This is a genomic window from Streptomyces sp. NPDC001513 (assembly GCF_042894695.1).
Classification (GTDB): Bacteria; Actinomycetota; Actinomycetes; order Streptomycetales; family Streptomycetaceae; genus Streptomyces.
In genome coordinates, this window is record NZ_JBIAVU010000013.1 from 169632 (window position 1) to 223957 (window position 54326).

58 protein-coding genes and 1 tRNA gene (2 of these 59 cut by a window edge) are annotated in these 54326 nt (G+C 71.7%); 26 read left to right on the forward strand and 33 right to left on the reverse strand.

Annotated elements, in window-relative coordinates:
- Nucleotides 1–7 carry the start of a GAF domain-containing protein gene (locus ACFYZ4_RS27950; protein WP_390785134.1) on the reverse strand. It extends 1595 nt beyond the left edge of the window, so the window shows 7 of its 1602 coding nt (coding positions 1–7); it begins with the start codon at nt 5–7; the stop codon falls past the left edge of the window.
- On the reverse strand, nt 4–1041 hold the full coding sequence (locus ACFYZ4_RS27955; RefSeq protein WP_030711274.1) for a rod shape-determining protein: 1038 nt from the start codon (nt 1039–1041) through the stop codon (nt 4–6). The genes ACFYZ4_RS27950 and ACFYZ4_RS27955 overlap by 4 nt, the downstream gene beginning before the upstream one ends.
- Nucleotides 1042–1252: 211 nt before the next feature.
- Between ACFYZ4_RS27955 and ACFYZ4_RS27960 the strand changes: the two genes are divergently transcribed.
- The gene (locus ACFYZ4_RS27960; protein ID WP_390785135.1) at nt 1253–1963 is read left to right on the forward strand and encodes an esterase/lipase family protein; all 711 of its coding nucleotides are present in this window, start codon (nt 1253–1255) and stop codon (nt 1961–1963) included.
- Here ACFYZ4_RS27960 and ACFYZ4_RS27965 read toward each other — a convergent pair.
- Entirely contained in the window at nt 1960–2532 is a 573-nt protein-coding gene (locus ACFYZ4_RS27965; protein WP_390785136.1) for a hypothetical protein, read from the reverse strand. The two genes, ACFYZ4_RS27960 and ACFYZ4_RS27965, sit on opposite strands and share 4 nt — an antisense overlap.
- A gap of 78 nt (nt 2533–2610) precedes the next feature.
- On the opposite strand from ACFYZ4_RS27965, the gene ACFYZ4_RS27970 reads away from it, so the two are divergent.
- Nucleotides 2611–3321, forward strand: coding sequence for a hypothetical protein (locus tag ACFYZ4_RS27970; protein WP_390785137.1), 711 nt, complete (start codon nt 2611–2613; stop codon nt 3319–3321).
- Between the two features lie 50 nt (nt 3322–3371).
- Here the strand turns inward: ACFYZ4_RS27970 and ACFYZ4_RS27975 are convergent, their stop codons facing one another.
- The gene (locus ACFYZ4_RS27975) at nt 3372–3797 is read right to left on the reverse strand and encodes a MarR family winged helix-turn-helix transcriptional regulator (protein ID WP_390785138.1); all 426 of its coding nucleotides are present in this window, start codon (nt 3795–3797) and stop codon (nt 3372–3374) included.
- Nucleotides 3798–3892: 95 nt separating this feature from the next.
- On the opposite strand from ACFYZ4_RS27975, the gene ACFYZ4_RS27980 reads away from it, so the two are divergent.
- The 3 genes from ACFYZ4_RS27980 to ACFYZ4_RS27990 all read left to right on the forward strand — a co-directional run bounded on the left by ACFYZ4_RS27980 (nt 3893) and on the right by ACFYZ4_RS27990 (nt 6317).
- Nucleotides 3893–4915 carry an NADP-dependent oxidoreductase gene (locus tag ACFYZ4_RS27980; protein WP_351291086.1) on the forward strand — a complete coding sequence of 341 codons (1023 nt, stop codon included), beginning with the start codon at nt 3893–3895 and terminating at the stop codon, nt 4913–4915.
- Nucleotides 4916–4979: 64 nt separating this feature from the next.
- Complete coding sequence (locus ACFYZ4_RS27985; protein ID WP_030011104.1) at nt 4980–5402, forward strand: organic hydroperoxide resistance protein; 423 nt, start codon at nt 4980–4982, stop codon at nt 5400–5402.
- A gap of 78 nt (nt 5403–5480) precedes the next feature.
- A complete protein-coding gene (locus tag ACFYZ4_RS27990; RefSeq protein ID WP_390785139.1) occupies nt 5481–6317 on the forward strand; it encodes an EI24 domain-containing protein in 837 nt (278 codons plus the stop codon).
- 17 nt (nt 6318–6334) lie between these two features.
- On the opposite strand, the gene ACFYZ4_RS27995 is transcribed toward ACFYZ4_RS27990, so the two are convergent.
- On the reverse strand, nt 6335–7222 hold the full coding sequence (locus tag ACFYZ4_RS27995) for an NAD(P)-binding domain-containing protein (RefSeq protein WP_351291091.1): 888 nt from the start codon (nt 7220–7222) through the stop codon (nt 6335–6337).
- A 97-nt stretch (nt 7223–7319) separates the two neighbouring features.
- On the opposite strand from ACFYZ4_RS27995, the gene ACFYZ4_RS28000 reads away from it, so the two are divergent.
- The 3 genes from ACFYZ4_RS28000 to ACFYZ4_RS28010 all read left to right on the forward strand — a co-directional run bounded on the left by ACFYZ4_RS28000 (nt 7320) and on the right by ACFYZ4_RS28010 (nt 11128).
- The gene (locus tag ACFYZ4_RS28000) at nt 7320–7658 is read left to right on the forward strand and encodes a winged helix-turn-helix transcriptional regulator (RefSeq protein ID WP_390785140.1); all 339 of its coding nucleotides are present in this window, start codon (nt 7320–7322) and stop codon (nt 7656–7658) included.
- Nucleotides 7659–7860: 202 nt separating this feature from the next.
- The gene (locus tag ACFYZ4_RS28005; RefSeq protein ID WP_390785141.1) at nt 7861–9528 is read left to right on the forward strand and encodes a hypothetical protein; all 1668 of its coding nucleotides are present in this window, start codon (nt 7861–7863) and stop codon (nt 9526–9528) included.
- A gap of 13 nt (nt 9529–9541) precedes the next feature.
- Complete coding sequence (locus ACFYZ4_RS28010) at nt 9542–11128, forward strand: DUF2142 domain-containing protein (RefSeq protein ID WP_390785142.1); 1587 nt, start codon at nt 9542–9544, stop codon at nt 11126–11128.
- A 34-nt stretch (nt 11129–11162) separates the two neighbouring features.
- On the opposite strand, the gene ACFYZ4_RS28015 is transcribed toward ACFYZ4_RS28010, so the two are convergent.
- Nucleotides 11163–11882, reverse strand: a complete 720-nt coding sequence (locus ACFYZ4_RS28015) for a carbon-nitrogen hydrolase family protein (protein ID WP_390785143.1) — start codon at nt 11880–11882, stop codon at nt 11163–11165.
- 153 nt (nt 11883–12035) lie between these two features.
- On the opposite strand from ACFYZ4_RS28015, the gene ACFYZ4_RS28020 reads away from it, so the two are divergent.
- Nucleotides 12036–12686: a hypothetical protein gene (locus ACFYZ4_RS28020; RefSeq protein ID WP_384342066.1), complete on the forward strand. Its 651-nt coding sequence runs from the start codon at nt 12036–12038 to the stop codon at nt 12684–12686.
- A gap of 12 nt (nt 12687–12698) precedes the next feature.
- On the opposite strand, the gene ACFYZ4_RS28025 is transcribed toward ACFYZ4_RS28020, so the two are convergent.
- Nucleotides 12699–13277: a TetR/AcrR family transcriptional regulator gene (locus ACFYZ4_RS28025; RefSeq protein ID WP_351291103.1), complete on the reverse strand. Its 579-nt coding sequence runs from the start codon at nt 13275–13277 to the stop codon at nt 12699–12701.
- A 150-nt stretch (nt 13278–13427) separates the two neighbouring features.
- On the opposite strand from ACFYZ4_RS28025, the gene ACFYZ4_RS28030 reads away from it, so the two are divergent.
- A complete protein-coding gene (locus tag ACFYZ4_RS28030; protein ID WP_390785144.1) occupies nt 13428–15884 on the forward strand; it encodes a beta-glucosidase in 2457 nt (818 codons plus the stop codon).
- 109 nt (nt 15885–15993) lie between these two features.
- Here the strand turns inward: ACFYZ4_RS28030 and ACFYZ4_RS28035 are convergent, their stop codons facing one another.
- Nucleotides 15994–16890 (reverse strand): SGNH/GDSL hydrolase family protein, encoded by an 897-nt coding sequence (locus tag ACFYZ4_RS28035; RefSeq protein WP_384342072.1) that lies wholly within the window; start codon nt 16888–16890, stop codon nt 15994–15996.
- Nucleotides 16891–17139: 249 nt separating this feature from the next.
- Between ACFYZ4_RS28035 and ACFYZ4_RS28040 the strand changes: the two genes are divergently transcribed.
- On the forward strand, nt 17140–17634 hold the full coding sequence (locus tag ACFYZ4_RS28040; protein WP_351291109.1) for a DUF3145 domain-containing protein: 495 nt from the start codon (nt 17140–17142) through the stop codon (nt 17632–17634).
- 69 nt (nt 17635–17703) lie between these two features.
- On the opposite strand, the gene fabF is transcribed toward ACFYZ4_RS28040, so the two are convergent.
- From fabF to ACFYZ4_RS28065, 5 genes are all read right to left on the reverse strand, one after another.
- On the reverse strand, nt 17704–18969 hold the full coding sequence (gene fabF, locus ACFYZ4_RS28045; protein WP_351291111.1) for a beta-ketoacyl-ACP synthase II: 1266 nt from the start codon (nt 18967–18969) through the stop codon (nt 17704–17706).
- A gap of 79 nt (nt 18970–19048) precedes the next feature.
- Entirely contained in the window at nt 19049–19297 is a 249-nt protein-coding gene (locus ACFYZ4_RS28050; protein ID WP_351291113.1) for an acyl carrier protein, read from the reverse strand.
- Between the two features lie 56 nt (nt 19298–19353).
- Nucleotides 19354–20358, reverse strand: coding sequence for a ketoacyl-ACP synthase III (locus ACFYZ4_RS28055; protein WP_030711310.1), 1005 nt, complete (start codon nt 20356–20358; stop codon nt 19354–19356).
- Between the two features lie 19 nt (nt 20359–20377).
- Nucleotides 20378–21295 (reverse strand): ACP S-malonyltransferase, encoded by a 918-nt coding sequence (locus ACFYZ4_RS28060; RefSeq protein ID WP_390785145.1) that lies wholly within the window; start codon nt 21293–21295, stop codon nt 20378–20380.
- Between the two features lie 89 nt (nt 21296–21384).
- Entirely contained in the window at nt 21385–22602 is a 1218-nt protein-coding gene (locus tag ACFYZ4_RS28065) for a helix-turn-helix domain-containing protein (protein ID WP_351291119.1), read from the reverse strand.
- 93 nt (nt 22603–22695) lie between these two features.
- Between ACFYZ4_RS28065 and ACFYZ4_RS28070 the strand changes: the two genes are divergently transcribed.
- On the forward strand, nt 22696–23349 hold the full coding sequence (locus ACFYZ4_RS28070) for a pirin family protein (protein ID WP_351291121.1): 654 nt from the start codon (nt 22696–22698) through the stop codon (nt 23347–23349).
- Nucleotides 23350–23352: 3 nt separating this feature from the next.
- Here the strand turns inward: ACFYZ4_RS28070 and ACFYZ4_RS28075 are convergent, their stop codons facing one another.
- Nucleotides 23353–24171, reverse strand: a complete 819-nt coding sequence (locus ACFYZ4_RS28075; protein ID WP_390785200.1) for a serine hydrolase domain-containing protein — start codon at nt 24169–24171, stop codon at nt 23353–23355.
- 78 nt (nt 24172–24249) lie between these two features.
- On the opposite strand from ACFYZ4_RS28075, the gene ACFYZ4_RS28080 reads away from it, so the two are divergent.
- Nucleotides 24250–24633: a MerR family transcriptional regulator gene (locus tag ACFYZ4_RS28080; protein ID WP_351291123.1), complete on the forward strand. Its 384-nt coding sequence runs from the start codon at nt 24250–24252 to the stop codon at nt 24631–24633.
- The gene (locus ACFYZ4_RS28085; protein ID WP_351291125.1) at nt 24630–25649 is read left to right on the forward strand and encodes an aldo/keto reductase; all 1020 of its coding nucleotides are present in this window, start codon (nt 24630–24632) and stop codon (nt 25647–25649) included. Before ACFYZ4_RS28080 ends, ACFYZ4_RS28085 begins: the two co-directional genes overlap by 4 nt.
- 15 nt (nt 25650–25664) lie before the next feature.
- Here ACFYZ4_RS28085 and ACFYZ4_RS28090 read toward each other — a convergent pair whose 3' ends face one another.
- From ACFYZ4_RS28090 to ACFYZ4_RS28115, 6 genes are all read right to left on the reverse strand, one after another.
- Nucleotides 25665–26576 (reverse strand): ABC transporter permease, encoded by a 912-nt coding sequence (locus ACFYZ4_RS28090; protein WP_351291127.1) that lies wholly within the window; start codon nt 26574–26576, stop codon nt 25665–25667.
- Complete coding sequence (locus ACFYZ4_RS28095; protein WP_390785146.1) at nt 26573–27466, reverse strand: ATP-binding cassette domain-containing protein; 894 nt, start codon at nt 27464–27466, stop codon at nt 26573–26575. Before ACFYZ4_RS28095 ends, ACFYZ4_RS28090 begins: the two co-directional genes overlap by 4 nt.
- Complete coding sequence (locus ACFYZ4_RS28100) at nt 27463–27816, reverse strand: GntR family transcriptional regulator (protein WP_351291187.1); 354 nt, start codon at nt 27814–27816, stop codon at nt 27463–27465. The genes ACFYZ4_RS28095 and ACFYZ4_RS28100 overlap by 4 nt, the downstream gene beginning before the upstream one ends.
- A 124-nt stretch (nt 27817–27940) precedes the next feature.
- On the reverse strand, nt 27941–28786 hold the full coding sequence (locus ACFYZ4_RS28105) for a DUF4429 domain-containing protein (RefSeq protein WP_351291131.1): 846 nt from the start codon (nt 28784–28786) through the stop codon (nt 27941–27943).
- A 76-nt stretch (nt 28787–28862) separates the two neighbouring features.
- Nucleotides 28863–30002 carry an alpha/beta hydrolase gene (locus ACFYZ4_RS28110; RefSeq protein ID WP_351291189.1) on the reverse strand — a complete coding sequence of 380 codons (1140 nt, stop codon included), beginning with the start codon at nt 30000–30002 and terminating at the stop codon, nt 28863–28865.
- A 218-nt stretch (nt 30003–30220) separates the two neighbouring features.
- Nucleotides 30221–30895 carry a TetR family transcriptional regulator gene (locus ACFYZ4_RS28115; RefSeq protein WP_351291133.1) on the reverse strand — a complete coding sequence of 225 codons (675 nt, stop codon included), beginning with the start codon at nt 30893–30895 and terminating at the stop codon, nt 30221–30223.
- A 383-nt stretch (nt 30896–31278) separates the two neighbouring features.
- Between ACFYZ4_RS28115 and ACFYZ4_RS28120 the strand changes: the two genes are divergently transcribed.
- A complete protein-coding gene (locus tag ACFYZ4_RS28120; protein ID WP_351291135.1) occupies nt 31279–31674 on the forward strand; it encodes a peptidase inhibitor family I36 protein in 396 nt (131 codons plus the stop codon).
- On the opposite strand, the gene ACFYZ4_RS28125 is transcribed toward ACFYZ4_RS28120, so the two are convergent.
- Both ACFYZ4_RS28125 and aceE read right to left on the reverse strand, forming a co-directional pair.
- Nucleotides 31655–32458 (reverse strand): potassium channel family protein, encoded by an 804-nt coding sequence (locus ACFYZ4_RS28125; protein ID WP_390785147.1) that lies wholly within the window; start codon nt 32456–32458, stop codon nt 31655–31657. The two genes, ACFYZ4_RS28120 and ACFYZ4_RS28125, sit on opposite strands and share 20 nt — an antisense overlap.
- 137 nt (nt 32459–32595) lie before the next feature.
- Entirely contained in the window at nt 32596–35328 is a 2733-nt protein-coding gene (aceE, locus tag ACFYZ4_RS28130; RefSeq protein WP_351291139.1) for a pyruvate dehydrogenase (acetyl-transferring), homodimeric type, read from the reverse strand.
- Nucleotides 35329–35764: 436 nt separating this feature from the next.
- Between aceE and ACFYZ4_RS28135 the strand changes: the two genes are divergently transcribed.
- The 6 genes from ACFYZ4_RS28135 (at nt 35765) to ACFYZ4_RS28160 (ending at nt 40291) form a co-directional block, all read left to right on the forward strand.
- A complete protein-coding gene (locus ACFYZ4_RS28135) occupies nt 35765–36196 on the forward strand; it encodes a DUF3052 domain-containing protein (protein ID WP_030711344.1) in 432 nt (143 codons plus the stop codon).
- A 161-nt stretch (nt 36197–36357) separates the two neighbouring features.
- Nucleotides 36358–36816, forward strand: coding sequence for a peroxiredoxin (locus ACFYZ4_RS28140; protein WP_351291141.1), 459 nt, complete (start codon nt 36358–36360; stop codon nt 36814–36816).
- A gap of 149 nt (nt 36817–36965) precedes the next feature.
- The gene (locus ACFYZ4_RS28145; RefSeq protein ID WP_030009302.1) at nt 36966–37541 is read left to right on the forward strand and encodes a TerD family protein; all 576 of its coding nucleotides are present in this window, start codon (nt 36966–36968) and stop codon (nt 37539–37541) included.
- 169 nt (nt 37542–37710) lie between these two features.
- Complete coding sequence (locus ACFYZ4_RS28150) at nt 37711–38286, forward strand: TerD family protein (protein ID WP_351291143.1); 576 nt, start codon at nt 37711–37713, stop codon at nt 38284–38286.
- A gap of 25 nt (nt 38287–38311) precedes the next feature.
- Nucleotides 38312–39427 carry a DUF475 domain-containing protein gene (locus ACFYZ4_RS28155; RefSeq protein WP_351291145.1) on the forward strand — a complete coding sequence of 372 codons (1116 nt, stop codon included), beginning with the start codon at nt 38312–38314 and terminating at the stop codon, nt 39425–39427.
- 123 nt (nt 39428–39550) lie between these two features.
- Nucleotides 39551–40291, forward strand: coding sequence for a Tellurium resistance (locus tag ACFYZ4_RS28160; protein WP_351291147.1), 741 nt, complete (start codon nt 39551–39553; stop codon nt 40289–40291).
- Nucleotides 40292–40360: 69 nt separating this feature from the next.
- On the opposite strand, the gene ACFYZ4_RS28165 is transcribed toward ACFYZ4_RS28160, so the two are convergent.
- On the reverse strand, nt 40361–41116 hold the full coding sequence (locus ACFYZ4_RS28165) for a TerD family protein (RefSeq protein WP_351291149.1): 756 nt from the start codon (nt 41114–41116) through the stop codon (nt 40361–40363).
- A 194-nt stretch (nt 41117–41310) separates the two neighbouring features.
- Between ACFYZ4_RS28165 and ACFYZ4_RS28170 the strand changes: the two genes are divergently transcribed.
- The 4 genes from ACFYZ4_RS28170 (at nt 41311) to ACFYZ4_RS28185 (ending at nt 46509) form a co-directional block, all read left to right on the forward strand.
- Nucleotides 41311–42477 carry an HpcH/HpaI aldolase/citrate lyase family protein gene (locus ACFYZ4_RS28170; protein ID WP_351291151.1) on the forward strand — a complete coding sequence of 389 codons (1167 nt, stop codon included), beginning with the start codon at nt 41311–41313 and terminating at the stop codon, nt 42475–42477.
- A 65-nt stretch (nt 42478–42542) separates the two neighbouring features.
- On the forward strand, nt 42543–45026 hold the full coding sequence (locus ACFYZ4_RS28175; RefSeq protein ID WP_390785201.1) for a phosphoribosyltransferase: 2484 nt from the start codon (nt 42543–42545) through the stop codon (nt 45024–45026).
- Nucleotides 45023–45853 carry an HAD family hydrolase gene (locus tag ACFYZ4_RS28180; protein ID WP_351291153.1) on the forward strand — a complete coding sequence of 277 codons (831 nt, stop codon included), beginning with the start codon at nt 45023–45025 and terminating at the stop codon, nt 45851–45853. The genes ACFYZ4_RS28175 and ACFYZ4_RS28180 overlap by 4 nt, the downstream gene beginning before the upstream one ends.
- Nucleotides 45850–46509, forward strand: coding sequence for a class I SAM-dependent methyltransferase (locus ACFYZ4_RS28185; protein ID WP_351291155.1), 660 nt, complete (start codon nt 45850–45852; stop codon nt 46507–46509). Before ACFYZ4_RS28180 ends, ACFYZ4_RS28185 begins: the two co-directional genes overlap by 4 nt.
- A gap of 73 nt (nt 46510–46582) precedes the next feature.
- Here the strand turns inward: ACFYZ4_RS28185 and ACFYZ4_RS28190 are convergent, their stop codons facing one another.
- From ACFYZ4_RS28190 to ACFYZ4_RS28200, 3 genes are all read right to left on the reverse strand, one after another.
- Nucleotides 46583–46795, reverse strand: a complete 213-nt coding sequence (locus tag ACFYZ4_RS28190) for a zinc ribbon domain-containing protein (protein ID WP_351291157.1) — start codon at nt 46793–46795, stop codon at nt 46583–46585.
- A 71-nt stretch (nt 46796–46866) separates the two neighbouring features.
- Nucleotides 46867–47430, reverse strand: a complete 564-nt coding sequence (locus ACFYZ4_RS28195; RefSeq protein ID WP_351291193.1) for a DUF4383 domain-containing protein — start codon at nt 47428–47430, stop codon at nt 46867–46869.
- A gap of 264 nt (nt 47431–47694) precedes the next feature.
- Nucleotides 47695–48939: a hypothetical protein gene (locus ACFYZ4_RS28200; RefSeq protein ID WP_351291159.1), complete on the reverse strand. Its 1245-nt coding sequence runs from the start codon at nt 48937–48939 to the stop codon at nt 47695–47697.
- Between the two features lie 105 nt (nt 48940–49044).
- On the opposite strand from ACFYZ4_RS28200, the gene ACFYZ4_RS28205 reads away from it, so the two are divergent.
- Nucleotides 49045–49119, forward strand: a tRNA-Val gene (locus ACFYZ4_RS28205).
- A gap of 59 nt (nt 49120–49178) precedes the next feature.
- Here the strand turns inward: ACFYZ4_RS28205 and ACFYZ4_RS28210 are convergent.
- The 7 genes from ACFYZ4_RS28210 to ACFYZ4_RS28240 form a co-directional block, all read right to left on the reverse strand.
- Nucleotides 49179–50324, reverse strand: coding sequence for a tyrosine-type recombinase/integrase (locus tag ACFYZ4_RS28210; RefSeq protein ID WP_390785148.1), 1146 nt, complete (start codon nt 50322–50324; stop codon nt 49179–49181).
- Nucleotides 50324–50521 (reverse strand): helix-turn-helix domain-containing protein, encoded by a 198-nt coding sequence (locus tag ACFYZ4_RS28215; protein WP_390785149.1) that lies wholly within the window; start codon nt 50519–50521, stop codon nt 50324–50326. The genes ACFYZ4_RS28210 and ACFYZ4_RS28215 overlap by 1 nt, the downstream gene beginning before the upstream one ends.
- A 442-nt stretch (nt 50522–50963) precedes the next feature.
- A complete protein-coding gene (locus tag ACFYZ4_RS28220; protein ID WP_390785150.1) occupies nt 50964–52436 on the reverse strand; it encodes an ATP-binding protein in 1473 nt (490 codons plus the stop codon).
- Nucleotides 52429–53298: a bifunctional DNA primase/polymerase gene (locus ACFYZ4_RS28225; protein ID WP_390785151.1), complete on the reverse strand. Its 870-nt coding sequence runs from the start codon at nt 53296–53298 to the stop codon at nt 52429–52431. Before ACFYZ4_RS28225 ends, ACFYZ4_RS28220 begins: the two co-directional genes overlap by 8 nt.
- A gap of 94 nt (nt 53299–53392) precedes the next feature.
- Nucleotides 53393–53554 carry a hypothetical protein gene (locus tag ACFYZ4_RS28230; protein WP_390785152.1) on the reverse strand — a complete coding sequence of 54 codons (162 nt, stop codon included), beginning with the start codon at nt 53552–53554 and terminating at the stop codon, nt 53393–53395.
- A 17-nt stretch (nt 53555–53571) separates the two neighbouring features.
- The gene (locus ACFYZ4_RS28235; protein ID WP_390785153.1) at nt 53572–53859 is read right to left on the reverse strand and encodes a hypothetical protein; all 288 of its coding nucleotides are present in this window, start codon (nt 53857–53859) and stop codon (nt 53572–53574) included.
- A 168-nt stretch (nt 53860–54027) separates the two neighbouring features.
- Nucleotides 54028–54326: the 3' portion of a hypothetical protein gene (locus ACFYZ4_RS28240; RefSeq protein WP_390785154.1), read on the reverse strand. Its footprint extends 163 nt past the window's final position; the window shows 299 of its 462 coding nt (coding positions 164–462); the start codon falls outside the window, past its right edge; its stop codon occupies nt 54028–54030.

Here is a 54326-nt window from a genome sequence, read left to right on the forward strand (position 1 = left end):
GCGTCATTCGGCCAGCGGGTTGAGGACCATGGGGGCGATCTTCCCTTCGAGCATCGCGCCGAGACCGAGTACGGCGCACACGTCCGGCCGTTCCGCGATGGCGACGGGCATTCCGGTGGCGTCCCGCAGCATCTGGTCCAGGCCCGGCAGCAGGGCGCTGCCGCCCACCATCATGATCCCCCGGTCCGTCAGGTCGGCGACCAGGTCCGGCGGGCAGTCCCGCAGCACCTTGCCGATGCCGTCGAGCACGGCGGTCAGCGGCGTGTGGATGGCGTCCCGTACGGCCGCGGTGTCCACGTGGACGGAGCGGGCCAGTCCGGTGGCCACGTCGCGGCCGTGGATGAGGGTGGAGGCGGGCCCCTCGGCGGTGATGCCGTTGCCGTGCAGGGCCAGTTGGAGCGGCCGGACGGCCTGGCTGGGCAGCATCAGCTCGTGCGCGTGCCGCAGGTGCTGGACGACCGCGTGGTCGATGGCCTCGCCGCCGACCGGGATCCGCTCGGCGGTCACGATCGAGCCGAGGGAGAGGACGGCGACCTGGGTGGCCGCGGCCCCGCACACCATGATCATCGTCGCGGTCGGCTGCTCCACGGGCAGTCCGCAGCCGACGGCCGCCGCGATCAGGGTGTCGACCAGTTCGACGCGCCGGGCGCCGAGCCCGACGAGGGTCTCCACGGTGGCCCGCTGGGCCAGCGGGTCCGCGTCGTGCGGGGTGCAGGCGGCGGCCCGCAGCCGGGGCTTGCGGCGCAGGGCGCGCCGCAGCTTCTCGCCGAGGAGGTGACGCAGCATCCGCTGGGCCATCTCGATGTCGACGACGGTGCCGCCGGAGACGGGGCGTACGACCCGGATGTAGTCGGGCGTGCGGCCGGTCATCCGCTCGGCGAAGGTTCCGACGGCGATGAGTGCGCCGGTGCGCGTGTTGACCGCGGCGACGCTGGGTTCGTCGACCACGAGGCCGGCGCCCTTGACGTACACGCGGGTCCTCGCCGCCCCCAGGTCGACGGCGACGTGGCAGCGGCGCAACTGCTCAAGACTGACGGTCACGGCAGATCCTCCCGAGAGCGCTGACGCAAGCGGACCGACGGAAATGCCGGTCACTTTTCATATCATCTCGGACATTTGGGTCTAACCGCCCGTTGGGCTGCTCCGGCCGGGGCTGCGCCGCGCCTGCATGGGGGTGGATTTCTGTACCGACAGGCAGCACCATGCCCGCACCGCACGCGCTACCCGCGCGTAACAAGGTAAAGGGGACCCGATGCTGACGGCCCGACAGAGACTGCCGGCACTCCTGACGCTCTGCCTGGCACTGTGGGCGCCCTTCCCGGCCCATGCCGCCGACCGGGTCCCGGCCCCCGCCCCTGACCGGGCGTCATCGCGCAATCCGGTGATCTTCGTGCACGGCTACAACGCCGATCCGGGCGTCTGGGGAGCCCTGCGCGGTGACCTGCGCGCCGCCGGGTACGCCGACTCCGAGCTCTTCTCCTGGGGCTACGACACCCACCAGTCCGTCAACGAGGTCCTCGCCGGACGGCTCGGCGCCTACGTCGACCAGGTCCGCCGGGACACCGGCGCCGCCCGCGTCGACGTCGTCGCGCACTCCTTCGGCTCGCTCGTGAGCCGCTGGTACGTGAAGTTCGGCGGCGGCACCGCCACCGTCGACCACTGGGTCTCGCTGGCCGGCCCCAACCGGGGCACCTCCACCGCGTGGGCCTGCGCCCTGTGGGACCAGGCCTGCCGGGACATGACCCCCGGGTCGTACGTGGTGAAGAACCTGAACGGCGGGGACGAGACCCCGGGCGCGGTGAAGTACGCGACCTTCTGGTCCCCCTGCGACGAGGTGATCAACCCGGACGACAGCGTCCCGCTCACCGGAGCCGCCAACACGCCCGTCGGCTGCCTCAAGCACAACGACCTGCTCGGCGACGACGCCACCTCGGCGGGCGTCCGCGCCTTCCTCGCCTCCTAGGTCTTTCCGGGCCGCGCCTCGTCCACCGCGACCCGCTGGAGCAGGCCGTACGTGAACTCCGCCACGCACGGCCTGCCCCGCGCGGCGAAGGCGAGGCGCCAGCGGGTCGGGGCGGTGCCCTCCATCGGCCGGACCGGTGCGAAGGCCCGCGCCACCTCGTCCACCGTCGCCGACCAGGGCAGCAGGTCGTCCGGCGACTCCAGTACGGGCCCCCGCGCGCCCGGGGCGCGTACCAGCCACTCGTTCCACACCGCCCCGTCCGGCGCGGCCAGCACCTCGAAGCGCAGATCGGGCCAGAGCGGCAGCGGCCACAGCAGGGCCTCGCACTCCAGATCGCCGATCGTGCGGCGCTCGGCGGACTCCGGCGGGCCGAGCACCGAGCGGTAGCGGGCCAGGGCGCCGCGGGAGCGGGGCGATCGGACCATCGCCTGCCAGTGCTTGTTGGCCTCCCGCTGGTCCGCGAGCGAGGCGCCGAGCCGGTGGCGGGCCTCGTCGGCGAGATCCGGCTGGAAATCCGACATCCGCCGCAACAGCACCAACTGGAAGGCGGTGGGACCGAAGGAAGTCATGGAAGGAACGATTCCACACAGGATCCTTACGTTCTCGGAATACGGATGTTGCCGCCGACCACGTAGCCTGCGGGCGCCATGAACTACTGCCACGCATGCCGGAGGCACCTCAACGGCGCACTGGCGTGCGCCGGATGCGGAACCCCCGCCGAGTACCTGGTACCCGCCGCGCCCGTAGCCGTGCCCGCCCCCGCGGCGCCGGCCCCGGAGCCGCCGCCGGTCCTGGCCGACCTGTACGCGGACTCGCTGGTCGAGCTGTCCGCCCCGAACGAGCGCAGGCAGGGCGCGCGCCGCCGGGCCACGCACCGCAGACGCCGCCGCACCGTGCTGACCATCGGGCTCGGCCTGGCGATCGCGCTCGGGGGCTCGCTGGCGGTGGCCCACATCGCCACCGACGGGCAGCGCGCCGACCGGGCCGCCACCGTGGTGCTGACCGACGACGGCCCGCAGCAGCCCGCGCCGCTGCCGGACGGGTCGACGGTCGCGGCGCCCACGGGGCCCGGGAAGGCCACCGCCAAGACACCCGCGAGCACGAAGAAGTCCGGGTCGGGGGCACCCTCCGGGGGCGCCGCCCAGCCGGGTCCGAGCTCGTCCGCGCCCGCGCCCGTGACGTCGGGGCCGCCCACCGGCACCCCCGGCCCGGGGGGATCCGTACGCCCCAGTGCGTCGGGCAAGCCCTCCCAGAGCATCACCGGCTCCGCGCAGACGCCGACCCCGCCCCCTCCGACGCCCAGCCCCACGCCGCCCAAGGACTGCGGCTTCCTGGGCATGCTCTGCTGGGGCGACTGACCAGGGGCACATCGCCGATCGGGCCGGGCCGGCCGGGCACCCGGACGGGACTAGCCGCCGAGCATCCGCTTGAGCAGGTCCCGCAGCACCGCCCGCTCCGCCGGGGACAGTCCGGCCAGCGGTTCGCGGGCGAAGTCCAGCGACTCGCGCAGCCGCTCCGCGGTCTGCAGCCCCTCCTCGGTGGGGGCGGCCAGCTTGACCCGGCGGTCGGTCGGGTCCGGGCGCCGTTCGACCAGGCCGCGCGTCTCCAGCCGGTCGACTATCCCGGTCACGTTCGAGGGCTCGCACCTCAGCTTCTGCGCGATGCGGCGCATCGGCGTGGGCTCCAGGGAGAGCATGTTGAGCACCCTGGCCTGCGCACCGGTCAGCTGGTGGCTGGCGGCCGCGTGCTCGTACTCCATGTGGTAGCGGGCCACGACGTCGCCGATGAGTTCGACGACCTCGACGGTCACTGGGTCTGCGCGACGACTGGGCATGGATCCAGCTTACCCATTTACTTGACAACATGAAATATCCAGGCGCATGGTTGTTTCACCTAGTGAACCAATTTCGTTCTTACCAGGAGCGCACCATGTCTGAGATCCCCGCCGTGAGCCGCGAGTGGCACCTCGTCCGTCGCCCGCAGGGCTGGCCCGTAGCCGAGGACTTCGCCCTGCGCGAGGCCCCCGTGTCCGCCGAGCCCGCCGCCGGCCGGATCCTCGTGCGCAACCTCCACATGTCCGTGGACCCCTACATGCGCGGCCGGATGAACGACGCGAAGTCCTACGTCCCGCCGTTCCAGCTGGACGAGCCGATGCAGGGCGGCGCGGTCGGCGAGGTCGTCGCCTCCGCCGCCGAGGGCTTCGCCGTCGGTGACCACGTCCTGCACATGCTGGGCTGGCGCGAGTACGCGGACCTCGACGCCGCGCACGTCGTCAAGGTGGACGCCTCGCTCGCCCCCCTCTCCGCCTACCTCGGCGTCCTCGGCATGCCGGGCCTGACCGCCTACGCCGGCCTCTTCGAGGTCGCCTCCTTCAAGGAGGGCGACTCCGTCTTCGTCTCCGGCGCCGCCGGTGCGGTCGGCAGCCTCGTCGGCCAGTTCGCCAAGATCAAGGGCGCCTCCCGGGTCATCGGCTCCGCCGGCTCGGACGACAAGGTGACGCTGCTCACGGAGAAGTACGGCTTCGACGCCGCCTTCAACTACAAGAACGGCCCCGTCGCCGAGCAGCTGCCGGCCGCGGCCCCCGACGGCATCGACGTCTACTTCGACAACGTCGGCGGTGACCACCTGGAGGCCGCCATCTCCTCGATGAACGTGCACGGCCGCGCCACCCTGTGCGGCGCGATCGCCGGGTACAACGACACCGAGGCCGCCCCCGGCCCGCGCAACCTGATGCAGGTCATCGGCAAGCGACTGCGCCTGCAGGGCATCCTCGTCAACGACCACAACGGGCTGCAGCAGCAGTTCGTCCAGGACGTCGCCGGATGGCTGCGGTCCGGTGAGCTCCGGTACGACGAGACGGTCGTCGAGGGCGTCGAGAACGCGACGTCCGCCTTCCTCGGCATGCTGCGCGGCGAGAACACCGGAAAGATGATCGTTTCCTTCACCGGTTAGGCTCACTGCACACCGTCGTGATCGTGGGCGCGACTCACGGCGATTACCAGGAGGATTTCCTTACATGTCCATCCAGCAGTCCGACGTCGCCTACACCGCTGTCGCCACCGCCGAGAACGGCCGTGACGGTCGCGTCGCCACCAACGACGGCCAGCTCGACGTCGTCGTGAACCCGCCGAAGGAGCTCGGCGGCAGCGGCGCCGGCACCAACCCGGAGCAGCTGTTCGCCGCTGGCTACAGCGCCTGCTTCCAGGGCGCCCTGGGTGTCGTCGCCAAGAACGTGAACGCCGACATCTCCGGCTCCACGGTCACCGCCGAGGTCGGCATCGGCAAGAACGACGAGGGCTTCGGTCTGATCGTCAAGATCTCCGCCGTGATCCCGAACGTGGACGCCGCCACCGCCAAGGACCTCATCGAGAAGGCCCACGAGGTCTGCCCGTACTCCAAGGCGACCCGCGGCAACATCACCGTCGAGCTCGCCGTCTGATCCGGCACCGCTCAGCGAAGGCCGCCCCCCGGACCGGGGGGCGGCCTTCGCCGTGGACGGCCGCCTTAAACTGGCCCCATGCGTGATCTTGCGGGGGGTTTCCGGTATCTGCTGGCCGGCCAGCGATGGGTGTTCCGGCACGGCCGGTGGCTGGGCTTCGGGCTGCTGCCCGGGCTCGTCTCCCTGGTCCTCTACGCCGGCGCGCTGATCGGCCTCGGCTACGGGGCCGACGACCTGACCGCCTGGGCCACCCCCTTCGCCGACGACTGGTCCACACCGTGGACCGGGCTCTTCCGCGGCTTCCTGACCGCGCTGGTCTTCGGCCTCGGGCTCTTCCTCGCGGTGATCACCTTCACCGCCGTGACCCTGCTGATCGGCCAGCCCTTCTACGAGTCCCTCTCGGAGCAGGTCGACCGCAGCGAGGGCGGCGAGGTCCCGCGGTCCGGGCTCCCGCTCTGGCGGGAGCTGTGGATCTCGGCCCGCGACAGCGTGAAGGTGCTCGGACGGGTCCTGCTGTACGGGATCCTGCTCTTCGCCCTCGGCTTCGTCCCGGTGGTCGGGCAGACCGTGGTCCCCGTACTCGGGTTCTGCGTCTCCGGGTACTTCCTGACCCAGGAGCTCACCGCCGTCGCCCTGCAGCGGCGCAAGGTGGACCTGACCGAGCGGCTGGCGCTGATGCGCTCGCGGCGGATGCTGGTGCTCGGCTTCGGCCTGCCGCTGGTGCTGGCGTTCCTGGTCCCGCTGGTCGCGGTGTTGCTGATGCCGGGCGCGGTGGCCGGGGCCACGCTGATGGCGCGCGACCTCATGGCCGTCGACGAGACCCCGTCCGCCGGGGCGGCGCCGGCCGGCCCGGCCGCGCCGCAGGACCCGTCCGCGCCGGCCGGCTTCGGACCGCCGCCGCCCGCGTACTCGTAACCGCGCCGCCCGCCCCCCTACCGCTTCAGCAGCAGGAGGGCCCCGACGGTGTCCTCCCCGCCGTGGGCGGCCGGGTCCGCGGCCAGCCGGCGCCGCAGCAGGTCCACGTACGGGGAGATCAGCTCGGCGCTGACGCCCTGCTCGTCGGCGGTCCGCAGCATGGTGCCGCTGCCCGCGACCTGCATGGCCAGGTTGGACACGACCCCCGAGGTGAAGTCCCGCGAGGTCAGCCGCTCGGCGGCGTTGCCGACGAAGAAGCCCATCGCGCCGAGCCACTCGGACAGCAGCGGAGCCAGGTCCTTCGGGGCGATGTCCTCGCCCTCGATCAGGGCGTAGGCCTGCGAGATGCCGGCGAACATCCCCCACATCGCGCTGAGCAGGGCCACGTCGTGCAGGGCGGCGTGACCGGCGTCCTCGCCGACGAAGCGGGCCCCGGCCGGGACCTCCAGGACCGCCCGGTGGGTGTCGAAGAGCGCGCGCGAGCCGCTGTAGAAGACGTACCCGCCGGCCTCGGGGACGCCGATCATCGTCGGCGTGGCCATGATCCCGCCGTCCGTGAACCGGGCCCCGCGCTCCTCGGCCCAGGCGGCCCGCGCCCGGCCCTCGGCCGGGGTGCCGGTGGTCAGGTTCACCACGTCCTTGCCGGTCAGGTCGATGCCGTCCAGGGTGGACCCGACGGAGGCGTCGTCCAGCAGGCAGACCACGACGAGCCCGTTCGCGGCGACGGCCTCGGCGGGGCTCGCCGCGACGAGGGCCCCTTCCGCTGCCAGTGCCCCGGTCTTGGCGGCGGTGCGGTTCCATACGGTGAGGCGGTGCCCGGCGGCGAGCCAGGTCCGGGCGAGGGCGGTGCCCATGTCGCCGAGTCCGAGCAGGGTGAGCGAGTGCTGAGGTGTCTTGTCAGTCATGGCGTTTAGCCTGCTGGCAGGCTGTGAGGCGCTCAAGTACGCACTTTGGAGTGGGTGGTTACCCCAAGGTGAGCGAACAGGTGGGGAGGGGTGCGCGATGGCGGTGACACGAAGGCCCGGTGCCGATCACTGCGGGATCGCCGCGGCGATGTCGGTGATCGACGGCAAATGGAAGGTTTCGCTCCTGTGGGAGCTGGAGCGGAGCCCGCGACGCCGTTTCGGTGAACTGCGCAGGCTCGTCCCCGGTGTCTCCGAGAAGGTGCTCGCCGCGCAGCTGCGCGAGCTGGAGCAGGACGGCATCGTCCACCGTGAGGTCCACGAGGAGGTCCCGCCGCGCGTCGAGTACTCCCTGACCCCGCTGGGACAGGGACTGAACGAGGCCCTGGAGCCCCTGGGGGAGTGGGGTGCAAAACATCTGCTACCGGACTCCGCGTAGCCGACTCGTGATCGGCCGGCGGCCTCCGGCACCCCCCGGTGGGCCCGTAGTATGCATGGCGGCAGCATGTGCCGAGGCCGTCTCTCACTGTCCTTGAGTCCGCCCTGGCCGGAGCTTCGGGAGAAGCGCGGAGCCGGGCAGCGGCTTGCCGAGCCACGACCGGCCACCGGGCCGAGGACCGACCAGCAGTAGGGACACAGCAGTGACAGTCAGTACCGAGGGCACGGTCGCCGTGCTGCCCCCGGGCGGACCGGCCGCGCCCGCCCGCCCGATACCCGCCCTCCCGCGCGGTCTCGGTGCGCGAGGCACGCTCCTGCTCCTCGAAGCCGTCGTCGCGTTCGGCGCGGCGCTCGTGCTCCCGTTGCTCGCCGTCCGCTTCAGGCTCGACCCGCTGGACCGGATCGCGCAGGTCAGCGGCCTCGCCGCGATCCAGCTGCGGTTCGCGCTCGTCGGTCTGCTCTTCATCGCCGCGGTGGGGCTGGCCATGCGGCTGCGGGGAGGCCGGCACTTCGACCTGGCCGCCCGGATCGCCGCCGCCGCCCTCGCGGGCCTGGCCAGCGGCTTCGTCGCCGCCGGCGCGGTCGTCGCCCTCCACGGCACGCCCTGGCCGATGTTCGGCCTCAACGGCGACAGCGGCCGCATCGTCGAGTGGGCCCACGCGGTGGCCAACGGCCGCCCCTCGGGCTCGCCGGTCTACCCGCCGGCCCCCCTCTACACCCTCGGCTACTACGCCGAATGGTTCCGCGGCGGCAACACCGCGTACGCCTTCAAGGACCTCCAGATCCTCGGCGCCGCAGCCTTCGGACCGCTCGTCTACCTCTGCTGGCGCATGCTGCTCGGCCCGGTCCGGGCCCTCGCCTTCGGCGTGGCCCCGGCCTTCGCGCTGATCGACGCGTACAAGCCGTACAGCCAGACCGTGCTCGTGGTGCTCGTACCGGTCCTGGTGGCGATGGTGGTGTCGCTCAGCCGCACCGGCACGCAGGCCTGGCGGCCGCTCCTGCTGAAGGGCGCCGGATTCGGCGCGCTGCTCGGCCTGCTGTTCCTCACCTACTCGGGCTGGTTCCTGTGGAGCGCGGCGGGTGTGCTGTTCGCCGCGCTGCTGTACTTCCCGTGGCGGACCGGCCGGCTCGGCCGGCTCAAGGGCGCGGCCTTCCTCGGCACGTCCCTGGCGGCCTTCCTCGTGGTCGCCGGGCGCTACCTCGCGGTCATGCTGACCGAGGGGCAGACCACCAAGGACTACAACTTCCGGTTCGACAACTTCACCGACCCGGCGTACTACCTCATGTGGCGCACGGACATGCCGGGCAAGGTCGGCGAGTGGCCGCCGCCCGGCGAGTACGGCGGCGTCGGCCTGTTCGCCCTGGTCACCTTCGTCTGCCTGGGCGCCGCGATCTGGCTGGGCATCCGCAGGCCGATGGTGGTCACCGTCGCCGCGATGTTCATCAGCGCGTGGGTCATGCGCATGTACATCGCCTCGCACATGTACGAGACGCAGACCGTGCAGCTCTACACCCGCACGAACAACCAGCTCCTCTACTGCGGGCTGCTGCTGTGCGCACTGGTCGTCCACCTGGTCTCGCAGCGCATGGCCGCGCGCCGGGCCGAGCCCGCGAGCAGCACCACGGAAGGCACCGGATTCCCGGGCCGCGAAGGCGCGGTGATCGGGACCCTGTGCGCCCTGCTGCTGCTCCTCGGCACCGTCTCCTCCTCGATGGCCGACCGCTACATGCCGGCCAAGGAGAACACCTACCGGATCCTGCCGTGGGTCTCGCACACCATCATGGAGCAGGACGGCAGCTGCCCGAAGTACGCGCCCGGCGGTACCTGTTCCAAAGACGGCGACCAGAGCTGGCTGAGCTTCATCCGATGACCCGGGGGAACCGATGATCTCCGCACTGACGCGGCTGGCCGACTGGTCCGCCGGCACACCCAGGCGGCTCTGGCTGATCTCGTTCGCGCTGTTCTTCGCGCTCGCGGGCTCCTGGTCCGCCGCCAGCCCCATCGGCGGCTCTCCCGACGAACACGCGCACTTCGTCCGCGCCGCGGGCGCCGCCCGGGGCCAGATCAGCGGACCCCTGGTGATGGTCCCGCACCGGGTGGCGGGCATCGACGGGCAGTTCGCCGAGGCCGGCATGCAGCTCCCGGAGTGGTACGGGAAGCTGGCCACGGTGCACGAGTGCTACGCGTGGCGCCAGTCCCAGCCCGCGTCCTGCGCGCCCTCGCTCGGCACCTCCGAGAAGATCGTCCAGGTCCCCACGGCGGCCGGCCGCTACCACCCGGCCTACTACCTGGCGACCGGGTGGCCGAGCCTGCTGGTCGACGGCCCCAAGGGGCTGTACCTCATGCGCTTCGTGTCGGCGCTGCTCTGCTCGGCCCTGCTGGCGAGCGCGGTGGTCACGGCCGCCGAGTGGCGACGGCGCTCGGTGGCGGTGCTCGGCGTGCTCGCCGCGGCCACCCCGATGACGCTCTACATGTCCGGCATGCTCAACCCCAGCGGCGGCGAGATCGCCGCCGGGATCCTGGTGTGGACGGCCCTGCTGTCGATCGTCCTGTCACCCGACCCGGTGCTGCTCAACCGCCGGCTGGCCCGACTCGGCGTCGGCGGCCTGGTACTGATCAACATCCGGCCGCTCGGGCTGATCTGGTTCGGCGGCGCGGTGGTCTTCTGCCTGCTGCTGACGCAGCGGCGCGGCGTGCTGGGGCAGGTGCTGCGCCGCAAGGCCCTGTGGCTGTGGACGGCCCTGCTGGGCCTGGCGACGGCCGGTGCGCTGCTCTGGGCGGCGAGGCACCCGGACCGTTCGAAGATAGACATCCCCGACTCGCTCACCTCGGCCGTGGCCGCCAAGCGCACCCTCGGCAACACCGACTGGTACATCAAGCAGATGGTCGGCTTCTTCGGCTGGCTGGACACCCCGGGCCCGGCCCTGCTGTACCTGGTGTGGATGGGGGTGCTCGCGACGCTCGTCGTGCTGGCGCTGGTCTACGGCAACCGGCGCGACGTGGTGGCGGTGCTCGGCATGCTGGTGGCCATCGTGATGGTGCCGGTGGCCGCGCAGGCCTCGGAGGCGGAGCGGATCGGCATGGTGTGGCAGGGCCGCTACCTGCTGCCCTTCGCCGTCGGCCTGCCGCTGATGGCCGTACTGATCTGCGCCACCCGCGTCCCCGAGCGCGGCTTCCCCCTGCGACGGCTGGTCGGCCTCTCCGCCGGCGGCTTCGCCGTGGCCAACGCGGCGGCCTTCTACTGGACGCTGCGCCGGTTCGCCGTCGGCAACAAGGCCTCGTGGGTGCCGACCTCGGCGCACTGGGCCCCGCCCGGCGGCTGGGTCTTCTGGACCGGCGTGTACACGGTGGCGGCGCTCCTCATCGTGGTGCCCGCCCTGGTCTCGGACCGCAAGGCCGCCGCGCCGCGGCTCCCGGACCTCGACACCCCGCCGGCGGACCGGCCCGTGCGGGTGCCCGAGCCCGCCTGACGCACCCCGCCCGAGGCACCCCGGCTGTGCTGTGTCAGGCGGCCGGGCCGGCGATCTCGGCGGTGACCACCGACGGCGTACGGTCGTCCGCCTCGGCGAGCAGGCCGCCGCCCGGGGCCCACACGGCCGCCCGGCCGCAGCCCGTCCACGGGCCCGCCGGGCCGACGTGGTTGGCGAGGACGACGTACAGGCCGTGGTTCCGCGCGATGCCCGGGTACACGGCGGCGCGCTCGCCGATGCCGTCGCCCGTCCCGTACAGGGAGCTCGCCAGGTGCACCCGGCAGCCGTCGGCGGCGCCCCGGCCGGGCAGTTCGGGGAAGTGGTTGTCGTAGCAGACGCCCAAGGAGAAGCGGATCCCGCCGAGTTCGAAACGCCCGTCGCCCGTGCCGGGCGCGAAGTGGTCCTGCTCGTGCCGGAACAGGTGCTGCTTCGCGTACGTCGTCACGTGCGCGCCGTCCGCGTCGTGGACCAGCGTCGCGATGGCGGGGCGCGGACCGGCGGTGGGCAGGGCGACGTTGACGGCGGTGGCGATCCCGGCGGAGCGCAGCGGGTCCAGGCGCGGGTCGTCGGCGGCGGTCCACAGGCCGGGATCGGCCGCCAGCGCGTCCAGTTCGTACCCGGTGAGCGTGAGCTCGGGGAACACCACCAGCTCGGCGCCCTGTTCGCGGGCCGCGGCGGCGAGGGCGGCGGCCCGCGCGGCGTTGGCGTGGACATCGGCGGGGAGGCAGGCCATCTGGGCTGCGGCGATCTTCACTTGGCCGAGGATGCCGGACCCGGTGGAGTCCGGGGGCTCCGGGGGGTCGACGTACCGGCGGGGCGGAGGGATCCTGTAACCGCGCCCTCACGGAGCGCGGTCGACGGTTCCGGCGGGCGGGGGGTACCCGATGCGACGCGACGGCTCAGCCTGGTGACGGCCCCCGACTGGGTCCAGCCCGTCCTCACCGGCACCTTCCTGGTCCTCGCGTACCGGGTCGTCCGCACCTCCGGGGCGGGGCTGCGGTCGGCCGTGGCCTTCATGGTCGTGCTCAATGTGGGGCTGCTGTGGACGATGTGGGACGACGGGCCGCCGTGGGCGGTGCCGGCCGTCATCGCCGTCTCCCTGGTGGCCGCGGTGGTCAACACCGTCGCGGCGGCCCGGACCGCCCTCGAACGCGTCGAGCGCGTGGACACCGCCCGCTTCCGTGACCTCGTGGAGCACGTCGCGGGCTCCGACGGGCCCCAGGTCCTGGGCGTGTGCGTGACGTACACCGGCGCACTGGTCCTCACCGCCTTCGGCAGCGACGCCCGGCCCGAGGGCCGGCAGTTCCACCTGCCGCCCGGCCCGGACTGCCCGTTCTGCCTGGTGGAGGATCAGATACGGGGGCTCCTCGGGGCGGTGGACCCGCTGCTGGGCGAGTACCGCAGGCACCTGCGGGCGGGCAGCAGCCGCCACCTCCTCGTCAGGCGGCCGTCCACCGAGCAGCCCTGGACGGGCCGGCTCCGCGACCGGGCGTACTACCGGGTGCCCCGCCGCCGGCCCTCCTGCCCGGTCCACGACCCGCTGCTCGGCACGCCGTAGCCGCCGGCGCCGCTAGGCCTCCGCGGGGCCCCGTAGCAGGGTCAGGAAGGAGCGGAAGGCGGCGGGCATGTCCACCGACTCGGGGGCGAGCAGCCACTGGTACTGGAGGCCGTCCATGACGGCCGTCAGCAGCGGGGCCGCCTGTTCCGGGGTGAGGCCCGAGGGCAGGCGGTCGCCGAACTCGGCGCGGAGCACCGCCGCCATCTCCGTGCGGACCTGGGCGTAGCGCTCGGTGAAGAACTCCCGCGCGGGGTGCCCGTCGGTGACGCTCTCGCCCAGCAGCGCCGAGAAGGTCTGCACGATGCCCGGGCGCATCGCGTTGTACTCCACCAGCGAGGCCAGCAGGTCCAGGCGCCAGGTGTCGGCCGAGGCGCGCGAGCCGCCGCCGGTGTCCCAGCGGTCGCGCTCCTCCAGCACCGCGACCAGCAGCGCCTCCTTGGTCGGGAAGTAGTGCAGCAGCCCCTGCTGGGTCAGGCCCACGCGTTCCGCGACCGTGCCCAGGGACGCGCCCCGGTAGCCGCGCTCCGCGATCACCTCGACGGCCGCGCGGACGATCTCCCCGCGCCGTTCCTCGCTCCTCGCCCTGACCATCGCCCCGCGCCCCTTCCCGTCCGACTCCTGCCAGCAGGACCGTACGGCATCCTTGAGATTACGAACAGATTACGAACCCTACCGCTCAACAGGTAGCGGGTCCACGATGGGGGCACCGCACCGCACCGCACTCAATGAGGAGGCACGGCCGTGACCGATGCCGAGCAGGTCCGCACCAGCGTCGTCGAGGTGGCGCTCGGGAAGCTCGATCTCGACACCAAGACCCGGCTGCTGGCCGGGCAGGACATGTGGTCGCTGCCCGCGATCCCCGAGATCGGGCTGCAGTCCCTGGTCATGTCCGACGGCCCCATCGGGGTCCGCGGCGTGCGCTGGACCGCCGACGACCCGTCCATCGCCCTGCCCTCCCCGACCGCGCTCGCCGCCGCCTGGGACCCCGAGCTCGCCCGCCGCGCCGGCCGGCTCCTCGCCCAGGAGGCCCGCCGCAAGGGCGTCCACGTCCTGCTCGCGCCCACCGTCAACCTGCACCGCTCCCCGCTCGGCGGCCGGCACTTCGAGTGCTACTCCGAGGACCCGTACCTCACCGGCGAGATCGGCGGCGGCTACGTGAACGGCGTCCAGGACGGCGGGGTCGGCACCACCGTCAAGCACTTCGTCGGCAACGACGCCGAGACCGAGCGGTTCACCGTCGACTCCGTCATCGCCCCGCGCCCGCTGCGCGAGCTGTACCTGGCGCCCTTCGAGGCCATCGTCGCCAACGCCCACCCGTGGGGCATCATGACCGCCTACAACCGGGTCAACGGCACGACGATGACCGAGCACCGGTACCTGGTGAACGAGGTCCTGCGCGGCGAATGGGGCTTCGACGGCTGCAACGTCTCCGACTGGATGGCCGCCCGCTCCACCGCCGGCGACATCGAGGGCGGCATGGACGTGGCCATGCCCGGCCCCACCACCGTCTACGGGCCCGCCCTCGCCGAGGCCGTCCGCGCCGGGGAGGTCCCCGAGGCCGCCGTCGACGACGCCGTGCGCAACGTCCTGCGCCTCGCCGCCCGCGTCGGCGCCCTGGAGGGCGCCCCCGCCGTCGTCGAGACCGCCCCGGCCCCCGTCGACGGCCAGGCGCTGGCCCGCGAGCTCGCCGCCCGCGGCTTCGTCCTCGTGCGCAACGAGACCGCGCCCGACGGCGGGGCCGCCCTGCCCCTCGACGTCTCCGCCGGCCGTACCGTCGCCCTCTCCGGCGCCGCGGCCCGCGACGCCCGCGTCCTCGGCGGCGGCAGCGCCACCGTCTTCCCCGAGCGGATCGTCTCCCCGCTCGACGGCCTCACCGCCGCCCTCCCGGAAGGGGCCCTGACCTTCACCGTCGGCGCCGACCCCTCCGACGAACTGGTCCCCGCCGACAAGGGCTTCGAGCTCCGCGCCGTCTGCCGCGACGCCTCCGGCGCCGTCGTCGGCGAGGGCAGCCTGCCGACCGGCCAGGTCCAGTGGATCGGCGACGACCTGCCCGCCGGCGCCACGTACGAGACCATGGCGAGCATCGAGGTCCGCGGTACGTTCCTGCCGCGCGAGAGCGGCGAGCACGCCTTCGGCACCCGGGGACTGGGCGCCTTCAGCCTCGCCGTCGACGGGCGGACCCTCTGGGAGGGCGTCCAGGAGATGGGCAACGAGGCCGACCCCTTCGAGGCCTTCTTCGGCGCCCCCAGCGAGCGCGCCCGCGTCACCGTCACCGAGGGCGAGCCCGTCGAGGTGTCGCTGACGTACCAGGTCCCCGACGTGAGCGCGCTGCCGCTCAAGGCGATCATGTTCTCGCTGCTCCACCTCGGCCCGCGGCGCGACGCCGACGAGCTGATCGCCGAGGCCGTGGCGGCCGCCCGCGCCGCCGACACCGCCGTCGTGGTCGTCGCCACCACCGAGCGCGTGGAGTCCGAGGGCTTCGACCGGCAGGACCTCGCCCTCCCGGGCCGCCAGGACGACCTGGTGCGCGCCGTCGCCGCCGTCAACCCGAACACCGTGGTCGTCGTCAACGCCGGCTCCCCGGTGGAGCTCCCGTGGCGCGAGGAGGTCGCCGCCGTGCTGCTGGCCTGGTTCCCCGGGCAGGAGGGCGGGGCCGCGCTGGCCGACGTGCTCCTCGGCGACGCGGAGCCGGGCGGGCGGCTGCCCACCACGTGGCCCGCGCGGTTCGCGGACGCGCCCGTCACCGAGGTCGTCCCCACCGAGGGGCGACTGGAGTACGGCGAGGGGCTCTTCATCGGCTACCGGGCCTACGAGAAGCACGGCGTGGCCCCCGCCTTCCCCTTCGGGCACGGCCTCGGCTACACCGACTGGGCGTACGAGTCCCTGGAGGCCACCGCCGACACGGTCCGGATCCGCCTCACCAACACCGGCGCCCGGCCCGGCCGCGAGGTCGTCCAGGTCTACCTCGCCCCGGTCTCGGACACCGTGGAGCGCCCGGCGAGCTGGCTGGCCGCCTTCGCGGGCGTCACGGCCGGCTCCGGCGAGACCGTCGAGGCCGTCATCGCCCTGCCCGCCCGGGCCTTCGAGATCTGGGACCAGGAGAGCTCCGGCTGGCAGCGGATCGGCGGCGCCTACGAGGTCCGCGCGAGCCACTCGCACGGTGACACGCGGCTGACGGCCACGCTCGACATCGCGTAACACACCGTAACCATCGGAAATGGCTGGAAATCACCCGTGAAACAGCCCTGAAAGCCGGTCCGGGGGCGAGACCTGACCCTCACCCCCGGACCCTCCGTACACACCGGCGTCAACGCGGCGGTTCGGCGGCCGTCACCTGGCGGTGCGCCAGTTCCGCCAGCCGTGCCTGCCCGTCCTTGCCCGGATGGAACCAGTCCCAGCGGCTCAACTGGTCCGCCGCGAAGGGGTACTGGAACACCGCCCCGCCGTCGTAGCGGCACAGCTCGTCCTTCGCGCAGACCTCGCGCAGCACCTCGTTGTACTCGACCACCCGCGCCCGCACCTGCTCGCGCCGGGCCGTCGCCCCCGTCGCCGCCGACAGCGGATCGGCGAGCATCGACTGACAGATCCCCAGCTTCCAGATCTGCCGCACCATCGGGAGGTCCTTGCCCTGCTCCCACAGCCGTTGGAGGTCCGGCACGCTGGAGACGTACACCTGGGAGGCGGGGGAAGCGGCCCGGAGCCCGGCGAGGGCCTTCTCGAACCCGTCCCGGAACTCCGCCACCGGAGTCATCGACGAAGCCGTGGGCCGGCAGGCGTCGTTCGAGCCCACCATGACCGTGACCAGGTCGGGCTTGTGCGCGGCGGCCCCCGCCAGCTGCCCCGGCAGGTCCGCCATCCGGGCGCCGGTCACCGCGTAGTTCCAGCTGCGGGTGGGCACCTCCGCGTCCCCGAGCAGCCGGGCGGCGAGGGAGCGGACCGCGGGGTCGTTCCCGGTGGCCCAGGAGACCTCCGGGCAGTCGGCCAGCACCGAACAGGCGTCGAAACCACGTGTGATGGAGTCGCCCACGGCCGCGACCGAGGCGGGCGCCGTGTTCCAGCGCGGACCGGCCTGCGCCCCGCGCTCGCCCTCGTCGCCCGACCCGCCCGAACTGCACCCCGTCGCCGCGCCGGCCAGCAGCACGGCCGCCGCGCCCGCTCCCGCGAGGATCCGGCGCGCGCGGGGGCGCGGAACGGTGGTGCGCATGGGAAGGGCCCCTCCTTGTCGCCCCCGCATCGTTCGGGGGGTCCTGCTGAGTGAAAGCTCTGTGTTTACGGGTCTCGGAGCGACCGTACGTCACACCATGACCCCCGGCGCACGGTAGCTTTTTCCCGTGGCGTTTCGGCCGCAGGTCCCGTTGCGCAATGTCAAATAATTTCCGTTACATTACATCACGTCACATACTGTCCGTTTTCTGGAGTTTATTCCCGACCTCGTCCACCACTGGAGGTCCCGGTGACGACACGTGGAGTTCTGTACGTGCATTCCGCACCGCGCGCGCTCTGCCCGCATGTGGAATGGGCTGTTGCGGGCGTGCTCGGAGTGCGGGTGAACCTCGACTGGATCAGGCAGCCCGCCTCCCCGGGCACCTGGAGAGCCGAGTTCTCCTGGCAGGCCGAAGCGGGCACCGCCTCGAAGCTCGCCTCCGCGCTGCGCGGCTGGCACCTGCTGCGCTTCGAGGTGACCGCGGAGCCCTGTCCGAACGCCGAGGGCGAGCGCTACAGCTCCACCCCGGAGCTCGGCATCTTCCACGCCGTCACCGGCATCCACGGCGACATCCTGATCCCGGAGGACCGGCTGCGCGCCGCCCTCGCCCGGTCCGCGCGCGGCGAGACCGACCTGGAGGCGGAGATCGCCAAACTGCTCGGCAAGCCCTGGGACGACGAACTGGAGCCCTTCCGCTACGCGGGCGAGGGCGCACCCGTCCGCTGGCTCCACCAGGTGGTCTGAGAGCCCGAACGACGCGAAGGGCCCCGCACGGCGACTGCTGTGCGGGGCCCTTCGTCGTGCGCTACGGGATCAGACGCTCCGGAACGCCAGGGTGACGTTGTGGCCGCCGAAGCCGAAGGAGTTGTTGATCGCGGAGATCGGGCCGTCGGCCGGCAGCTTGCGGGGCTCGCCGCGCACGATGTCCGCGTCGATGTCGTCGTCGAGCTCGTCGATGTTGATCGTCGGCGGGGCCAGCCGGTTGTAGAGCGCCAGCACGGTCGCGACGGTCTCGATACCGCCCGCGCCGCCCAGCAGGTGACCGGTCATCGACTTGGTCGCGGAGATCGCGATGTGGTCGAGGTCGTCGCCCAGCACCTTGCGCAGGGCCTTCAGCTCGGCCGTGTCACCCTGCGGGGTCGACGTGGCGTGCGCGTTCAGGTGGACCAGCTCGGCCGGGTCGAGACCCGTGTTGTCGAGCAGGTTCTGCACCGCGGCCGCGACACCGCGGCCGGTCGGCTCCGGCTGCGCGATGTGGTGGCTGTCCGCGGACAGACCCTGGCCCAGCACCTCGCAGTAGACCCGGGCGCCGCGCGCGGCGGCGTGCTCGGCGGACTCCAGGATGACGACGCCCGCGCCCTCGCCCAGTACGAAGCCGTCACGGCCCTTGTCGTACGGACGGGAGGCCTGCTCGGGGTTCTCGTTGTTCTTGGACATCGCCATCATGTTGGCGAACGCGGCGATGGGCAGCGGGTGGATCGCCGCCTCGGTGCCGCCCGCGACGACCACGTCGGCACGGCCGGTACGGATCATCTCGACGGCGTAGCCGATGGCCTCGGCCCCGGAGGCGCAGGCGCTGACCGGAGTGTGCACGCCCGCCTGGGCGTTGACCTCCAGGCCGACGTTGGCCGACGGGCCGTTCGGCATGAGCATGGGGACGGTGTGCGGGGAGACCCGGCGCACACCCTTTTCCTTCAGTACGTCGTACTGGTCGAGCAGCGTGGTGACACCGCCGATACCGGAGGCGATCACGGTGCCCAGGCGCTCGGGCGCGATCTGCGCGTCCTCGCCGGCCGGGGCGGTGTAGCCGGCGTCGGCCCACGCCTCGCGCGCCGCGATGACGGCGAACTGCGCCGAGCGGTCGAGCTTGCGGGCCAGCGGCCGGGGCAGGACCTCGCTCGGGTCCACGGCGGCACGGGCGGCGATGCGTACCGGGAGTTCGGCGAAGCGCTCGCCCTCCAGGGGCGTCACGCCGGAACGGCCGGCAAGCAGACCTTCCCAGGTCGAAGCGCTGTCGCCACCCAGCGGAGTGGTTGCGCCGATACCGGTGACGACCACGGTGCGATTGGTCGGGCTCACAGGAATTCTTTCTCCACGTCTCAGGGGGTGCTGAATTGTCACGGCGCCACCGCCAGGTGGCGACAAACGCTCGTCAGGCTCAGGCCTGGTGCTTCGCGATGTACTCCGCGGCGTCGCCGACCGTCTTGAGGTTCTTGACGTCCTCGTCCGGGATCTTCACGTCGAAGCGCTCTTCGGCGGCGACGACGACCTCGACCATGGACAGCGAGTCGACGTCCAGGTCGTCGGTGAAGGACTTGCCGATCTCGACGTCCTCGACCGGGATGCCCGCGATCTCGTTGACGATCTCCGCGAGACCGGCGACGATCTCTTCCTGCGTGGCGGCCATGTGGCGCTCCTTCTCTGGGTAACGGGGTAGAACAGACCGGGATGTGGATCCCGGCCCTAGGGGAGGGTAACGACCGTCGCGGCGTAGACGAGTCCCGCCCCGAAGCCGATGACGAGCGCGGTGTCGCCGCTCTTCGCCGCTCCGGTCGCCAGGAGCCGCTCCATGGCGAGCGGGATCGAGGCGGCCGAGGTGTTGCCGGTGGTCTCCACGTCACGGGCGACCGTGACGTGCTCCGGCAGCTTCAGAGTCTTCACCATCGAGTCGATGATCCGCATGTTCGCCTGGTGCGGAATGAAGACGTCCAGGTCGTCGGCGGTGATCCCGGCGGCGTCGAGCGCCTGCTGGGCCACCTTGGCCATCTCGAAGACGGCCCAGCGGAAGACCGCCTGACCCTCCTGCGTGATGGCCGGGAACTTCTCGGCGGTGTCCTTGGTGCGGAACTCGTCCCACGGCACGGTCTGCTTGATCGTGTCGGACTTGTCGCCCTCCGAACCCCACACCGTGGGGCCGATGGCCGGCTCGGCCGAGGGACCGACGACCACGGCACCGGCGCCGTCGCCGAACAGGAAGGCCGTCGCGCGGTCCTCCAGGTCCGTCAGGTCCGAGAGCCGCTCCACGCCGATGACGAGGACGTACTCCGCCGACCCCTCCACCACCATGCCCTTGGCCAGGGTCAGACCGTAGCCGAAACCGGCACAGCCCGCGGAGATGTCGAAGGCGGCGGGCTTGACCGCGCCGATCCGGTGCGCGATCTCGGTCGCGACGGCCGGGGTCTGCTTGAAGTGCGAGACCGTCGAGACGATCACGGCACCGATCTGCTCGGGGGCGACACCGGCATCGGCCAGCGCCTTCCCCGAGGCCTCCACCGACATCGCGGCGACCGTCTCCTCGGGCGAGGCCCAGTGGCGGGTCGCGATGCCCGAGCGGGAGCGGATCCACTCGTCGGACGAGTCGATCGTCTCGAGGATGACCTCGTTGGGCACCACGCGGATCGGGCGGTAGCCGCCGACACCGAGGATGCGGGCGTACGGGGAGCCCTTGGCCGGCTTGATCTTGGACATGCTGTGTGGGCTCCTTCTCTCAGGCCGTCAGGTCGGCGACGAGCGCCGCGGCCTTGTCGAGATCGTCCGGGGTCTTCAGCGCCACGGTCGGTACGCCCTTCAGCGCGCGCTTGGCCAGACCCGTCAGGGTGCCACCGGGGCAGAGCTCGATGATCCCCGTGACGCCCAGTTCGGCGAACGTCTCCATGCACAGGTCCCAGCGGACCGGGTTCGCGACCTGGCCGACCAGGCGGGCGACGACGTCGGCGCCCGTGGTGACGACAAGGCCGTCCTTGTTCGAGACGTACTTCAGCACCGGGTCCGCCGGGGAAAGGGCCTCGGCGGCCTTCTCCAGCGTGGCCACCGCGGGGGCCATGTGGTGCGTGTGGAAGGCGCCCGCGACCTTGAGGGCGACGACCTTCATGGAGCCTTCGGGCTTCTCGGCCTGCAGGGCCTCGATCTGCTCCATCGTGCCGGCGGCCACGATCTGGCCCGCGCCGTTGATGTTGGCCGGGGTCAGACCCAGCTTCTCCAGGTGCGCGACGACCACGTCGAGCTCACCGCCGAGGACGGCGGCCATGCCCGTCTCGGTGACGGCGGCGGCCTCGGCCATGCCGAGACCGCGGGTCCGGACGAACGACAGCGCGTCGGCCTCGGACAGGACGCCGGCGTAGGCGGCGGCGGTGATCTCACCGACGCTGTGGCCCGCGACGGCACCGAAGGACAGGGAAGCGGGCAGCGCCGAGGCGGACAGCAGGCCCGCGGCGACCAGCAGGGGCTGGGCCACGGCCGTGTCGCGGATCTCTTCGGCGTCAGCGTTCGTGCCGTAGTGGGCAAGGTCCAGCCCGATGGCGTCCGACCAGGCGGCGACGCGGTCGGCGGCACCGGGGAGGTCGAGCCAGGGAGTCAGGAAGCCGGGCGTCTGAGCGCCTTGGCCGGGAGCGACGAGTACGAGCACCCTCACACTCTCTCTTGTGGATGGTCCCTGCCGCCCGTGGGGACAGGGACGAAGAACCGTCGGGGTAATTGTTGATGTCCGACAAAAGTCTAGGACTGGAGATCGCCGTCGGCCAGACGCCCGAGAATCAGGGCGATTCGCAGGGTGAACGCAGAGCGGACATCCGAAGGCGACCATCCGGTGACGTCGGTCACACGTCGCAGCCGGTAGCGCACCGTGTTGGGGTGCACGAACAGCATCCGCGCCGCCCCTTCCAGGCTGCTCGCCTGCTCCAGGTAGACGCTCAGCGTCTCCAGCAGCGCCGAACCGGCCTCTTCCAGCGGTCTGTAGATCTCCTCCACCAGCTGTTCCCGGGCAGCGGGATCGGAGGCGATCGCGCGTTCCGGCAGGAGATCGTCCGCCAGAACCGGCCGCGGGGCGTCCTGCCACGCCGTACAGGCCTTCAGCCCGGCCGCCGCGGCCTGCGCCGACTTCGTCGCGTTCAACAGGTCGGACACCACCGGGCCCGCCACCACCGGACCGGCCGCGAACGGCCCGATCAGCGACTTCGCCACCTGCATCGGGTTGTCGCTGCCGCCCGCGATGACGACCAGCCGGTCACCGAGCACCCCGGTGAGGACCTGCAGCTTGTGGTGGCGGGCCGCGCGGCGGATCGCCTCCACCGTCAGCTCGCTGTCCCCCTCCGGCGCGGTGCCGAGGACCACGCACACGTGGTCGGGGGAGTTCCAGCCCAGCGCCGCCGCCCGGGACAGCGCCCCCTCGTCGGCCTCGCCGGACAGCACCGCGTTGACGACCAGGGACTCCAGCCGGGCGTCCCACGCCCCGCGCGCCTCGGCGGCCTGCGCGTACACCTGGGCCGTCGCGAAGGCGATCTCCCGGGCGTACACGAGCAGCGCCTCGCGCAGGATCTGCTCGTCGCCCGGCGCCGCCACCTCGTCGATCGCGGTCTCCATGACCTCGATCGTGGTGCGGACCATCTCGACGGTCTGGCGCAGGGTGATCGCCCGGGTCAGTTCGCGCGGAGCCGTCCCGAACACGTCGGTCGAGATCGCCTGCGGGGTCTCCGGGTGCCGGAACCACTCGGTGAACGCGGCGATGCCGGCCTGCGCGACCAGGCCGATCCAGGACCGGTTCTCGGGGGGCATCGCCCGGTACCACGGCAGGGTCTCGTCCATGCGCGCGATCGCGTTGGCGGCGAGCCGGCCGGAGGACTTCTCCAGTCGGCGCAGCGTCGCGGTGTGCGGATGGGCGGGAGCGGGATGCGCGGCGTGTGTGACGGGCGAATGCTCACGTTCGGGTTGAGGCACGTGACAAGACTGCCTTATCGGGACGGGTGCGCGGAGTCCGGTCCCGTCCCGCGACCACGACCCCGCCCCGTGATCGGGTCTACCGTGGCCTCCATGATTGATGTACGACGCGGCGCGGACCGGTACGAGGGCGGGGACCCGGCCGCCGGGATCACCACCCGGCACGCCTTCTCCTTCGGGTCGTTCTACGACCCGGACAACCTGCGCTTCGGCCCCGTCCTGGCCTGCAACGAGGAGGTCCTCACGGCGGGCGCCGGATTCGACGAGCACCCGCACAGTCACACCGAGATCGTGACCTGGGTCGTCGAGGGCGAGCTCACCCACCAGGACAGCACCGGCGAGAAGGGCCTGGTCCGGGCCGGGGACGTGCAGCGGCTCAGCGCCGGATCCGGCGCGCGGCACGTGGAGCGCAACGACGGCACCGGCCGGCTGCGCTTCGTGCAGATGTGGCTCGCCCCCCTCGCCGCGGGCGGCGAACCCTCGTACGAGGTGGTCCGCGGCATCGCCGACGGCACGCCCTACGAGGTCCCCGCGGCCGGCGCCGTCCTGCACGTGCGGCGGCCCGGCGCGGGCGAGCGGGTGGCCGTGCCGGCGGCGGAGCGGGTGTACCTGCACGTGGTGCGCGGGGACCTGCGCCTGGACGGGGAGGAGCTCGGCCCCGGGGACTCGGTGCGGATCACCGCCGAGCGGGACCTGGAGATCACCGCCGGGTCCCCCGGGGAGCTGCTGATCTGGGAACTGCCCTGAACCCTAGGCCGAGCGCAGTTCGGCCAGGACCGCGTCCGTGAACGGCGTCCAGGCGGCCACGGCCCACGGGCCGAAGGCGCGGTCCGCCAGCGCCACGCACGCGGCGCGCGCGTCCGGGTCCACCCACAGGAAGGTGCCGGCCTGACCGAAGTGGCCGAACGTGCGGGGCGAGGAGGACAGGCCCGTCCAGTGCGGGGACTTGCCGTCGCGGATCTCCACGCCGAGGCCCCAGTCGTTGGGGGACTGGTGCCCGTACCCCGGCAGGACGCCCTTGAGCCCGGGGTGCACGACGGAGGTGGCCGCGGCGACCGTACGGACGTCGAGCAGCCGGGGCGCCTGCAGCTCGGCGGCGAAGCGCACCAGGTCGGACACGGTGGAGACGCCGTCCTTGGCGGGCGAGCCCTCCAGGGTGGTCCGCGCCATGCCCAGCGGTTCGAAGACCGCCTGGTGCACGTACTCCGCGAAGGGGATGCCGGTGGCCTTGGCGATGTGGTCGCCGAGCACCTCGAAACCGGCGTTGGAGTACAGCCGGCGCTCCCCGGGCGGGGCCGACACCTGGTGCTCGTCGAAGGCCAGGCCGCTGGTGTGCGCGAGCAGGTGACGGACCGTCGACCCCTCGGGCCCGGCCGGCTCGTCCAGCTCGATCGCGCCTTCCTCGTACGCGACGAGGGCGGCGTACGCGGCGAGCGGCTTGGTCACGGAGGCCAGCGCGAAACGGTGGTCGACGGGCCCGTGGGCGCCGGCGAGGCTCCCGTCGGCGCGTACGACGGCCGCCGCGGCCGTGTCCACCGGCCAGGTGTCGATGATCCGCAGGCTTTCCATGCCGTTGCCGGCCTCCATGCTCTCCATGCGGCCGAGCCTACTTGCCTGGAGTGCACTCCAGGGTTTTAGCGTGGAGTCATGAGCCAGAGCCTGACGCAGACGCGGTACACGATCAGCGAGGTCGAGGCCCGGACCGGTCTGACCCAGCACACCCTGCGCTGGTACGAGCGGATCGGCCTCATGCCGCACGTGGACCGCTCCCACTCGGGCCAGCGGCGCTTCACCGACAAGGACCTCGACTGGCTGGCCTTCGTGGGCAAGCTGCGGGCCACGGGGATGTCGGTGGCGGACATGGTCCGGTACGCCGAACTGGTCCGCGAGGGCGGACACACCGTCGGGGAGCGCCGCGAACTGCTGGAGCGGACGCGGAGCGAGGTGCGGGAACGCATCTCGGAGCTCACGGACGCGCTGGCCGTACTGGACTACAAGATCGGCATCTACTCGGGGAAGGCACAGCCATGACGGAAGCCACGAAGATCGACCAGGTCGAGCTCGGCAAGGGCGGCCCGCTGGTCGGCGTCCAGGGCCTCGGCTGCATGGGCATGAGCGAGTTCTACGGGGACACCGACGAGGTGGCCGCCCGCGAGACCCTGGACGCGGCGCTGGCCGCCGGGGTCACCCTCTTCGACACCGCGGACGTGTACGGGCGGGGGCGCAACGAGGAGTTCCTCGCCCCGTTCGTGGCCGCGCACCGCGACGAGATCACCCTGGCGACGAAGTTCGCCATAGAGCGCACCGACGACCCAGCCTACCGGGGCGTGCGCAACGACCGCGCGTACGTGCGCCGGGCCGTCGAGGACAGCCTGCGCCGCCTCGGCGTGGACGTCATCGACCTCTACTACATGCACCGGCGCGACCCCGCCGTGCCGCTCGCCGAGTCGGTCGGCGCCATGGCGGAGCTGGTTCGGGAGGGGAAGGTGCGCCACCTCGGGCTCAGCGAGGTCACCGGGACCGAACTGCGCGAGGCGCACGCCGTGCACCCGATCACGGCGCTCCAGTCGGAGTGGTCGCTGTTCAGCCGGAGCGTGGAGCGCAGCGCGGCGGGCGCGGCGGCGGAGCTGGGCGTGGCGCTGGTGCCGTACTCCCCGCTGGGCCGGGGCTTCCTGACCGGGTCCTTCGCGGACGCCGCCGCGGACTTGTCGCAGAACGACTTCCGCCGCCACCAGCCGCGGTTCAGCGGCGAGAACGCGAAGACGAACGCGGCGCTGCTGGCCCCGGTCCGGGAGATCGCCGAGGAGCTGGGGGCGACCCCGGCGCAGATCGCCCTGGCCTGGGTGCAGCAGCGGGCGGCGGTGCACGGGCTGACGGTGGTCCCCATCCCGGGCACCCGCAAGCCGGGCCGGCTGCGCGAGAACACCGCCGCGACCCGGATCACGCTCACGCCGGCGCAGCTGGCCCGCCTGGAGCCGATCGCCGCCCGGGTCGCGGGCGACCGCTACCCGGACATGAGCGCGACCTCGGAGGCCCGCGAGGGATAGCCCGGCCCGCGGGTCTCAGCGGTGCCGGGTGCGCAGGACCGCGAAGGCGGCCCAGAGGGTGAGGGCGGCGAGGACCAGGACCACCGCCGTCTCGATGGACTGGGTCGGCCAGTAGTGCGAGGCCGGGTGGTAGTCGACGTACCACCCGGTCACGTTCAGGTCCTCGGGGCACCCGCTGAGGTTGTGGGTCTGCTCGAAGCAGGCCCACTCGGGCAGGCGCCCGCCCGAGGCCGTGGTGAGTCCGAGGTCCATCATGAGGGCGTCGCCGATGTGCGGCGGCCCTCCCGCGGTCGGCCCGGTCACGGTCCGTACCGGCAGGAAGGACCACCGCAGGGCGCCCAGCGCCGCCATCAGCAGGCCGGTGACCAGCCCGGTGACCGCCATGGCGGCGAGCGTGCGCCGTACGAGCTGGCCGACGAGGGCTCCGACGGCCACGCCCAGGAGGCAGTACGCGACGAGCACGGTGCCGAGCGCCTCGTACGGCCCCCGGTCCGCCCAGGAGAACCGGTACGTGCCGTCGAGCGGGGCCCAGCCGAGCCGGTAGACCCCGGCCAGGGCGATCGAGCAGGCCACCGCGGCCGCGGCGGCCACCGTGATCTTCGATGCGAGCCAGGCCCGGGGCGTCGACGACTGGGTCAGGGCGAGGCGGTAGGTGCCGCTCTCCAGTTCGCGGGCGACCATCGGGCCGGCGACGAAGGCCCCCAGCAGCAGGGGCAGGAACAGCAGCGCCATCCCGGCGTACTCCATCCCCACCCGCAGCGGGCCGTCCGGGACGTTCCAGAGCAGGCGGGCCGGGTTGCCCGCCCACCAGCGCAGCGCGGCGACGACGGCGAGGCTCGCGGCGACGGCGACGGGCAGGGCCCACAGGGCGCGCCGGTGCTGGCGGACCGTGACCCAGCGCGGGCCCTTCAGGGTCAGGACACTCATGCTTCCACCCTTTCGGTGGCCGTGGCGAAGGGACGGATGGTGAGGTCCGGGGCGTCGGGCGAGCGCAGGTGGGCGAGCAGGACCTCCTCCAGGGACGGGTCGGCCGTCTGCCAGGTGTCCGTGTCGAGCGGACCGCGCAGCCTCGCGAGCGCCGTGACCCGGCGGCCCGCCGTGCGGGACTCGACGACGGTGTGCGCGGTGAGGTCGGTGAGGGCCGTGGCGGGCCCGGTGAGCAGGCGGTGGGCCGCGACGACCTCGTCTGCGGGGCCCGAGAGGCGGATCCGGCCGCCGTCGACGAGCAGCAGGTGGTCGCAGGCGCCCTCCAGCTCGGTCAGGATGTGCGAGGACATCACCACGGAGGTGCCGTTCTCGGCGACGTCGGCCATCAGCGTCCCCATGAGCCGGTGCCGGGCGAGCGGGTCGAGATCGGCCATCGGCTCGTCCAGCAGGAGCAGGCCGGGGCGCTTTCCGAGGGCGAGGGCCAGGGCGACCCGGGTGCGCTGGCCGCCCGAGAGGGTGCGGACCTTGGCGGAGCGGTCGAGTCCGCCCTCCTCGACGATCCGCTCCGCGCACCGCGCGTCCCAGCGGCCGGGGTTGAGCTCGCGGCCCATGCGCAGGGTCTCGTCGACGGTCAGCTGCGGGTAGAGGGGTTTGTCCTGGCCCACGTAGGCCGTCTCCTCGCGCGGCGGCGCGTCGATGCTTCCCTCGGTCGGCCGCAGCAGTCCCGCCGCGAGCGTCAGCAGGGTCGACTTGCCCGCTCCGTTGTGGCCGACGAGCGCGCAGACCCGCCCGGCGGGCAGCCGGAAGGAGCAGTCGCGCAGGGCCCACTCGCGCCGCCGTCCGTAGCGCACACCGAGCCCCGAGGCCTCGATCACCGGATCGTCCGTCACGCGTCGTCCCCCTTGAAGTGGTGGTCCAGTACGGATGTGAAGAGCGCGGCCACGTCGTCCCGTTCGAGCCCGGCGGCGTGCGCGCGCCGCGCCCAGTCGGCCAGTTCCTCCCGCAGCGGGGAGTCGGCCGGTGCGCCGCCCAGGGTCCTGCGCACGAAGGTGCCCATGCCCCGCCGCCCTTCCACGAGGCCCTCGCGCTCCAGCTCCCGGTAGGCCTTGAGCACGGTGTTCGGGTTGATGGCCGTCGCCTCGACGACCTCGCGCGCGGTGGGCAGCTTGTCGCCCGGTTCGAGCAGCCCCAGGCGCAGGGCCTGCTTGGTCTGGTGGACGATCTGCAGGTAGGTGGCCATGCCGCTGCGCCGGTCGATGCGGTACTCCAGCACGTGCAGCACCCTTTCACTAGTTAAGTAGTGAAAGGGTGCTGCGCGGAATGGACGATGTCAACGGGCCCCTGTGCCCGGCGTGTTGGCCCCCCTAGGACCGGAAGCGGTCCAGCAGCTCCACGTACTCGGCGTCCGTGAGGAGTCCGGCGCTGTGGAGTTCGTCCAGGTGCCGCAGTCGCTCGCCGCCGGTGCGCGCCGCCGGGACGGAGCTCACGGCGGCGACCCGGGCGCGGCCGCGCACCGCGGCCAGGACCGCGGCCGCGAACGGCAGCGACTCGTGCACCGCCCCGTAGCCCACGCCGAAGACGGCCGCCGTCAGGTCGTGGTCCGGGCGCGGATCGGAGGGCGTGTCCCGTACGAGGAGCCGCAGGTGGCCGCCCGGTCCCTCCGGGGAGCACCACTCGACGCCGGTGAGGGAGGCCAGCGGCACGTGCTGGTCGCCCGCCTTCCACTTGGTGCTGGTGGCGCCGGTGCGGGACCAGTGGAAGGTGACCGCCGAGCCGTCGAAGCCCACCCGGGCGTCGAACGCCTTCAGGTGGACCGGCGGCGGCGGTACGTCGACCAGGAAGCGGTCGGCCGGCTCGCCGGCGTCCGGACCCAGCCGGGAGCGCAGGGCGTCCGCGAACGCGGCCGCGTGCGGCGCCCGGTCGCCCGGCAGCACCAGCCGGTACGGGTCGCAGTTCTCCTTCAGCTGCCCGGCGGCGGCCTCGATCAGCGGATCCGCGCCCGGCCGAGGCACGGCGCGCAACACCACCGTGTCCCGCTTCCCGGCGCTCACGGTCACCTCGGAGACCGCTTCGAGGGGGATCCGGCGCGAGCCGAGGGCGTGCAGGAGCCTCGGCACTCTCGGCGTTCTGATCCCCCGTGCGAAGCGGATGAGCACCGAGTCCGAGTCGAACTCCCAGACGGCATGATTTCCGGCCAGTACGTCACCCATGCGGCACATCGTAAAGGGCGGCGCCCCCGCGCGTCCCCCCTCGGTGCGGAGCCCGTTTTCCGCCCCTCTACGCGCGTCAGTCCGTCTCTGTCCCGGAAATTCCACGCCGGCAGGCGTCGTCCCCGGTCGCGCAGACAACGGAAGCGAACGCGCCGGTTCCGATCTTGGCGAAGTTCTCCACCGAGTCCGTTCCTGGCGCGAAATAGCCGGTGTGGCTCTTGGCCCGGGCCGAGGACAGCAGCCGCGCCCCGAACTCCGGGGACACCGGATCGGCGCCGTGGCCCACCCCGCCGACCTCCAGGTGCGGCACGTCCGCGATCCAGTCACCCTCGTCCCGCGTCGCCCAGACCCGCGCCGAGGTGTGCAGCCCCTCGACGTTTTCCGCGCGCATCCCGGGGCTGCCCGCCACCACCACGTCCGTCACCCGCTTCGGCAGCTCGTGCGCGGCGACCCCGCACACCACCGATCCGTAGCTGTGGCAGAACAGCGCCACACCCGAGTCCCCGGGCAGGGCCGTGGCCAGCGCCTTCAGCCGGACCGCGCCCTCGACGGCCATGCGGCCCGTGGCGGCGTCCATGCCGACCCCGGTGGGCGCGGTGTAGCCGGCCCAGGCGATGACCGCCGTCCGGCCGCCCGGCGCGGCCGCGCGCTGGCTCTCGTACAGGGATTCGGCCATGCCGACGGGGGAGGTCAGGCGGCGCTGGGTGCGCTCGAAGGTGAGGGCGTCGGTGTCCACACCGGGCACGATCACCGAGACCCGGCGGGCCCGGTCGAGGTCGCCGAAGACCTCGGCCACGCGGCCGCCGCCGCTCGGATCGAAGGTGAGGATCTGCCGGCCGGGGTCGGCGAGCGAGGCGAAGCGGTGGGAGCGGCGGCCGGCCTCGGCCCGGTCGGCCGGGGTCAGGGCCACGTCGCGGCTGCGGGCCTCCTCGACCCGGCGGGCCTGCTCCAGGCCGTGCAGGTTCGCCCGGTAGCGGGTGGCGGAGGGGGCCCCGTCGAGATTGCCCACGACGAAGGGGTAGCCGTCGGCGAGCCGGGCCCGCTGGGCCCCGTCCAGGCCCGCGAAGAAGCGGGCCACCGTCCGTACGGGGGCGTCGGCGGGCGGCACCGGGCGGCCGTCGATCCGGGCCTTCGTCCAGGCCTGGAGCGCGGCGGCCCGCAGCGGGGTGCCCCCCTCCGGCCGGTGCACGGCCGTCCAGCCGGTGGTCGCCAGCATGATGAAGACCACCGCCAGCGCGAGCAGGGCGCGCAGGGCGGCAGGGCGCGGGTCGGCGCCGGGAACGGGGGAGTGGGCGAGGCCGGACAGATTCACTGGGACCAGCGTAGGAGACCTCCACCGGCCGTGGCGCCCCGGGTGACAGGACTCACGGCCAAGCGTGGGACCCCTTACGGAACGCGGGTGATCCGCTACAACTCCCCGGAGTGCCTTGCCGATCAGGCCCCCGCCGCCTGCAGGCGCCAGCTCGCCGCCAGGGACGGGCCGATGCGGTCGAGGTAGGTCTCCGTCAGCCGCCGGATCGCGTCCACGCTGGTGTCCTCGCCCTGCCCCCAGAGCCGCCCGGTGACCCGCATCACACCGCAGAACGCGGCGACGGCCACCCGCGGCCGCGGATCGGAGTCCACGTCCAGGCCCTCGCGGGCGGCGATCAGCCGGGAGATCCGTTCCTCCAGCTCCGTGGAGCGCCGCAGGTGCACGGCGAGCAGGGCCGGAGTGCACTCGATCAGCCGGTAGCTGCGCATGTAGAGGTCGACGGGGACCACGTCGGCCAGGGCCTCCTCGACGGTGTCCCAGGCGGCGAGCACCGCGCCCCGCATGGCCTCCAGGGGGCCCTCGGCGGCCGGCCGGGCGTGCAGGGACGCGACGAAGTGCTCCTCCGTCAGGTCCTGGACGGCGAAGACGACCTCCTCCTTGTTGGCGAAGTAGCGGAAGAAGGTGCGCTGGGACACGTCCACGGCGTCGGTGATCTCGTCGACGGTGGTGCGCTCGTACCCCTGGGAGAGGAAGAGCAGGAGCGCGGCGCGCAGCAGCGCGTCCCGGGTGCGGCGCTTCTTGCGCTCGCGCAGTCCGGGCACCGGCGCGGCCGGCGCCGACCGCTCGTCGATCGTCACTCCGGGGCTCCCTTCCGACGCCGAGTGGGCGGTCAGCGTACCGGTGACGGGCGGGGCGGCGGCCGTCGCGTTAAGCCGTTTGCGAAGGGCCCGCCACCCTCCCGGGGCGGGGTGCGCGCGCGGCCGCGCATGACACGTTCGGGTCGGCCGCCGCAGGGGCGCCCGGCCCCGCCGGGGCGGGCGCCGGCCCGTTCCCACGGCTCCCGGAAGCGTCAACTCCGTACGTACGAAGGCCCCGCCGGACGGTTCCGGCGGGGCCGTCGCCTATCCGGGTGGACCCGCCCGCAGCCCCTTCCGCCCGCCCGTCACCGCAGGTCAGCGTGGTGTCGTCGAGGCCCCGGAAACGGTCCGGGCGCCCGCCGTCCACAAGGAGTTGACCCGTCATGCGTACGTGTGGAACCACGCGCGTCACCACCGTCCTCGCCGCGACCGTCCTGGCCCTGACCGCCCTCATCCCGACTACGGCCACCACGGCCCAGGCCGCGGGCCCGCCGGCCCTCGGGGCCTGCGCGACGGGCCAGCTGTGCCTGTGGGCGAAACCGGAGTTCAAGGGCACCAAGCGGACCCACGAGCTGAGCACCCTCGACGTCGACAGCTGCACCGCGCTGCCCGCCGGGACCAGCGCCCAGTCGCTCACCAACCGCACCGGGCGGCCGGTGACCACCTACCAGTCGGCGGAATGCGCGGAGACCGGCGAATTCCAGACCTACCCGGGCGACGGGGTCTGGCTGCCCCAGTCGCCCTACCAGGTAAGGGCGTTCAAGGTGTGGGAGAGGTAGCCTCCCGCTGCGCCGGGGCGTTCGGCTGGTCGGGCGAGGCGGCGACCCCGCCCGTGGCCGCCGCGCCAGCCAGCCGGGCGACCTCGCCGCGCAGCGCCAGCACCTCCTCCCGCAGCTCCCGCAGGGCCGCCAGCTGGAGCCGCTCCACCTGGTCGTCGCGCTCGAAACGGGAGATGAACCAGGCGGCGATGTTGGCGGTCACCACACCGAGCAGGGCGATCCCCGACAGCATCAGGCCCACCGCCAGGACCCGGCCGAGACCGGTGGTCGGCGAGTGGTCCCCATACCCGACCGTCGTCATCGTCGTGAAGGACCACCACACGGCGTCGCCCAGATTCTTGATGTTCCCGTCGGGAGCGTCCCGCTCCACGCTCAGCACCGCGAGCGAGCCGAACATCAGCAACCCCACGACCGCCCCGGCCACGTACGTCGTCAGCCGGATCTGCGGGGCCATCCGGGCCCGCCGGCCCACCAGCATCAACGTGGCGACCAGCCGCAGCAGCCGCAGCGGCTGCACCAGCGGCAGCACCACGGCGGCCAGGTCCAGCCAGTGGGTCCGGACGAAGTGCAGGCGGTGCGCCGAGAGACCCAGCCGCACCAGATAGTCCAGGGCGAAGGCGCCCCACACCAGCCACTCCACGTGGGTGCAGGCCCGGTGCACGTCCGCGGTCGCGTCGGGAGCCACGATCGGCACGGCGTACGCCACGGCGAAGGCCAGGGCGAGCACGAGCAGCGGGGTCTGCGTACGGCGTTCCCACAGGGCCTGACGGGAGGGTTCCTTCATGCCGAGCATCGTAGGCAACGCGTTGAGAAACGCGGGCCCCGACCAGAGCCGGGACCCGCGCCGGGTCCGCACGCGGCGCGCGCGGGGCGGACCGGGACCCCCGGCCCGCCCTCACCCCGCCCGGCCCGCCGCAGGCGTCAGGCGTCGCCGCCCGCCGCGCCCGGGTCGGCCGCCGCCACGTCCAGCAGCTGGTACCGGTCCACGGCCTGCTTCAGCACCGAACGGTCGACCTGACCGGTCTTCGCGAGCTCGGTGAGCGTCGCCAGGACCACCGACTGCGCGTCGATGTGGAAGAAGCGCCGCGCCGCACCGCGCGTGTCCGCGAAGCCGAAACCGTCCGCGCCCAGCGAGGTGTACGGGCCGGGCACCCACCGCGAGATCTGGTCCGGAACCGACCGCATCCAGTCCGAGACCGCCACGAACGGCCCCTCCGCACCCGACAGCTTCCGCGTCACGTACGGAACGCGCTGCTCCTCCTCCGGGTGGAGCAGGTTGTGCTGCTCCACCTCGACGGCCTCGCGGCGCAGCTCGTTCCAGGAGGTCGCCGACCAGACGTCCGCCCGTACGTTCCACTCCGCGGCCAGGATCCGCTGCGCCTCCAGCGCCCACGGCACCGCCACGCCCGAGGCCATCAGCTGCGCCCCGACGATGCCAGAGGTGCCCCGGGACACCCGGTGGATGCCCTTGAGGATGCCGTCCACGTCGACGTCCGCCGGCTCGGCCGGGTGCTGGATCGGCTCGTTGTAGACGGTCAGGTAGTAGAAGACGTCCTCCGCCTCCGGCCCGTACATGCGCCGCAGACCGTCCTTGACGATGTGCGCGATCTCGTAGCCGTACGCCGGGTCGTACGCCACGCAGCCCGGGTTCGTCGAGGCCAGCAGCTGGGAGTGGCCGTCGGCGTGCTGGAGGCCCTCACCCGTCAGGGTGGTCCGCCCGGCGGTCGCGCCCAGGACGAAACCGCGCGCCAGCTGGTCGGCCATCTGCCAGAACTGGTCACCCGTGCGCTGGAAACCGAACATCGAGTAGAAGACGTAGACCGGGATCAGCGGCTCGCCGTGCGTCGCGTACGCCGAACCCGCCGCGATCAGCGAGGCCGTGCAGCCCGCCTCGGAGATGCCGTCGTGCAGCATCTGCCCGGTCGGCGACTCCTTGTACGCGAGCAGCAGGTCGCGGTCGACCGCCTCGTACTGCTGGCCCAGCGGGTTGTAGATCTTGGCGCTCGGGAAGAAGGCGTCCATGCCGAAGGTGCGGTACTCGTCGGGCGCGATCAGCACGAACCGCTTGCCGATCTCCTTGTCCCGCATCAGGTCCTTCAGGATGCGGACGAAGGCCATCGTCGTCGCGATCGACTGCTGGCCCGAGCCCTTCCTGGCGGCCGCGTACGTCGCGTCGCCCGGCAGCTGCAACGGCTTGGCGCGCACCACACGGGTCGGCACGTAGCCGCCCAGCGAGCTGCGCTGGTCGTGCATGTACTGGATCTCCGGGGAGTTGCGGCCCGGGTGGTAGTACGGCGGCGCCCCGCCCTCCAGCTGCTGGTCGGTGATCGGGATGCGCAGGCGGTCGCGGAAGCGCTTGAGGTCGTCGACCGTCAGCTTCTTCATCTGGTGCGTCGCGTTGCGGCCCTCGAAGTTCGGACCGAGCGTCCAGCCCTTGACCGTCTGCGCCAGGATCACCGTCGGCTGGCCCTTGTGCGCCTTGGCCGCCGCGTACGCCGCGTACACCTTCTTGTGGTCGTGCCCGCCGCGGCCCAGGTGCTGGATCTGGTAGTCGGTCATGTTCTCGACCATCGCGCGCAGCCGCTGGTCGCCGCCGAAGAAGTGCTCACGGATGTACGCGCCCGACTCGGTGGCGTACGTCTGGAACTGCCCGTCCGGCGTCGAGTTCATCTTGTTGACCAGGATGCCGTCGCGGTCCTGGGCCAGCAGCGGGTCCCAGGACCGGTCCCAGATCAGCTTGATGACGTTCCAGCCGGCCCCGCGGAACTGCGACTCCAGCTCCTGGATGATCTTGCCGTTGCCGCGCACCGGGCCGTCGAGCCGCTGCAGGTTGCAGTTGACCACGAAGGTCAGGTTGTCCAGGCCCTCACGGGCGGCGATCGACAGCTGGCCGAGCGACTCCGGCTCGTCCATCTCGCCGTCGCCGAGATACGCCCAAACGTGGGACTTGGAGGTGTCCGCGATCCCGCGCGCCTCCATGTACCGGTTCATCCGGGCCTGGTAGATCGCGCCGAGCGGGCCCAGGCCCATCGAGACGGTCGGGAACTCCCAGAAGTCCGGCATCAGCCGCGGGTGCGGGTAGCTGGACAGGCCGTACGGGGCCTTCGACTTCTCCTGCCGGAACGCGTCGAGCTGCTGCTCGGAGAGCCGGTCCAGGAGGTAGGCGCGGGCGTAGATGCCGGGGGAGGCGTGCCCCTGGAAGAAGATCTGGTCGCCGCCGTCGCCCTCGTCCTTGCCCCGGAAGAAGTGGTTGAAGCCCACGTCGTAGAGGGAGGCGGAGGAGGCGAAGGTGGCGATGTGGCCGCCCACGCCGATCCCGGGACGCTGGGCGCGCGAGACCATCACGGCCGCGTTCCACCGGGTGGCGTTGAGGACCTTGCGCTCGATCTCCTCGTTGCCGGGGAAGAACGGCTCGTCCTTGGTGGCGATCGTGTTGACGTAGTCCGTGCTGCGCATCTCGGGCACGGCCACGCGCTTCTCGCGGGCCCGCTCGATCAGCCGCAGCATCAGGTAGCGGGCGCGCTCACGGCCCCGCTCGTCGACCGCTGCGTCCAGGGAGTCGAGCCACTCCTGCGTCTCCTCCGGATCGAAGTCCGGGACCTGACTCGGCAGGCCGCCAATGATGATCGGATTGCGATCGGATGCGGAAGCCACGCTGTTCCTTCGCTGTCGGGGGCGTCATGCGGAAGCCGTACCTGGGGGGCGCCGCCTCCCATGGTCTTACGCTCGACCGAAATCTTCATCTTTACCACCGGGTAATGGCCAGAAGATCGGTGGCGGGTCCGGACGAAACGTGATCTTACGCCCGAGCCGGACACGAGCTTCGTGCGGCCGTTCGTCGCTCAAACAGGTAGGAAAGCAGGTGAGGGTCGCCGATGATGCCGAATGAGCTGGAATGGTGTGGGATGAGTCACCAGAGGTGCACACGGGAAGGCTGAAAGTTGCGGCGAGACGGCCGTAATCGTCACCGTTTCGACGGTCTCGGCGGCCGGGTACTTGCGCGATCCGCCGCGCCCGTGTGGACTACGCCCAATGCTGCGCGTACGCGCGCCGCCGAAGACATTCACCGAACATGAGCAGGAGGCACCCCGTGAGCGCGACCGCGGACCACGCGGAGAGCCTGGCCGCCCGGCTGGGTTTCCAGTCCGAACAGGTGGTCCAGGAGATCGGCTACGACGACGACGTCGATCAGGAATTCCGTGAGTCCATTCAGGACCACATCAGCAACGACCTCGTCGACGAGGAGTACGACGACGTTGCCGATGCGGTGCTGCTTTGGTTCCGGGAGGAAGACGGCGATCTGACCGACACGCTGGTCGACGCCACAGAGCTGGTCGAGGACGGCGCACTGATCCTGCTGCTGACCCCCAAGACGGGCCGCCCCGGCTACGTCGAGGCCAGCGACATCAGCGAGGCCGCCGAGACCGCCGGCCTTTCGCAGACCAGGAGCATCAGTGTCGGCAAGGAGTGGGCCGCCACCAAGCTGGTGACGCCCAAGACCGCCGCCAAGTCCAAGCGCTGAGCCGCGCCCGCTGCCGAGCGGACACGCTTCCACACCCCGCCTGCCAGGTGACCCCGGCCGGCGGGGTGTGTGCGTTCACGGCCCGGGGCCACCGGAGGCCCTAGGCTTTGCCTCACCCGAACAGCCCAATGCAGGGATGCGGGAACGAAGGGATGCGAGAGATGGCGATCGAGGTCGGCGACAAGGCCCCGGACTTCGAGCTCAAGGACAACCACGGCGCCACCGTGCGGCTCTCCGACTTCCGCGGGGAGAAGGCCGTGGTGCTGCTCTTCTACCCGTTCGCCTTCACCGGCGTCTGCACCGGCGAGCTCTGCGAGCTGCGCGACCAGCTGCCGCGGTTCCAGAACGACGACGTCCAGCTCCTCGCCGTCTCCAACGACTCCGTGCCGACCCTGCGGGTCTTCGGGGAGCAGGAGGGCCTGGAGTACCCGCTGCTGTCGGACTTCTGGCCGCACGGGGAGACCTCCCGCGCGTACGGCGTCTTCGACGAGGCGAAGGGCTGCGCGGTTCGCGGCACCTTCGTCATCGACAAGGACGGCGTCGTGCGCTGGACCGTGGTCAACGGACTGCCCGACGCCCGTGACCTGAACGAGTACATCAAGGCGCTCGACAGCCTCTGAGCGAGTCCGCCAGGGCCGCAATGCGCAGTTCCCCGCAGTTACCTGCGAAAACCGCTTACGGGCGGGAACCCGTCACTAGGATCGAAACGTTGATCCGGTAGCAACCGCACGACGGGGCACCGCCCCACACGAAACCCAATGGAGGACCCGTGGGAGTCAGCCTCAGCAAGGGCGGCAACGTCTCGCTGACCAAGGCCGCGCCTAACCTGACGGCGGTCATCGTCGGTCTGGGCTGGGATGCTCGCACCACCACCGGTGTCGACTTCGACCTCGACGCCAGCGCGATCCTGACCAGCGACCAGGGCAAGGTCACCAGCGACGCGAACTTCGTCTTCTTCAACAACCTGAAGAGCCCCGACGGCTCGGTCGAGCACACCGGTGACAACACCACCGGTGAGGGCGAGGGCGACGACGAGGCCATCAAGGTCAACCTCGCCGGCGTCCCGGCCGACGTGGCCAAGATCGTCTTCCCGGTCTCGATCTACGAGGCCGAGAGCCGCCAGCAGAGCTTCGGCCAGGTCCGCAACGCGTACATCCGCGTCGTGAACCAGGCCGACAACACCGAGCTCGCCCGCTACGACCTCTCCGAGGACGCCTCGACCGAGACCGCCATGGTCTTCGGCGAGCTCTACCGCAACGGCGCGGAGTGGAAGTTCCGTGCCATCGGCCAGGGCTACGCCTCCGGCCTGCGCGGCATCGCGCAGGACTTCGGCGTCAACGTCTGAGCCCGAGCAGTTCATCCGTCCGGCGCCGTGCACTGTGTGTACGGCGCCGGACGCGGTTCACCGCACCACCGCACCACCGTTTCACTGCACCACCGCTTCGCCGCCGCATCGCACGGCCGCTTCGCCACACCGGCACACCGCCACACCGTCGTCCGGGGAGGACCACAACATGGGCGTCACACTCGCCAAGGGGGGCAATGTCTCCCTGTCCAAGGCCGCACCGAACCTCACCAGGGTGCTGATCGGTCTCGGATGGGACGCGCGCTCGACCACGGGCGCCGACTTCGACCTCGACGCCAGTGCGCTGCTGTGCAACAGCGGCCGGGTGCTGGGGGACGAGTACTTCGTCTTCTACAACAACCTGACGAGCCCCGACGGCTCCGTCGAACACACCGGCGACAACCTCACCGGCGAGGGTGACGGCGACGACGAGTCGATCCTCATCGACCTCACCAAGGTGCCGGCCCAGGTGGACAAGATCGTCTTCCCGGTCTCCATCCACGACGCGGACAGCCGCCGGCAGAGCTTCGGCCAGGTCAGCAATGCCTTCATCCGCGTGGTGAACCAGGCCGACGGACAGGAACTGGCCCGCTACGACCTCTCCGAGGACGCCTCCAGCGAGACCGCGATGATCTTCGGCGAGGTCTACCGGTACGGGGGTGAATGGAAGTTCCGTGCGGTGGGGCAGGGGTACGCGTCGGGGCTCAGGGGCATCGCTCTAGACTTCGGGGTCAACGTTTCGTAAAGCCGTACAAGACGATGGGGTGCCAGTGGTTCTCAAAACCTTCGGCTGGTCGTTCGCAATCACTGCGCTCGGTCTGGTCGCAGCGGTGTTCTACGGGGGGTGGCAAGCCTTCGGGATCGTGGCGATCCTGTCGGTCCTCGAGATCTCGCTGTCTTTCGACAACGCGGTGGTCAACGCCGGAATCCTGAAGAAGATGAATGCCTTCTGGCAGAAGATCTTCCTCACCATCGGCGTACTCATCGCGGTCTTCGGCATGCGGCTGGTCTTCCCCGTTGTGATCGTCGCGATCAGCGCCAAGATCGGGCCCATCGAGGCCGTGGAACTGGCCCTCAACGACAAGGAGATGTACGAGCAGCTCGTCACGGACGCCCACCCGTCCATCGCCGCGTTCGGTGGCATGTTCCTGCTGATGATCTTCCTCGACTTCATCTTCGAGGACCGTGACATCAAGTGGCTCGCCTGGCTGGAGCGTCCGCTCGCCAAGCTCGGCAAGGTCGACATGCTGTCCGCCTGCATCGCGCTGATCGTCCTGGTCATCACCTCGATGACCTTCGCCGCCAACGCCCACCAGCACGGCGGCGTCCATGTCGACAAGGCACAGACCGTCCTGATCTCCGGCATCCTCGGCCTGATCACCTACATGGTCGTCGGCGGCCTCTCCGGCTACTTCGAGAACAAACTGGAGGAAGAGGAGGAAGCCGAGCACGAGGCGGAGGAAGAGGCCAAGCGCACCGGCAAGCCCGTCTCGGCCGTCGCCATGGCCGGCAAGGCCGCCTTCTTCATGTTCCTCTACCTCGAAGTCCTCGACGCCTCCTTCTCCTTCGACGGGGTCATCGGCGCCTTCGCCATCACCAACGACATCGTGCTCATGGCCCTCGGCCTCGGCATCGGTGCCATGTACGTCCGTTCGCTGACGGTCTACCTGGTCCGCCAGGGCACCCTCGACGACTACGTCTACCTGGAGCACGGCGCGCACTACGCCATCGGCGCCCTCGCCGTGATCCTGCTCGTCACCATCCAGTACGAGATCAACGAGATCATCACCGGTCTCGTCGGCGTACTGCTCATCGGATGGTCCTTCTGGTCCTCGGTGCGCCGCAACAAGCGCCTGGAACTGGAGGGTTCCACCGCCGAGGCATGACCGCGGCGGTAATGCGGAACGCTCAACTGCGGGGCGGTCCACCGGGTCCACGGACCCGGCGGGCCGCCCCGCTTCCGCACGCTCCACAGGGATCAGGGGACCAGGGGATCAGGGGGGTAGGGGATGGGCTTCTTCGACGGCATCATGGGCAGCCGCGCCGTGCACTTCCAGTCGGGCAGCGCCTCGTCGAACGCGATCGAGCTGACCAAGCGGCATCCGACGGTGTCGCTCACCAAGCAGGGAGCCGTCCACGGCAATCTGCGCGTCAATCTGTCCTGGCGCATGCGCACCTCGGACATCGGCGGCCGCTCGGGCCAGAGCGGCCAGCTCTTCCGGCACCCGTTCAAGCTGTTCAAGCCGGACATGGTGCAGGCGCACACCCAGGGCATGGTCAACGTCGACCTCGACATGGGCTGCCTGTATGAGCTGACCGACGGCACGCGCGGCGCCGTACAGCCGCTGGGGAACCTGCTGGGCGACCTCAACGACCCGCCGTACGTCAAGCTCAGCGGGGACGACCGGTTCGGTTCGGCCTCGGGGGAGACCCTCTACGTCAATCTCGACCACGCCGACGAGATCAAGCGGCTGCTGGTCTTCGTCTACATCTACGACCAGACCCCGGCCTTCGACCGGACGCACGCCATGGTGACGCTCTTCCCCGTGACGGGGCCGCGGATCGAGATCCCGCTGGACGAGCGGCACCCGCAGGCCCGCTCCTGCGCGGTGGTCTCCCTGGAGAAGGTCAAGGGCGAGCTGGTCGTGCGGCGCGAGGTGAAGTTCGTGTACGGGTTCCAGGCCGAGCTGGACCGGCTGTACGGCTGGGGGCTCCAGTGGGGGCGGGGCTACAAGAGCACCAAGAGCTGACCGGAGCCCCGGCGGCGTCACCGCCGGGGCGAAACCGGCTCGGCAGTGGCTCCGCCGGGCCGTACCGGCTCAGCGGCGGATGAACTGCGGGCCCTGCACCGGCAGCCGGAAGGACGGATCGGCGCCCGGACCCGGCACCGGCGCCGGGGACACCGGCTGCGGGTACCCGTAGGCGGGCTGGGCGGCCGGCGGGGCCTGCGTGAGCGGGGCCGGCGGGGCCATCGCCGTCGTCTGCTCGGAGGTGGGTCCCGCCGTCGGGCTCGCGGCGGGCTCGGCGGCGTTCTCGTCGACCGAGATCCCGTGGTCGGTGGCCAGGCCCACCAGCCCGTCGGAGTAGCCCTCGCCCAGCGCGCGGAACTTCCACCCCTCGCCCCGGCGGTACAGCTCCCCGCAGATCAGCGCCGTCTCGGCGCCGGTCTCGGGCCGTACGTCGAAGTAGGCCAGCGGTTCGGAGCCGCCGGTCGCGGTGGCGTCGTAGAGGAGGATCCGCAGGTCGTGGACCCGCTCGAAGGGGACGTCCTCGGCGGAGGCGACCACCAGGATCCGGTCCACCGCCGGCGTCACCGTCCGCAGGTCCGCCTGGACGGCGTCGGTGATCGCGTCGCCGATCTGCTTCTTGCCCAGCCGCCACACGGCCCCCGAGGGGTGCCGGGGCTGGTTGTAGAAGACGAAGTCCTCATCCGAACGCACCCGGCCGTCCGGGCCCACGAGCAGCGCGGAGGCGTCCACGTCCGGCACCTCGGGGCCGCTGGTCCAGCGCAGCACCGCCCGGACCGCCACGGCGGCCACCGGGATGTTCGAGCCCTTCTGCATCGCGTGCGTCATGCACGTCATCCTGCCCTCCCGGGGTGGAGCGGGACAATGCGGCCCCCCGTAGGGCCTTGTCTCGAACGCGAGAGCTGGGCATGGTGCAAGAGGGTTACCTGAACTTCATGTGCTTGAGGAACTCTTGACTCACGTTCGTACGTACTATTACCGGCCATGCCAGTTGGGCCGCCGAGGCAGTACGGGGGAAGCACATGCGTCACTTTGGGCACGTATCGCCCACCGTCCGTAAGGACCTCTTCCACCAGGAACCGGCGGAATTCACCGGAGCCTCACCCTCCCGTGTCCTCGCCGCCGCGCTCGGAGCCACGCTCTACAGCCCGGCCACCCGCCCCGCACTCGCCGCGGACATCCGCAAGCAGGCCGGCCGCGGAGTCGTCTCCATGGTCCTCTGCCTGGAGGATTCCATCAGCGACACCGACGTCTCCGAAGCCGAGGAGAACCTCGTCCGGCAGTTCGCCGAGCTCGACGCCGACGAAACGGAGCTCCCCCTCCTCTTCATCCGCGTCCGCACGCCCGAGCAGATACCCGACCTGGTCCGCCGCCTGGGCGGCTCCGTACGACACCTGGCCGGATTCGTACTCCCCAAGTTCGACGAAACCCGGGGCATCGCCTTCCTCGAAGCCGTCGCCCAGGCCGAGGCCGTCAGCGGACAGCCCCGCCTGTATGCCATGCCCGTCCTGGAGACCCCGGACCTCCTGCACCTGGAAACCCGCGTCGAAGCCCTCGCCGGCATCTCCCGCACGGTCAACAGCCACCGCGAGCGGGTCCTGGCGCTGCGCCTCGGCGTGACCGACTTCTGCTCGGCCTACGGACTGCGCCGCACCCCCGACATGACCGCCTACGACGTCCAGATCGTGGCCGGCGTGATCGCGGACGTCGTGAACGTCCTCAGCCGCGCCGACGGCACCGGCTTCACCGTCACCGGCCCCGTCTGGGAGTACTTCCGCAGCCAGCAGCGCCTCTTCAAGCCCCAGCTGCGCCGCAGCCCCTTCCTGGAAGAGGGCGTCGAGGAACTGCGCACCGCCCTCATCGAGCACGACCTGGACGGACTGCTGCGCGAGATCGAACTCGACAGGGCCAACGGACTGCTCGGCAAGACCTGCATCCACCCCGCCCACGTCACGCCCGTGCACGCACTGTCCGTGGTCTCGCACGAGGAGTTCTGCGACGCCCAGGACATCCTGCGCCCGGAGCGCGGCGGCGGCGGAGTCATGCGTTCCACGTACACGAACAAGATGAACGAGGTGAAGCCCCACCGGGCCTGGGCCGAGCGCACCATGCTGCGCGCCGAGGTCTTCGGCGTGGCGAAGGAGGAGGTCGGCTTCGTCGACCTCCTCACGGCCGGGCTCCAGGTGTGAGCAGGCCCTTGGAGACGGACGCGCGGCCGCCGACGGACGTGCGGACGACGAGGAAAGGCAAGACGATCGAAGCAGTGTGGTCGGGTACCTGGGTCGCGGAGCGGCTGGGCGTCAGCCTGGAGGACTCCGAAGGCGGTCCGCGGCTGACGGAGCTGCTCGGACTGGCCCTGCGCCGCAACCCCAAGCGGGCGCACCTGCTGGTCTCGCAGGTGCTGGGCAAGCACGTCCCGCAGTCCCCGCGGACGGTGTACGCCGCCGGGTACGGGCTCGGCGAACGCGTCCGGGCCCTGCTCGGCGAGGACGGAGCCGCCGCGGCCGTGGTCCTCGGCTACGCCGAGACGGCCACCGGGCTCGGCCACTGCGTGGCCGACGGCCTCGGCAGCGCCCCCTACCTGCACTCGACCCGCCGGCCCGTACCGGGCGTGGAGCCCGCGGGCGGCTTCGAGGAGGCGCACTCGCACGCCACCTCGCACCAGCTGCTGCCCGAGGACCCGGAGCTGCTCGCGGGCAGCGGTCCGCTCGTCCTCGTCGACGACGAGTTCTCCACCGGCAACACGGTCCTGAACACCATCCGCGACCTGCACGCCCGCCATCCCCGCCCGCACTACGTGGTCGTCGCCCTCGTCGACATGCGCTCCCCGGCCGACCGCGACCGGCTCACCGCCTTCGCCGCCGAGCTGGGCGCACGGGTGGACCTCATCGCCCTCGCCTCCGGCACGGTCTCCCTCCCGGACGACGTCCTCACCAAGGGCCAGGCCCTGGTCGAGGCACACGAGGCAGCCGGGCAAAATCAGCCCGCGCAAGATCAGCCCCTCCGGCGTTCGAGGAGCGGGGTCCGGGGCGGAGCCCCGGCAGACGGCCCGCAGCCGGTCACGCGCGTCGACCTGAACTGGCCCTCCGCGGTCCCCGACGGCGGCCGCCACGGCTTCACCCCCACCCACCGCGCCCGCCTGGAAGTCGCCCTGCCGGACATCGCCGACCAGCTCACCGCCGCGCTCGGCACCGCACCCGGCCGGATCCTCGTACTCGGCAACGAAGAGCTGATGTACGCGCCGCTGCGCCTCGCGAAGGCCCTGGAGGAGGCGGGCGCGGCCCGCGAGGTCCGCTTCTCCACCACCACCCGCTCGCCGGTCCTCGCCGTCGACGACCCCGGCTACGCCATCCGCACCCGCCTGGTCTTCCCGGCCCACGACGCCCCCGCAGACGGCCCCGGCGACCGCTACGCCTACAACGTCGCGGGCGCCGGCTTCGACGCCGTCGTCGCCGTCGTCGACTCGGCCGGCGACACCCCCGAACTCCACGCCGGGCTGCTCGCGGCCCTCGCCCCGCACACCGGCCGCGTCGTGCTGGCCGTCGTCCCCTCGTACGTACCCGACCCACCGGACACCCCCCACCGGCAGGAGCCGATCATGCCCGAGCCCCTGCGCGGCCCCGCCTTCTCCTCGTACGCCCCCGAGGACGTCGGCTGGCTGCTCCAGGACTTCTCCGACGTCGAGCTGGAGGCCCCGACCGAGGAGCGCGAGGAGGCCATCCAGGCCGGCGGCGCCCACTACGCCGAATCCCTGCCCGTCGAGTACCAGCCGTCCCCCCGGTACCAGGAGCTCTACCAGAGCGCCCTCACGGCCTCCGCCGCCCGCATAGCCCGCGCCGTCGGCACCGTCACCGAGACCGTCCTCGCCGAGCGCTCCCCCTCCCCGGTCCTGGTCTCCCTGGCCCGCGCCGGCACCCCCGTCGGCGTCCTGATGCGCCGCTGGGCCCAGACCCGGCACGGCCTCGACCTGCCGCACTACGCCGTCTCCATCGTCCGCGGCCGCGGCATCGACGCCAACGCCCTGCGCTGGCTCGCCGCCCACCACGACCCCGCCGACATCGTCTTCGTCGACGGCTGGACGGGCAAGGGCGCCATCACCCGCGAGCTGCGCGACGCCCTCGCCGCGTTCGAGGGCTTCAACCCGGAGATCGTCGTCCTCGCCGACCCTGGCTCGTGCGTGGACACGTACGGCACCCGCGAGGACTTCCTGATCCCCTCCGCCTGCCTCAATTCCACCGTCTCCGGTCTCATCTCGCGTACGGTTCTGAGGTCGGACCTGGTCGGTCCCGACGACTTCCACGGCGCGAAGTACTACCGCGAGCTCGCCGGAGCCGACGTCTCCGTCGCCTTCGTAGACACCGTCGCCGCCCACTTCGACGAGGTGGCCGACGCCGTCGACGAAGAGGTCAAGGAACTGCTCGCGGCCGACCGCACCCCCACCTGGGAAGGCTGGGCGGCGGTCGAGCGGATCAGCGAGGAGTACGGCATCCACGACGTGAACCTCGTCAAGCCCGGCGTCGGCGAGACCACCCGCGTGCTCCTGCGCCGGGTCCCGTGGAAGATCCTGGCGCAGCGCGGCGCCGGGCCCGACCTGGACCACGTACGGCTGCTCGCCGAGCAGCGCGGGGTCCCGGTGGAAGAGGCCGACGGGCTGCCCTACACGTGCGTGGGACTCATCCACCCCCGATTCACGCGCGGCGCCACCGGCGCCGACGGAAAGGCTGTGGCCTCGAAGTGACTGTCCTCGTAGCCAGTGATCTCGACCGTACGCTCATCTACTCGACGGCCGCCCTCGGCCTGACCATGCCCGACCCGGTGGCCCCCCGGCTGCTGTGCGTCGAGGTCCACGAGAGCAAGCCGCTGTCCTACATGACGGAGACGGCGGCGGGACTGCTGACGGAGCTGACGGCCGACCCTTCGGTGGTCTTCGTGCCGACGACCACGCGCACCCGCAAGCAGTACCAGCGCATCCGCTTCCCCGGCCGCCCGGCCGCCTACGCGATCTGCGCCAACGGCGGGCAGCTGCTCGTCGACGGGGTGCCGGACCGCGACTGGCGCCGGCAGGTCGCGGCACGCCTGGCGCGCGAGTGCGCCCCGCTGGAGGAGGTCCACCAGCACCTGCTGGCCACGGCCGACCCCGCGTGGCTGCGCAAGACGCGGGTGGCGGAGGACCTCTTCGCCTACCTCGTCGTCGAGCGGGCCCTGGTCCCCGACGAATGGCTCAAGTCCCTCACGGAGTGGTCCGAGAGCCGCGGCTGGACGGTCTCGCTCCAGGGCCGGAAGATCTACGCCGTCCCGCGCCCGCTCACGAAGAGCGCCGCGATGCACGAGGTCGCCCGCCGCACGGGAGCGACCACGACCCTCGCCGCCGGCGACTCGCTGCTCGACGCGGACCTGCTGCTGGCGGCGGACGCGGCCTGGCGCCCGGGCCACGGCGAACTGGCAGACGCCGCCTGGACGGCGCCGTCGGTGACGGCCCTGACCACGGCGGGCGTCCTGGCCGGTGAGGAAATACTCCGCGCGTTCACCCGTGAGGCGGCCCGGCTCGGCAGACTGGACGCATGACCAAGGGCAACAGCACAAAGATCACGGACGAGCTCTACCGGTACGTGCTCGGCCACAACCCCCCGCTGGACGCCGTCCAGCGGGGGCTGGTGGCGACGACCTACGCGAAGTTCCCCGACGTCGCCGGCATGCAGTCGGCGGAGGAACAGGGGCCGCTGCTGGCCTTCCTCGTCCGGCTGACGGGCGCCCGCCACATCGTCGAGGTCGGCACCTTCACCGGCTTCTCGGCCCTGTCCATGGCCCAGGCACTGCCCGCCGACGGCCGCCTCATCGCCTGCGACGTCTCCGAGGAGTGGACGGCGTACGGCAGGGAGGCGTGGAAGGAGGCGGGCGTCGCGGACCGCATCGAGCTGCGCATCGCACCCGCACTGGAGACCCTGCGGGCCATGCCGGCCGAACCCCACATCGACATGGCCTACGTGGACGCGGACAAGCAGAGCCAGATCGACTACTGGGAGGAACTGGTGCCGCGGCTGCGCCCGGGCGGCCTGATCGTCACGGACAACACCCTCTACCACGGCACGGTCCTCGACGAGTCGGCCACCGGCGCGGCCGCGGGCGTCCGCGCCTACAACGAGCACGTCGCGGCCGACCCGCGCATGGAGTCCGTCCTGCTGGCGATCTCGGACGGCCTCACCCTCTCGCGCAAGCGCTGAGGCCTCTGAGGCTCCTGGGGGTTCCTGAGGCCCCTTTGAGGTTCCCGCCCTTCCCGCCCGGGCTTACTGGGGCTCAGCCGCAGCCGCCACCACCGCAGCAGCCGCCCCCGCCGCCCATCGCGGGCGCGGGGGCACTGCTCGTCCCGCCGACGGCGACGGCCGACAGCAGCTTGACGGTGTCGGCGTGCCCGGCCGGGCAGTCGGCGGGCGCGGAGGACTCCGCCATGGGCCGGCTGACCTCAAAGGTGTCGTCGCAGGTCCGGCAGCGGTATTCGTATCGAGGCATGCGCACAGGCTAAGCGCGCCCGACACCCGGGCGCTACGTACGGCGCGGCTACGGTGATGGCGCGGATACGGCTACGGGCAGCGGCCGTGCATGACGGGGGGCCGCCCGTGTCCCTGAGCCCGCCGCACCCGGTCCTCCCGCGCCGCCTGCTCGGGGTGGCGGGCACGCCAGTACGGATTGTCGTGCGGCAGCGCGCTGCCCACCCGCCCGTACATCCCGAACCACATCAGCATCACGCCGACGACGAAGCTGAACAGCACGTTCTGGATCCGGAAGGCCAGGAAGTTCAGCTCCGTGTCCAGCAGCGCCAGATTCACGAACCCGCTCGCGATGAACAGCACGCCCAGCACGATGTTCAGCGTCGAGGCGAAGGTGCCGCCCACCACCATCCCGAAGAACAGCAGCGCACCGATGCAGATCGACAGGACGCTCAGCGCCCCGTTGGTGTTGAGCGCGAGCACCGTGTTCCCGCCGGTGTCGAAGAACCCGATCTGATCGATCAGCCCCAGGATCCCGAACACCACGAGGAGCAGCCCCGTCAGCCCCGCCCCGACCCGGTACACCTGGCTCAGCTTGTGGTCCGTGGGCAGATGATCGTCGAGCCGCGCGTTGACCGGATGCAGCGCGCGCCCCATGCGCCGGGACACCGTGTCGGCGAACCGCGGCGGAGGCGGTGCATCAGGATCGGGCTCATGGGCCACGTAGGGCGCGTAGTGCTCATGCGGCTCGGTGCACCCGTACGCCGCGTGAGCCACGTACGGCCCCGGCTCCTCGGGCACCGTCGCAGGAGGCTTGTGAAAGGTGCGGGCAGCCATGGTGCCCTCCTCTGGTCCGTTACCGGCACCTCCCAGCATCCGTCGCCGAACGCCACGAAACAAACGGGACCGGCTCCGGCAGGCCTACCCCTGCCCCCGCTCGGCCCGGATCCCGCTCACCACCCGGTTCACGGCCGCCCGTACGTCCTCCATCTCGTGGAGGAACGCCCAGTAGTCGGGGTGCCGGCCCTCCAGGCCCTGCACCGCCCGGCCCACCCGCGCCACCGCATCGTCCAGCGGCCCCGCATGCCGGGGATCCGGCACGCTGCGGCCCGCCATCGCCAGCCGCTGTGCGTCCCGGATCGCGAACCGCGTCCGGTCCACCTCCGCCTGCGGATCCCGCGCGACCGCCTCCAACCGCGTCAACCGGTCCTGCGCCGCCGACACCGCCTCGTCCGTCGCGTCCAGCGAGCCGCGGACCGCCTCGATCAGCGCCCCCACGTCAGCCCAGCGCTGCTCGTCCCGCGCCCGCCCGGCCTCCTTCAGCCGGTTCTCGGCCTCCGCGACGTCCCGTACCGCCTGATCCGGCACGTGCTGCAGGTCCTGCCAGCACGCCGCACTGAACCGCCGACGCAACTCGCTCAGCACCGGATCCACCCGGTCCGCCCGGTTGCGCAGGGCCTGCGCCCGCGTCCGCAGACTCACCAGCCGCCGGTCGATCTCCGCCGCCCGCTCCGGCAGCCGCGCCACCTCGGCCCGTATCGCCTCCGCGTCACGCAGGATCCGGTCCGCGCGCTGCACCGTCTCCTGCACCCCGTGCTGCGCCGCGCCCTGGTTCAGCTTGGTCAGCTCCGGGCCGAGCGCCGCCAGCCGCGCCGCCAGATCATCGGCCCGCATGCCCTTGGCCCGTACGGCGTCCAGCGCGTCGCTCGCCCCGATCAGCGCGGCCCGGGCCCGCTCCCGCGCCGGCGCGACCCGCGCGAGCTGCGTCTCGGCCTTGTCCAGCAGCGGCTGCAACCCCTGCGCGAACCGGTCCAGCTCGCCCTTGACCCGTACCAGCTCGTCGCGGGCCCGGGTCAGCTCCTCGCGGGCCCGCGTCGCCACGGAACCCTCCAGCTCGGGCCGGTCCAGGTCGTGCGCGTCGACCGCCTCGATGTAGACGTGGCTGACCTGGTCGATCCGCTGCCCGAGCGCGGCGAAGCCCTCGGTCGCCTGCCGCGCGGCGGGCGACCCGTCCGCCGCGGCGATCGTCTCGATCGAGATCCGCAGATCCCGCTGTGCCGTATCCAGCTCGTAGAACGCGGCGGCGGCGGCATCCTTCGCCGCCTGCGCATCCGCCCGCCGACTCTCGTCCCGCCCACCGAACCACCGCCGGGATGCCGTCGTCACAATCCCTCTCCCGTACCGCGTCCGCCATGCCCCGATCCATTCTCCCCCACGGCAACGGGTTTGCGTGGCGGGCGTGCACGCCATGTAGGCTGTCCACTCATCCACGGGTGCGTAGCTCAGGGGTAGAGCGCTGCTCTTACAAAGCAGATGTCGGCGGTTCGAAACCGTCCGCGCCCACCAGTACGAAGGCCCCCAACCGATCACGGTTGGGGGCCTTTGACGGTAGTTCTTGACGGCAGTCACCCCTGTGGGACCCTCCGCCGCAGCATCCGGTCCATGTGCCCGATCGCCTCCCGCCGCGTGTCTTCCGAGACGTGCGTGTAGATGTTCATCGTGACGGCGATCTGCGAATGACCCAGGATCTCCATGACCACCCGCGCTGGCACACCCGCCGCGAAGAGGAGGGTGGCGCACCCGTGCCGCGCGTCGTGGAGGCGAATCCGGGGGAGCCCCGCCTCCTCCCCGATCCGCTCGAAGGACCGGCTGATGTTCCGCGGCTCCACCGGCCGGCCGGTCCGGGTCGTGAACACGTAGTCGCTCTCCTGCCAGGCCTCGCTGGCGGCTTCCCGCTGGGCGGCCTGCCGCAGACGCTGCCACCGGAGCGGCGCCACGGACATGAGCGGGATCGGGATGACCCGACTCCGTCGGTTCTTGGTGGAGTCCGCGTACAACTCCTTCTGCACGCGCTGGATCTGGTTCCGCACGGTCAGGGTCCGGCGCTCCAGGTCGATGTCCCGCCAGCGCAGCCCCAAGACCTCCCCGCGCCGCAGCCCCATCGTCACGGCCACCACGAAGGCCGCGTACAAGGGGTCTCGCCGCGCGGCTTCCAGGAAAGTCACCGTCTGGTCGAGGTTCCACGGCTGGAGCTCCCGTGACTGGACCCGGGGCGCCGGCACGAGCTGGACGACGTTCCTGCTGATGAGTTCCTCCCGGCAGGCTGCGGAAATGGCACTGCGGAGCACGCGGTGAGACTCCTTGGCGGTGGCGGCCGACGTCTGGGTGGTCACGGCGGCGAGCATGCGCCGGACGTCCGTGACCGAGAGGGATTCGAGACGCCTTGAGCCGAGGTTCGGGATCAGGTACCGCCGGACGTGCGTTTCGTACTTCGCGTACGTCGTCTTCTTCCGCTCGCTCCGCACGTACTCCTCCAGCCAGTGCGGCAGCCACTCGGAGAGGCGGGCGGACTTGGTGGGCGTCGGAACGCCCTGCCGATCCCGAAGAACCAGCTCCTGCCGCTTGGCGTCGCACTCCTCCCAGGTCTTGCCGTACACGGTCTTCCGGGCGCGGGTCCCGTCGGGCTGCGGCACGTAGACCCGGGCTTCGTAACGGCCGTCTGAGCGCTGCCAGATGCTGCCGGCGCCGTTCGGGTTCCTCTTGCGTGCCATCAGGCGGCTTCCTCCAACTTGTTCTGCATGAAGGTGCGAAGGGAGTCGGCGGGCACTCGGCGTGCCCGACCGATGGTGATGCTCGGGAGCTGCTTCGAGCGGATGAGGTTGTAGACCATGAAGCGACTGAGGCTCAGCGCCTCCATGACCTCCGGGACGGTGAGCGCAATGTGGGTGGTGGGCAAGGGCGAACTCACGTCTGCCTCCATGGCGGTGGGCCGTGTGTGTCCGAGGTTGGGATTTCTGCGTCACCGCGTCACTTGCGTCATTCGTGGCTGTGACCTGCGGGTTTGGGTGACGCAGGGGGTTGGGGGCTGTGTCACCGGTGACACAGCCATCCGTCACGGGGTGACGCAGGTGACGCAGGATGACGCAGAGATTCGGGTTCTGCGTCACCCGTATCGATGCAGGTCAGGCCCAGTTTTAGGGGGTGCCGTGACGCAGGTGACGCAGCGTCTTCCTACTTAGGAAAAAGAAGGGGCTTGTCTCTGTTGTTGTGTGCGCCTTCGGGCGTAAATGCGGAGCCGCGAGCGGCACGCCCTTTGGGCGGCGGCGGGCCGCCGAAGAACAAGAAGAGCACCGGCCACCAGGGGGCGGGGTGCTCCTCTTGCTTGTACGGCCGGACCGCTGGCCCGGGGGTTAGAAGAGGTCTTTCTGCTCGTTCTGCGGGGGCTGGGGGCGGGCCATGGCGATGTAGCGGGCGGCTTTGGTGCGGCCCCAGTCGACGAGGACGCCGCGGGCGGCGAGGACGGGTTGGAGGCGCTTGAGGCGGTCGGAGAGGACCTTGCCGGTGGTGGGCCATCCCTTGGGCTGGGGCCGGAAGTCCTCGCCGGTGTAGAGCTGGGTGAGGGCGTGGAGCCACTCGGCCGATGTCATGCGGACCTCGGTGCCGGGCTCGGTTTCGGCGGCGTGCTTGAGGACGGTCTGGGCGAGGAGGTCACCTTCGATGACGTCGTCGTTGAGGTCGTCCAGGCTGGCCCGGTAGGCGTCCAGCGCTCCGAAGCTGCGGGCGGCGTCGAGCTGCGCGCACAGGTGGGCGAAGTCGGCCATGCGCAGGTCGGTGGGGATGTCGGCCTGGGCGGCGCGGACGCTGACGGCCAGGTCGAGCACGGACCCCAGGATGATGGGCAGCTCCCGCGCGAACTCCGTCCACAGCTCTGCCTCGGTCCGCCGCACGCGGGGGCGTTCCAGGCGCAGAGGCAGGAGGCGTTCGGCGAGGTCGGGGCGGATGACGCCGACGTCGATGCCGGTCAGCAGCAGGGGGCGGCGGTAGCGGGAGCGGACGACGTCGCCGTCGGTGAACAGGGCCCGTTTGATGTTCTCGGCGCCGGTGACGATGCAGCACATGAGGTCGGAGAGGTCCGGGCCGAGGTGGGAGAGGTTGTCGAGGCCGGTGATCCACCCGGCGGCGACAGCGGTGATCATGTTCTCTTCGTCTTTGGGCGGGCGGCGCAGGTCGCCGCTCATGCCCTCGATGATCCGTACGAGCATCTTGCCGGCGGTGGACTTGCCCGCGCCCTGGGGGCCGGTGAGGAACGGGGCCGGGACGGGAACGTCGGGGCCGAGGCAGCCGACGAGCCAGGCCAGTGCCAGGCCCTCGCTCTGGGCGCTGGAGAAGTTGACCAGGCGCATCAGCAGGTCGATTCCCTTGCCGTCGGTGTCCTTGACGGGGATCGGGAGTTCGCCGGTGAGCTGGGTACGGCGCCAGCACATCTCCTCCGGGTCGGGGACGCGGATGTCCCAGCCGTTGGGGTGGATGCGGACGGACTGTCCGTCGTCGCGGCCCAGGTCCAGCCAGGTCGCCCCGTCGAATCCGGGGGCGACGCGGATGTGGACGGGCTGGACGTCCTCGGTGAGCGCGAGTGCTTCGATCAAGTCGAGTGCCTCCTTGAGGGCGGTTCCGTTGAAGACGCCGACCCCGTCGCGGAACAGGCCGACCATGAGTTCCTGGCGGTGGCTGCCGGTGGTGCCCTGGGAGCGGATCGGGCGGGCTACGGGGTGGCCGTTGCGCTGTGCGTAGACGGTGCCGTCGACGGTGCGGAAGTACCGGAAGTGGGCCTGCGCGTAGTCGGTGATGACCTCGCGTGCCGGGTTCTTCTCGTCCTCAGGCATGTCGCATCCCCAGAGAAGCGACGGCGTTGGACCACGCGTCCTCGCAGTGCCGCAGGGACTCGCCCCTTTCCTGCGCGGCCTTGAAGAGGCGCTTGATGTGCGCGTCGGTGAGGCAGCCGCACCGGCCGTGGACGGACAGCACGGCGAGGAACAGCCGGTACACAGCCCTGTGGACGCCGTCCGGTGCCTGCTCGATGCGCTGTACGGCCATGGCGATGCCGCGTTCCAGATAGGCCGGTGAGCGGTGCCGGCATTCCCCGCCCCCAGAGGGCACCGGCGCCGTCACGGGGCTCGATGCCGATGCCCGGCGGACCGTGGCGGGTTCCTTCGCTACAAGCGCGCGTACGGCGTCCGGGAGCGGTGCCAGGGCGCCAGTGCCGGGGCCGAGCCACCGGGCGTAGGACATGAGCGACTTGACGTCGACCCCGGGACGAACGCCGTTTCGGGAGGTCACAGTGCCGAGGTAGATCCAGTGCTGGCCGCGCGTGCTGGCCACGATGCGCGTACGGGGCAGGTTCTGACCGGCCCAGGCGATCGCGTCGGCGTTGTCGAGATCGACGACCGTGAGGCCGGTGCCGCCGGGGTGGTAGGCGACGGCGGCGGCCTGCCGCCAGGCCGGGCTCCATGCGGGCGAAGTGAGAACGGCCGGGTCGGTGGTGGCGGCGGCCCAGGCGTGGCACGGCGCCGCACACACGCACGGTCCGGGGGTCTTCATGTTCGGCCGGCCGCCGCAGGCGTTGTTCCGGCAGGTACGGCAGTTGCCCATGGGGCCCTTCCCTTCCCGGAGCGGCAGGACGGGAATGCCCTGCCCGGCGAGGTCGAGGGCCGCGCGTAGCTGCACGGAGGGGGCGGGTTGGGTCATGATGAAGTCCTCCAGTTCAGTGGAATCTGCTGGATGAGGGCGGCCCGGACTTTGCCGAGACGGGGCCGCCCTCGTTGTGTCTGCCGCGCGGGGTTCAGGTGCGGATCTGTCTGCGCACTTCCGCGACGAGGTGGATGATCCGGTGGGCCATATCGGTGATCGCCCGCAACCGCTCTTCCACGTCCGCCGGGTCCGGCTGGGTGAAGGAGAACGAGCGGTCGTCTTCGGGCTGGGGGTTGGTGAAGGAGAACGACACAGGTGGTTCCTGTCGGTTCAGAGGGCGGCGGAGATGACGGCGAGGACCAGAGCGGCGGCGGCGCCGATGACGAGGGCCGCAACGCCGGAGGCCCACAGGGGGCGCCCCATACCCATGGGGTCGCGGAGATCGGCCAGGTTGTCGCTGAAGCGGGAGTGCAGGATGGTGAGCGGACCCAGGGAGGCGTACCAGCGGCCGAGGCGGTCTATCTCGCCGGCGCTTTCCTCGTCGGGGAAGTGACCGCCGTGCAGGGCCTGGCGGTGGCTCTCGGCCTCGGCGGCGAGATCGTCGAGGTGAAAGGACACCGGGGAAGTCGTCAGACAGACGGGGCAGCGGTACCGGTAGCGGCGCACAGGTCTTGGTCTCCTGATGGTCGAAGGTGAGGCAGGGCAGGACAGTGCGGCGCCCCGCCTGGAAGGGACTCCGAGCGGGGCGTGGGGCTGTGCTTTGGCGGGCTGCTGGGCGGCGCCGGGTCAGATGTTCTGGTGGTGGGCGCGCTGGATGGCGGCTTCCCACACGCCGCGTACTTGTGCGCCGGTGTGGGAGTCGTTCCAGACGGGGATTGCTTCCCACTGGTTGCCGTGCTGGCGGCGGGCTTCGTCCAGGAGGAGGTTCCCGGCGTCCCGGTAGGCGGCATCGCGGGTGCCGGCCGCCGCACGCAGGGCGCCGATGGAGCAGCGGGCGCCCTCGGGGTGGATCAGCCGGAGCTTGGCCCAGCCGTGGGTGTCGAGGAACGCGAGAGCGTCGGTCAGGGTCTTCTCGACCGGGCCGG

What these genes read in the sequence shown, in the direction of transcription:
- ACFYZ4_RS27960 (WP_390785135.1), top strand. Translation starts at nt 1,253, where the DNA reads ATGCTGACGGCCCGACAGAGACTGCCGGCACTCCTGACGCTCTGCCTG.
- ACFYZ4_RS27965 (WP_390785136.1), bottom strand. Translation starts at nt 2,532, where the DNA reads ATGACTTCCTTCGGTCCCACCGCCTTCCAGTTGGTGCTGTTGCGGCGG.
- ACFYZ4_RS27970 (WP_390785137.1), top strand. Translation starts at nt 2,611, where the DNA reads ATGAACTACTGCCACGCATGCCGGAGGCACCTCAACGGCGCACTGGCG.
- ACFYZ4_RS27975 (WP_390785138.1), bottom strand. Translation starts at nt 3,797, where the DNA reads ATGCCCAGTCGTCGCGCAGACCCAGTGACCGTCGAGGTCGTCGAACTC.
- ACFYZ4_RS27980 (WP_351291086.1), top strand. Translation starts at nt 3,893, where the DNA reads ATGTCTGAGATCCCCGCCGTGAGCCGCGAGTGGCACCTCGTCCGTCGC.
- ACFYZ4_RS27985 (WP_030011104.1), top strand. Translation starts at nt 4,980, where the DNA reads ATGTCCATCCAGCAGTCCGACGTCGCCTACACCGCTGTCGCCACCGCC.
- ACFYZ4_RS27990 (WP_390785139.1), top strand. Translation starts at nt 5,481, where the DNA reads ATGCGTGATCTTGCGGGGGGTTTCCGGTATCTGCTGGCCGGCCAGCGA.
- ACFYZ4_RS27995 (WP_351291091.1), bottom strand. Translation starts at nt 7,222, where the DNA reads ATGACTGACAAGACACCTCAGCACTCGCTCACCCTGCTCGGACTCGGC.
- ACFYZ4_RS28000 (WP_390785140.1), top strand. Translation starts at nt 7,320, where the DNA reads ATGGCGGTGACACGAAGGCCCGGTGCCGATCACTGCGGGATCGCCGCG.
- ACFYZ4_RS28010 (WP_390785142.1), top strand. Translation starts at nt 9,542, where the DNA reads ATGATCTCCGCACTGACGCGGCTGGCCGACTGGTCCGCCGGCACACCC.
- ACFYZ4_RS28025 (WP_351291103.1), bottom strand. Translation starts at nt 13,277, where the DNA reads ATGGTCAGGGCGAGGAGCGAGGAACGGCGCGGGGAGATCGTCCGCGCG.
- ACFYZ4_RS28035 (WP_384342072.1), bottom strand. Translation starts at nt 16,890, where the DNA reads ATGCGCACCACCGTTCCGCGCCCCCGCGCGCGCCGGATCCTCGCGGGA.
- ACFYZ4_RS28050 (WP_351291113.1), bottom strand. Translation starts at nt 19,297, where the DNA reads ATGGCCGCCACGCAGGAAGAGATCGTCGCCGGTCTCGCGGAGATCGTC.
- ACFYZ4_RS28055 (WP_030711310.1), bottom strand. Translation starts at nt 20,358, where the DNA reads ATGTCCAAGATCAAGCCGGCCAAGGGCTCCCCGTACGCCCGCATCCTC.
- ACFYZ4_RS28070 (WP_351291121.1), top strand. Translation starts at nt 22,696, where the DNA reads ATGATTGATGTACGACGCGGCGCGGACCGGTACGAGGGCGGGGACCCG.
- ACFYZ4_RS28075 (WP_390785200.1), bottom strand. Translation starts at nt 24,171, where the DNA reads ATGGAAAGCCTGCGGATCATCGACACCTGGCCGGTGGACACGGCCGCG.
- ACFYZ4_RS28080 (WP_351291123.1), top strand. Translation starts at nt 24,250, where the DNA reads ATGAGCCAGAGCCTGACGCAGACGCGGTACACGATCAGCGAGGTCGAG.
- ACFYZ4_RS28085 (WP_351291125.1), top strand. Translation starts at nt 24,630, where the DNA reads ATGACGGAAGCCACGAAGATCGACCAGGTCGAGCTCGGCAAGGGCGGC.
- ACFYZ4_RS28090 (WP_351291127.1), bottom strand. Translation starts at nt 26,576, where the DNA reads ATGAGTGTCCTGACCCTGAAGGGCCCGCGCTGGGTCACGGTCCGCCAG.
- ACFYZ4_RS28100 (WP_351291187.1), bottom strand. Translation starts at nt 27,816, where the DNA reads ATGGCCACCTACCTGCAGATCGTCCACCAGACCAAGCAGGCCCTGCGC.
- ACFYZ4_RS28105 (WP_351291131.1), bottom strand. Translation starts at nt 28,786, where the DNA reads ATGGGTGACGTACTGGCCGGAAATCATGCCGTCTGGGAGTTCGACTCG.
- ACFYZ4_RS28110 (WP_351291189.1), bottom strand. Translation starts at nt 30,002, where the DNA reads ATGCTGGCGACCACCGGCTGGACGGCCGTGCACCGGCCGGAGGGGGGC.
- ACFYZ4_RS28120 (WP_351291135.1), top strand. Translation starts at nt 31,279, where the DNA reads ATGCGTACGTGTGGAACCACGCGCGTCACCACCGTCCTCGCCGCGACC.
- ACFYZ4_RS28125 (WP_390785147.1), bottom strand. Translation starts at nt 32,458, where the DNA reads ATGAAGGAACCCTCCCGTCAGGCCCTGTGGGAACGCCGTACGCAGACC.
- ACFYZ4_RS28140 (WP_351291141.1), top strand. Translation starts at nt 36,358, where the DNA reads ATGGCGATCGAGGTCGGCGACAAGGCCCCGGACTTCGAGCTCAAGGAC.
- ACFYZ4_RS28150 (WP_351291143.1), top strand. Translation starts at nt 37,711, where the DNA reads ATGGGCGTCACACTCGCCAAGGGGGGCAATGTCTCCCTGTCCAAGGCC.
- ACFYZ4_RS28160 (WP_351291147.1), top strand. Translation starts at nt 39,551, where the DNA reads ATGGGCTTCTTCGACGGCATCATGGGCAGCCGCGCCGTGCACTTCCAG.
- ACFYZ4_RS28165 (WP_351291149.1), bottom strand. Translation starts at nt 41,116, where the DNA reads ATGACGCACGCGATGCAGAAGGGCTCGAACATCCCGGTGGCCGCCGTG.
- ACFYZ4_RS28170 (WP_351291151.1), top strand. Translation starts at nt 41,311, where the DNA reads ATGCGTCACTTTGGGCACGTATCGCCCACCGTCCGTAAGGACCTCTTC.
- ACFYZ4_RS28185 (WP_351291155.1), top strand. Translation starts at nt 45,850, where the DNA reads ATGACCAAGGGCAACAGCACAAAGATCACGGACGAGCTCTACCGGTAC.
- ACFYZ4_RS28190 (WP_351291157.1), bottom strand. Translation starts at nt 46,795, where the DNA reads ATGCCTCGATACGAATACCGCTGCCGGACCTGCGACGACACCTTTGAG.
- ACFYZ4_RS28195 (WP_351291193.1), bottom strand. Translation starts at nt 47,430, where the DNA reads ATGGGGCGCGCGCTGCATCCGGTCAACGCGCGGCTCGACGATCATCTG.
- ACFYZ4_RS28210 (WP_390785148.1), bottom strand. Translation starts at nt 50,324, where the DNA reads ATGGCACGCAAGAGGAACCCGAACGGCGCCGGCAGCATCTGGCAGCGC.
- ACFYZ4_RS28220 (WP_390785150.1), bottom strand. Translation starts at nt 52,436, where the DNA reads ATGCCTGAGGACGAGAAGAACCCGGCACGCGAGGTCATCACCGACTAC.
- ACFYZ4_RS28225 (WP_390785151.1), bottom strand. Translation starts at nt 53,298, where the DNA reads ATGACCCAACCCGCCCCCTCCGTGCAGCTACGCGCGGCCCTCGACCTC.